Origin of the sequence: Cysteiniphilum litorale (assembly GCF_003428165.1) — a bacterium.
Lineage (GTDB): Bacteria > Pseudomonadota > Gammaproteobacteria > Francisellales > Francisellaceae > Caedibacter > Caedibacter litoralis.
Map to the genome: position 1 here is coordinate 1 of NZ_QLIQ01000018.1, position 57671 is coordinate 57671.

Below are 57671 nucleotides of genomic sequence, written 5' to 3' on the forward strand. Positions count from 1 at the left end.
CTTTAAACTCTGACGAGTAACTTGCTCTTTTTGTGCTCACAAATACGCCCTCTATTCATTTTACTTTCAACAATATATCGGAAATGAATTTCAAAAGATACTGTTTAAATTTCTTGGGGTATTATACTACATCCCAAGTTTAAGAGGTATTATGTTGTTAGATACGCTAATATGATATGCGTATGAATGACCTCATTGGAGACTAGGATGTTAAAGAGAGTTTTTTGGAGTTTGATTGCGGCCCTTGTGATTGTCATTGCGATTATTGCCTTAATTAAGCGCCAGGCAGAGGCTAGGGTCGATGATCCTCAAGCAAAGCACTTTGAGAATGTTGTCGTCTTTGGCGATAGCTTAAGTGATAGTGCCTACCATGGACAAGGTGTAGGCAATAACTATTGGGTTAAGCCCAGTGGTGTTACCGATAAAATTGGCGCACCGATTACCAGTGAATTAAGTGTAAATGACTCAGCACGCAAGACGTGGCTTAATTATATCTTAGCTAAGATGTCAACGAGCGCGGGGCAAAATTTTTATAACATCAAAGACTTAAAGTCTAATATGGCTTTTGATCACAATGTATCCTTTGCAACAGCTTCGGCTGAGACAGGTGATTATTATCTAACGGATACGACATGGGCACGTGATACAAATGAACAGTGCTCGCATGGTGTCGGCGATTACGGTGCTTATAACTGTGTGCCTGGGGTGTTAAAACAGCTGCAGTTATATCTTGCTAATGTCAATAATAAACCAAATCCCAAAACACTTTTTATTTTATGGGCGGGAGGCAATGATTTTTATCAAAATATCGTGCGTATTGCCTCAAACAATGGGCAGGCGATTGCGCATCCGATTGATAATATCGTTAAAGCGGTAAAAATATTGATGCAACATGGCGTGCCTGTAGCAAATATCTACGTGCTTAATCTGCCTAATTTTTCAATGGTGCCGGCATTGACCAATTTAGTCGATGAACACATTCATAGCTATATTATGCGTCAAAGTGTGCTAGCAGTAATTTCATCCATTTCGCAAATGTATAATTTAAGTTTGCAAACTAATCTTGTGCTTCAGACCTTAAGTGAATTCCCAGCCAATCATGTCTTTGCAATCGATCGACTATTTTTAGATGTCTATTTTAATAAAGCCAATGTTTTGGCAAATATTGGCATTACAAAACCTGTTGATTTAACCTGTGCTAAGGCAGAAGATTTACCGTATTGTAATGGCTACCTATTCTATAATGGTATGCACCCTACAACGATGGTTCATCGCTATTTAGCAAGTCAGCTGCTTCACTATATTCAGATGACCTAAAGCGCTCGAAGTCTTCACGCACTTCGGGTAACACGCGTTGAGTGCGCTGAGTTTCGGTGTTGATAAAAACCCAATTGGTTTCGGCTTTGGCAACGATTTCGCCGAGTTGATTGATAAATTCATATTTGCGTAGCGCAGTTGAGCGCTTTATTTCATCAACCCATGTTCTCGCCTCAATGACCTCATTTAAGAAAACCTGCTTGATATAGTCAATAAAGTGGGTTTTAGCAACCCATGTACAGTGGTTTTGATGATAACGCTTGGTATCCCAACCGCAAGCGTCCGAGTGCATCACGGCAATATCCTGCATCCATTTGATATAGACGATATTGCTAACATGTTTGTTAGCGTCGATATGCTCGGGCATCACATTAAAATATGTTTTGAATATTTGCATAAGTTATTCCTTAAAATGCAAAACGCCAATTACTAAACAGTTTACTGATTATCATTGCTTGTTTGTTGAGTAATTTCCTCTTTATCCACTTGGCGCAAAATACTACCAGAGATACCAGCGGCTTCAACTTTGTGTTTGATCACATCGCCATCACGTTGGCTATAGACAGGTCCCACATCCAGGCGGTACCAGTCTCCCACTTTTTTAATGTTTGGTTTAAGTCCTGCCAAAATAAGCTTGGCGCGTGTGGCATTGGCATCACTTTGATTGCGATATGAGCCAACTTGCAACATATAAGTATAGCGATATTGCTTTAGCTTCTCAGGATTAGCATCGACTTGTACGGTCTTATTGGTGAGTGTGTTATAAAACGTGAAAGTTAAAGGCTGATCGTCATCTTTCTTGTTATCCGTTTTTCTATCTTTCGTTTTCTTACTGTTTGTTGCAGCTGTTTCTTTCCTGCCATCTTCATTAGCAGGTGCTGCTGCCACTACATTGCTATCTGACGTCTGTTTAGCGACTTGAGTTGGCTTACTGTCTGTGGTGGTATTATTTTGCGTTTGATTGTTTTGCTCTTTCGCGTCACTCACATTAACAACTGGCTTGGGAGAGACATGTACCGTTTGTGTGGTGGTTGTCGCTGTGCTGTCTTTTGATTTGTTACTACCATAAAAGCTCACAATAAAAGCAATGATTAATACCAATAACAAAAGGGCAAGAATGATTTTTCTTATGGCTAATGAGGACTGCTGACGAGGCTTATTATCTGCTTTGTTTTTATCGTTTTTAGCAGTGGTTATTGAGTTGTTTTTAGCAAAATCACGCATTGTAAAGAAACTTGCCTTTTATTTGTCAATTATTTTTAAGATATGCCAGCGATTTTAATAAGATATTGCAAAAGTATAAAGCATGTTTGTGCACTTTATCTTATTAACTGGTTGCGTTTATAGCGTTTTACGCTAGAGTGATGCAAAAAGGTATTTAATGATATCAAGTGATGGAAGTACAAAAAAAGTATGTAAATATTCAACTGTTAGATGGTAACGGTGGCGCTAAAGAAATCACTGAAAAAGATATATCCCGAGCAATGGCGTTACCTTCTGGCATTATCTGGTTGCATTTGGATTTAACACAAGCGGCTGATTTTTTAAATGAATATCAGATTATCCCTGAGAAAATCATCGATATGCTATGCGCGCAGGAAACCAGACCGCGTATTTTGGTACTTGATAATGGTATGTTGGCAACCTTTCGTGCGATTAATCTTAACAAGGGACAAAAGCCTGAAGATATGACATCGATCCGTATGTGGTTAACTGAGCGTTTGATTATTACCGTTAAGCGTCGAAATCTGCACTCGATTGCTGAGATTAACAGTATGTTACGCTTAAATGCCGGACCTTGTGCGACAAGCGAATTTTTGAATATTTTATTGATGCATATTACCGAACATACTGATCAGTTGGTTGATGGCTATGATGGTAAGCTTGATGATATTGAGCTTGCGATTAAGAAAGATCGATCAATTGTATTGTCAGACAGAGTCAATGCGATTTGTAAAAAGATCATTAAAATCAGGCGTTATATCCTGCCGCAACGCGAAGCGATATTGGCGATTTCAGCAAATAAACTGTCTTGGCTAAGTGATGAAGATGTCTTTGAGCTAAAACAAGTGCTTGATGCAAATATGCGTTTATTGGAAGATCTGGATGCGATGAAGGATAGAAGTTTAATTATCCAAAATGAAATTCATGCTTATGAGCAAACACAGATGAATCAACGCATGTATATCTTATCGATGATCAGTGTGGTGTTTATCCCGCTTGGATTTATCACTGGCCTTTTGGGGATTAACGTTGCCGGCATTCCAGGTGCTGAGTCTCATTATGGTTTTATTATCGTTTGTGCAATCCTTGCATTGATTATGGTGGGCTATATTGCCATTATGCGTAAGATTCGTTGGATTTGATTTTTTCTGTATCACTAGACCACGAGCATCAAACCTTGTTAAAATGCGCCGAAGTTTAATCAATAGAGTCATTTCAGATGTCAATTATTAAAGTAGAAGATTTCATTCAAAGTGTTGCTGATGGATTGCAATTTATTTCTTATTATCATCCTAAAGATTTTGTGCAAGCGATGTATCGTGCTTATGAGCATGAAGCATCAAAGCCAGCAAAAGATGCAATTGGGCAGATTTTGATAAACTCGCGCATGGCTGCTTATGGTCATCGCCCAATTTGTCAGGATACCGGTATGGTTTGTGCCTTTCTTAAAGTTGGGATGGAGGCAAAGCTTGACCGCACTGATCGCACGATTACTGAACTTGTCAATGAAGGCGTGCGTCGCGCCTATTTAAATGCCGATAATCCGCTTCGAGCATCGATGGTTAATCCGCCACATGGCGCGCGTAAAAATACCAAAGACAATACGCCTGCGATTGTACATATTGATATGGTGGCAGGATCTACTATCGAGATTGAGTTAGCAGCTAAAGGCGGTGGCTCTGAATTTAAATCAAAATTTAAAGTCTTAAATCCAAGTGATAGTATCGTTGATTGGGTGCTTGAGATGTTGCCAACAATGGGGGCGGGTTGGTGTCCACCAGGCATTATTGGTATCGGCATTGGTGGTACGGCGGAAAAAGCAATGTTACTAGCTAAAGAATCATTAGGTGAAGAGATTGATATGCATGAGATTCTTGAGCGTGGTGCGCAAACGGAACTTGAGAAATTGCGTGTCGAGCTCTATCACAAAATCAATGATCTAGGCATTGGCGCACAAGGCTTGGGTGGTTTGACAACAGTTCTTGATGTCAAAATCCATGAGTATCCAACGCATGCGGCATGTAAACCTGTAGCACTTATTCCAAATTGTGCTGCAACACGCCATGTTCATTTCACTCTAGATGGTTCAGGTGTTGCCAAATTGCCAGTACCAAAATTAGAAGATTGGCCTGAAATTACTGAAACGGATAAATCACAAGTGCGTCGCGTAGATTTAAATACCTTAACGCAAGCTGATATTGAAAACCTAAACCCAGGTGAGACGCTTTTATTAAATGGTAAGTTATTAACGGGGCGTGATGCAGCACATAAGCGCATTATGGATATGGTCAAAAATGGTGAACCATTACCAGTGGATCTAAAGGGTAAGTTCATCTATTACGTAGGTCCTGTTGATCCCGTGGGTGATGAAGTGGTAGGACCTGCGGGTCCCACAACAGCAACACGGATGGATAAGTTTACCGATTTTATGTTAAGTGAAGTGGGGATTGCCGGCATGGTGGGTAAAGCCGAGCGTGGTCAGGCAACGATTGATTCAATCAAAAAGCATAAAGCGGTTTACTTGATGGCCGTTGGTGGAGCTGCTTATCTTATCTCTAAATCGATTCGTAAGGCTAAAGTGGTTGGATTTGAGGATCTGGGAATGGAAGCTATTTATGAGTTTGAAGTGGAAGATATGCCAGTAACGGTTGCCGTTGATAGTCAAGGGACTTCAGTTCATCAAACGGGCCCTAAAGAATGGAAAGTGAAAATTGCTGAGATGAAAGTATAGTCACCTATCAGCACTATTTCTCGTTCCCTGAGCGAAGTCGAAGGGGGCATGCTGATAAAGATGGCTTCGACTAGCGCTCAGCCAACGGAAAAGGAAAAATAGTAAAAAATAGCGAAAATAGCGAAAATAGCGAAAATAGCGAAAATAGCGAAAAATAGCAAATAGGGTAGTCACTACCCTATGCACAAGCTGTGGATTTATGGATATTGGGTTGAGTGAAAATGATCCAATATGAGGCTCTAATATGCGATTATTACGGATGCTTTTATGCTGTGTGCTTTCATTATTTATTCAGTTAAATCAAGCAAATGCCTTAATACAGGGCTTTGATTTTGGTGATTGGGTCGATAGTAATGCGGATAAAGCGCTGCAGCTTACAGCAGATGATGTTTATCAGATCACACAAGCTGCGTTGGCATATCATTTTCAACAGCAGAGTCAGAAAAATCAGAATAATCCGCAGATAATTCGCTTATATGGCAATTTTGGTTTATTCAGCCAAAACACTGATTACACGAGCTGTCATAATAATTTTGATGGTGAGAGCAAGAATCCAAATGATCGTTGGTGTGCATTTACCAAGGCATTATCAGCTTATCCTTATGCGCATGTTGTACTAACAATAGATGCAGGACAGCTCAAGTTATTTACCAACCAAAATGGTCAACAAGCCTTATTTAAATTTATGTTGGCATTACAAAACTCACTGCCTCAAGGACTCAACAGTGTTGATGATATTGTGCTATTGCAAGAACCAGGGATTTCGCCAGAGAGTTACGATCATATTAGTAAGCGTATTCAGATATTTGTAGATTCGATGAATACGTTTTATCAAGAAAATCCAGCGCTAACGCGTGTGCCATTTAGTGTTGACATTGATGTTGGCGATCAAAGTAAGCTTACGTATTTACTTAAGTTAAGAAAAGGCGCGATTTATGGGCTGATAGGTAGCGTGATGAATGGTGATCAAAGTCAAAATCAAGACTATATTCAAGCACTTTTACAAAGTTTTAAAGCTATTTACACATATGATCTGGCGCATCAATTAAAGGCAGTTGTCTGGCTGAATATTTATCCGTTTTACTATAGCGGTGTATTGGATGACAGTGCTGTTATTAATGCACGAAATTTAGCAACAACCTTTAGTGACAGCATAACAACTTTCAAAAGTTATTTGTTGGGTCATGACGTACTTACTCAAAGCCAATTATCACACTTGCACTGGGGCATTGGTGAAACAGGCTGGGCGCATAGTTCAAAAACTGCTTGGGAAGATAAAAATGGCAAGCTGTTAGGCTATGCTAAGCGCTACTTTGGTGCGCTATCACCTGTTCTATCAGATTATTTGCCACAACAGACGTATGCGCTTTTATGGTTTGAAATAGGCGATGAAACCGGAAAAACAGGGTGTGATAGTGTTTATTGGCAAAATGGTAAAGCCTTTGCAGTAGATGATGGTCAATTACATATGGGTGTTGTTGGTCAAAATGGAATCCCTCTTTATGGCAGTATCAGTGGTGTTGATCATGATCCTTGCGATTTATGGGGGTGTTATCAAGTGTAAAAATAACCCAACAGGAGGCTTTGGTATGCAAGGAAATAGTAAAATAAAATATGCAATGATATGTGGGCTTGCGAGTTTAAGTGGTATGGGGTTTGCCAGTAGCGAGACAGTTTTAGGTAATAATCCTAATATCATGTATTTAGGGCGCAGTAATCACGAGCTTATTAATGATAGAGTTGCGATGAACTGGTCAGGAAGCACGGTATCTTTTAATATTAAAGCGCTTAAGCATGACGCCAATATGATGATAAAGCTTGCTAAAGTTACTCCAAGCAATAGCAATGAAACATGGTTTAATATCTATGTTGATAATAAGCTAGCGAACGTTGCACGCACCTCAATAGTAGAAGCACCTGCCAGTGCTATTAAACTTGATAATACATTAACGACGGATGTGGATGTTGATTTAAGTCTAGATCCAACACTAGATTTATCCAAAACGCATAATATCAAGTTGGTGCAATTAAATGAGGCAGATGCAAGGCAGGCGCCATTTTTCTACTCACCGTTTTATGTGCAATCGATGACATTAAATAACATCGAATTAGTTGAGAAATATAGTGATTTAAAGAAAATTGTATTTTATGGTGACTCAATCACTGCAGGATTACAAGATGGTAATAATGATGGTGGTGCAAGTGACAATATTGGCTATGCTAATATTGCGATTTCTTATGCCTTTCAAAGCATTGAACAATTAAATGCACAAGGTTGGAATGTTGATCCAAGCTTTATTGTGCTATCAGGAATATCGTTAACACCGGGCTCATATTGGGGGAGCTCGACCATGTTCACATACTATGACAGCAGTAGCTATAACAAGGATCAACACAATCAGCCAATAATGAGTGAAAACGCGGATATTGTTGTGATTAATCTTGGCACCAATGACACCTTTGTTGCCAGTCAAGGCACATATCAGCAAGCGTTGCAGACATTTGTTGATAAAGTGCAAGCATTAAATCCACATGCCAAAATTGTGTTGGACTTATGGGGTTTTCGTCCTGATTATGTGCCAATGTATCAGCAGTATTGGCAAGCAGAGGAAAATATTGCAGGTAAGGCGTGTGCTACACCACAAAATCTATACTTTAATGGCAATACAGTAAGCTGCTTTGTTGATACGCGCCTGCCAAGTGATAGCTCAGGTAGTGGGCATCCAACCAAAGCTTATGCTGATCAACATGCACAAGCCTTAGCAACTTATCTAAACAATATTCTAAAAGCTGAAAAGCCTGTGGATGTATCCCTTAAATACAGCTGTCCTCAATCTTTGCACATTGGCGCTTATATTCTTGATCACAACAATAAGCCATATACGGGGTGGGGTGCCTATCTTGGTGAGCTTGGTGTCAGTAAAAACGCGTTATCTTGTAGTGCTACAGCAAAAGAAGGTGTTAAAGCATGTATTGCTAGTGACCCGACTTATCCCAAACTAGTGTGCTATGACCAGATTCACGATGCCTATTATCAGGCGGCAGGCTATTTAAACCAAAGTTGTAGCGCTGATCAAAATGGCTTAACAGGTGATAACTGTATACTAAACTACGCTCAATGACGGTTAGTTATACACTCTGAAATTAAGTTGATGTAATAACATTGTAGTAATGTGCACAGCTCATGCTTGGAGTGTAAATTAAGCTTGAGTTTGATGGCATCAATCACTTTTTCAACTGTGCGTTCAGAGCGACATAAATGCGTCGCAATGCGCTTACTTTCCCAAGAAAACACTAAATATTTCAGATATTGCCCTTGTGTGGGTGTTAGATCGTGCATTGTGATAAAGTCGTGGAAAAGATCATCCTGTCCATGCTCTGTGATTTTACTTCGGGTATCATAGCTTGGGAAGTTGGGTGTCAGCTGTGGCGAATAAAAGTTGTAAAATGCGATAACCATTTGCAGAAACGTTGCAAACCATGCACCGGTAATAAAGTCCTTATTACTTGGATTGGCAATTTGAAAGCAAAAAGCATCTTTATAGAAATCAAGATCATGTTCAATAACAACAGGTGTTGATAACTCGTTTGGTGAGGTCAGTTGAATAAATGCCTTCTGGTAAAAGGGGTTCATTAATTCAACTCGGTCATAGAATGGATTGATAAGGTTGCGATCGAGCATATGATCGTCAATATGTAGATTTTGACGATAAAACTTTAGCGCTAACATCGGCTCTAATGTGACGATATTACGCTTTAAATCATTATGCGTGCGAATAAATGTGAAGTTTAGGAGCTGTTCATTAGGCAGTGCTAAATGAAACATGCGTTTAATCGGTTGGCTATATTTAATCGAAAGCTGACCGATTTCTTTAAATGTTTTTGCCTCAGTAATCCATCTTTCAAAATTTTTAATCAGGGGCGTATTCCGACTGGCGCTCAACAAAGTCATTTTGTCATCTAATCACAGCGGTTAATAGCAATGGTATTGATCATACCTTTGATTGATCGGTTTATAAATAAGTTCAGTCTGATAAATGGTAATTTAATAGAAAAACGAGGGTGGCTTGCCATGTGTGAATTTCTTAAAGGTGCTAATAAAGGCGCTATCACTATCATAACCTAATGCTCGGGCAACGGCGGATGTGCTTTGATGTTGTGGTAAAAGCACCAAAGCATAGAGCATTTTGTATTGCTGTAGCCAATAAGAGAATGGCAGCCCCGTTTCTTTCTTGAAAATACGTGATAAATGGCGAGCACTCAGATGTGCTTTTTGAGCAATGACTTCAATGGATACTGGTTGTGATAGCTGATGATCAATATAGGTAATTAAATCACGCAGCAAAGGATGTGTTGGAAAGCTTAAAGCGTAGTTAGGCTCGGATTTATCATCATGCATTGCTTGTAATAATGCTTGGGTAAAAACAGCTGGTACCTGTTGATCTTGCTGATGGATTTTAAGTATCAATTGCTTGATCAGCTCATCTGGTTTAAAAATAATGACAGAAGTTGGTAATAGCGGCAGACCTTGATCAAAGTACAGCATGATGCCATCAATATCCTGTCCGCACTCAATGCCGTGGGTGATCTTTGGTGGGATATACATCGCAAAGCCCGCGGGCACAATATAGACTTTATGCGCGACGATCACCTTTAGCACGCCTTTTTGTATATAGCTTAATTGTGCTTCATCATGCTCATGCAATTTAGCCGTTGGGAAGTGGCTAATATCAATGCTTAGAAGGTGTGCGAGATTTTTGTCAGTCTGATCACTCATCGCTTGGTCTTTAACTTATTAAGCTTTAGCAAAGATAATCAATAATAAACCAATAAAGTAGAAGATAAACATACACAATAAAAGCTTATTAGCTGATTGAGGTGCCTGTTTGAACTCACGCCAAATAAACACACCCCAAAGAGCGGCAATCATCGTTGCCCCTTGACCAAGACCATAAGAGATAGCGGGTCCTGCGGTACCCGCAGCAATAAAGTTTAAGCCTGTACCCAAGCCCCAAATAGCACCTCCTAAGATACCAAAGATATGTGCTCTAAAGCTTCCTTTAAAATAACCAGAACCTTTGATTGGTTCGCCAATAAATGGTTTCTTCATCATCCATGTGTTGATGATGAAGTTTGATAAAAACAGGCCAATCGCAAAAATAACCGCGGCACTGTAAGGTGTCAATTTCCCTGCTTCAGGCGTGTGGAAATTGGTAATCATCGATGCCGCAACGAAATAGTAAAATGTACCCATCAATGCGCCAGAGATCAGCGCAATAATAAGTCCTTTTTTAAATGCTGATTGTGTTAAGTGCGCTTTGAGTGTCTTATATGCCTTGGCGTCAAGGATAATGGCAATAGCGACACAAATGACACCAATGGCTAAAACTAAGGCATTACCCAACGGGTTGGCAATATAATTAAGAATCACGCCAAGCACTAAGGCAAGGCCAATAGCAACAGGGAAGGCCACTGCCATGCCCGCAATATCAATGGCAGCAACGAGTAAAATATTGGCAAGGTTAAAGACAATACCACCAATAAGCGCAAGTAGAATCATACCAGTATTTGCTTGTGCCAGATCTGTAAAAAATCCACGTCCAATGTCGCCAGTATTACCCAAAGTGATGGCAAGAATAAAGCTAATTAAGAGCACGCCAATGGCATAATCCCAATAAAAATATTGAAATGCCCATTTTTTGCCTGTTGCTTTTTGAAGATTTGCCCAAGATCCCCAGCAGAGCATTGTGATAATACAAAATAAAATCGCAAGTCCATAAGATTGCGCGAAAAACATAAGAAAACTCCTGTCAAATGATTGCTAAAACGCGCCAATGGTAGAGAAAACTAAATTAAAAAGATAGTGTTCTGTAAATTAAATACTGAAATGCTTGCACTTAGCAGCAAAAAAAGGTGTAGTAACTGCGTTTGGTAAAGCACGGCGTTTTTGCTTTATGGGCGATATAATATATAACTATGTTAAGGAGGATTTAGATGTATCAAGTGGAATTAGATATGCCAAAAGGATCAAATAGAAAAGCTGAAGAAGCAGAAAAAGCCGAAGAAATGATGTATCAGATTGCGTTTATTGGTGACTTAAAACCTATATTTGCCAAGTCTTTTGAAACACTCAAGCGTGATCCAAATATGAAATCAGGGGACAATTATCGTCATCGTGCGTTTGCGGTGGGTGATATTTTGCGGGGTGAGATTAGTGTGAGTCCGCATAGTGAAGTGTTTCACCAGTCAAAGAAGCTTAATAAATATCAAGGCGGGATTGACCGAAGTTTCCCATTAATCGAGATGGATATTGCCAAGAAAGTGGCTAGCAACATTATCATGGCGCACATCTATCCTAGGCTGCCAGCATGTGACTATCATTTTGGTATTCATCAGATTCGCATATATACCAATGATGAGGTGACGGGAAAGCCCGCTCCCGAGGGAGTGCATCAAGATGGCTTTGATTATGTCACTGTTGTTTGTGTTGATATGCAAAATATCACAGGAGGCAATTCGCTATTAGTTGATATTAACAAACATCAACATATTCACGTTAATCAAGCGTTAAAAGAGGGCGAGATGTTTCTTTTTAATGATCGCAAATATGCGCATTACGCCTCACCAATTGTTCCTTTATTACCAGGAGCAGGGCATCGTGATGTGTTTGTAATTACTATGCAGATTAAAAAATAACACAAGTAGCTGAAGTTGTTTAAGACGTGTGAGAAATAAAAAAGTTAAAATGACAAAAGGATAAAGTGGTTTATGTTTGATGTAGATAAAGTACGCCAAGGCTTTCCAGCGTTGATTAAACCTAATCCGGCGATTTATTTTGATGGTCCAGGTGGCACGCAGGTAAGTTTTGCTGTGATGAGAGCAATGACAGAGTTTATGGCAGATGGTGTTGCCAATTTAGGTGGCTTTTACCAAAGTAGCATTAGCGCACAACAGCAAATGGATCGAACTCGAGGGGCAATGGCAGCGCTGATTAATGCAAAAGATTCTAAAGAGATCAGTTTTGGGCAAAATATGACAACGATCACATGGGCATTATCACATGCGATTGCTAATACTTGGTCGCCTAAGGATAACATTGTTATTAGTGAGCTTGATCATGAGGCAAATATCAGTCCGTGGCTTATCAAGGCGCGGGAGAAGGGAATTAATGTTGAGATACTATCATTTGATCAAGACAGTTATACGCTTGATCTTGATCGACTTGAAGCGATATTAAAAAATGGGCGGACAAAACTCATTGCGATAACGTTGGCATCTAATATTTGCGGCAGCATTACTGATATTACGCGCGTTTGTGCTTTAGCAAAACAGTATCAGGTCAAGCTATTTGTTGATGCAGTGCATTTTATTGCACACCAGAAGGTTGATGTGCAAGTGATTGATTGTGATTGGTTGGTGTGTTCAGGCTATAAGTTCTCGGCACCACATATCGGTGTTTTGTATAGTAAATCACAGACTATGGCATCGATTAAACCTTATAAAATAGCACCAGCACCAGATACGTTGCCCTATGCGCTAGAAACCGGTACGCAAAATTTTGAAGCATTGACAGGTTTAGAAGCAGCCATTTATCACAAAGCTGCTTTGGTCAATGAGCAAATGGCAAAAACGGATTTAAAGGCAGCATTAAAATTAAGTATGTCAGCAATAGAGACACATGAGTTAATGCTTAAATCTTACTTTTTGAAAAAACTTGAGGCATGTCCGCACATCACGGTGCATGGTATAGCTTCCCAGGATAAGCTAAGCAAACGCACGCCAACATTTGCAATAACTATTGCCGGTGTCAGTAACAGAGAGTTAGCACAAGCCTTGGCTCGGCATAATATTTGTGTCGGGTTTGGACATTTTTATGTGCCACGATTTATTGAAAAACTCGGTTTGGATCCAAACGATGGTGTGTTGCGCATTGGCTTTGCTTATTATAATACCCTAGCTGAAATTGATTATTTATTTGATGTTTTAGCTGAGGTTACTCAATTTAAATCAAATGATGCAGTTGCTTTGAGATAATTTCATATACCGCTAGCAAAATGGTTTATGGGCGGTATATAAGACTGGATTATGTCCTTGTGAGATATCCGCCATAGAAAAAACAGTAATCTCTTAAATAAATTTCAGATATTTTCCCTATCTTACAGCCAGAGTATTTGAGAGAATGACTTTCGTGGCAGGACGCTACGACTCAATAACACTCCCTCCCCTTTGTTACTAAGAGTTGATCACAAGGATGTAAAACCCCAAGGATATTTCATATTTTGATCGTGAATAAGATTCTTTGATATATAAGGAATTTTTATTCTTAGCGATAGATTTTTTGCATTGATGTTTAATATTTGCAGTAAGTAATAATGCACAAATAAGTTGAGTTTCAATTTCCCCTCACCCGCACAGCTTAAGCTGCACGACCTCTCCCGCAAGGGGAGAGGTATTAGTTGGCGCAACTTATTCTTGATTCATTACTAAGTCGATTTAGTTATCGTTATTTACAGGTGTTAAGCTAGCATTGCTACGCATCTTCGTTGCAAGCTTGTGAATAGTTGCTGAATAAAAGACATGTTCAAGTGATTTAATGGCTTGCTCTAAGGTTTCAGCCGTGTCAAATGGCAGGACATCGATGCGTTTTTGTGCGATGATTTTGCCACCATCAAGATGCTCGTCAACATAGTGAATGGTGGTGCCATGAATTTTATCTTTGGCATCGATCACACGCTGATGGGTGTTTAAGCCTTTGTACTTAGGCAGTAGCGATGGGTGGATATTAATAATTTGTTGCGGAAATCTCTGGATAAAGGCAGGTGATAGAATACGCATAAATCCAGCTAATACAATCAAATCAGGGCTAAAGGGTTTAAGCAGCTCAGAAAGTAGCTGATCATATGCCTCGCGCGTTTGTTTCTTTTGTCTAGGTAAATATAAGCAAGGAATATTGTGATTAAGTGCGCGTGTGATGGACTCAGATGCTTTATCGGAAATGATAGCACTGATCTCAATGCCATCTTCATTATGTAGCTGATCAATAATCGCTTGTAGATTTGAGCCGTATCCTGACGAGAGAACAACGAGTTTAAATATCGATTTATTTGCCATGGAAGTAGCTAACATGCGCTTGTTGTTGCTGTGATTGGCTTAAGTGACCAATCTCCCAAGCCGTTTCACCAAGTGCTTTAAGTGTGTCAATAATCGCTTTTTTATCACTTTGTGCCACTGCCATTACAATGCCAGCGCCACAGTTAAATGTTCTAAGCATCTCGCTTTGGCTAATATTACCGCTTTGCTGTAACCACTGGAAAATTTCTGGAAATTGCCAGCTACCCAAGTTGATATTCGCACAAGTGAAATCTGGTAATACCCGTGGAATATTCTCAGTAAAACCACCACCGGTAATATGGCTGATCGCATGAATGTCATATGCTTCAAGCAGTTTTAAAATCGTTTTGACATAAATGCGCGTTGGCGCTAATAACGTTTCACCTAACGTACTTTGTTGAAAAGGCATATTTAAATCAGCATTAACGTGCTCAATGACCTTACGCACCAATGAGTAACCATTGGAATGCACACCTGATGAGGCGATTGCGATTAATGCATCGTCTGCTTTGACCTTGTCACTTGAAATGATTTTATCTTTTTCAACAATACCAACGCAAAATCCCGCAAGATCATATTCCTCACCTTGGTACATGCCAGGCATTTCAGCCGTTTCACCGCCGACAAGAGCAGCACCTGATTGGCGACAACCCTCAGCAATGCCTGATATTACATCAGCCGCTTGATGAGCATTAAGCTTGCCAGTGGCATAATAATCAAGGAAAAATAATGGCTCAGCACCACCAACAATGAGATCGTTAACACACATCGCAACCAAATCAATGCCGATAGTTGTATGATTGTTTAATTCAAAAGCAAGTTTTAACTTGGTGCCCACGCCATCAGTGCCGGAGACGAGCACGGGATTTTTATAACGATCCAAAGGGATTTCAAACAAAGCACCAAAACCACCTAATCCGCCTAACACCTCTTTGCGCATGGTTGATTTAGCTAAGGGTTTGATTTTTTCGACAAGCAGATTGCCTTCATCGATGCTAACACCAGCATCCTGATAACTTAATGATTGATCACTCATGACTATGCGTAACTATTAACCGCTGCAGTGCGCAAAGTATAAAATACTTATTACCAAAACTCACCTAATTCTTCACTGGTTTTTCATTATCAGCGGCAATAAATTTTTTGTCTTTGATATAAATTATGCGCAAAACACGTGCGATGGTTTGTTTATTTTGATCATAGATCTCAATCTCTTTTTGAAAGTAGATTTTGCCATTAACAGCGGTTTGTTGTTTGATTTGATCGATGTCCTCATCACTTAAGCGAAACTCACAATAAACCGTTGCTTTACCAGGGGCGATGTACTTTATCGAAGATTCTTTATCCCAGATAATATAGTCATGCCCTAAAGATATGACTCAACATCAATGGGTAAAAGGCATCGGTCATGGCAAATAATGAGCCACCAAAGTGCGTGCCAAAATAATTACGATTATGCCACTTAAGTGGCATTGCAACCTTGATATAACGATAATCTTTGGTAATATGTAAGGTCTTAATCCCCGCGCCGCGATAAGGACGATAGCGATTCATAATAAATTTCACAACACCAACGGGTACTTGTCTTAAGAATTTACGTGCTTTATGCCGCATATAACAATCCATTTTTTATAAGTGATGGCGTATTTTATACTTATCATCACAGTAAACATAGTGCAAATTGGCTTTTGAATATGGTGATAATAATCGCCTTCTCTGACATTACGTTGGCTGAGCGTTAGTCGAAGCCTTTATGTGCATGTAGTTGCACAAGTGTACCCACTTCGACTGACACTCAGGGTGCGATAAGCTTTTGGATTGCAAAAATAAGGCGAGTCAATCGCTCGCCTAAGATAAAGAATAATTAGAGATAATTGTTACATAGGAAGGGTGTAAGTTAAGCCCAGCGAAGCGGTACCATATCCACCATTGGTGCCTTGATACGGTAGCCAATTGTATTGATATTCAGCAAAAATATTAAATTGTTGCACTTGGAAGCCGATACCACCAGCTACGACTGGGCGCCATAGGTTGGTGTTAGTTGTTGTAGAGGAGCTACCACTAACTTCTACTTTGCTTGAAAGTCTATTATACGCATAACCCGCTTTACCAAAGACATTTAAGCCCATGGCTTCAGGAATGAAAAATTTACCGGTTAGGAACAACGGAACGCTAACATTGCTTAATTTAATACTATTTCCAGCTAGTGAGCTTTTGCTGATTTCATAGGCATATTGACCATCTAACTCAACCCCTACGCTAAATAGTGGGCTAAGTGCATAGTCATAACCAACAAGTAGACTGCCGGCAATATTTCCATTTTTATTATCAACACCAGTTCCAGTTCCGATATCTTTAAGGTAACCTGTTGGCATTGTATAACCAACGCTTCCACCAAGTACTAGACCTGTTTGCGCGCCAGCAGCAAATGCCGAACCACTAATTAGTGCCGCAGCAGCGATGGTTGTTGCAATAATTTTCTTCATAATTTGCTCTCCTGTTTTATTTCCATTTTGATTTCAAAAGTAACTTGAACACAATTACCGCCGTCAAAGTTAGCCAAAGCATGCTGAAAATGCAAGTTTGATCATATGGTTTTGGATAAAAAGTGCAGAAAAATATCAAAAAATCTCAACTTTTTTACTATATGAGGAGGGGTATTGGAATATTTCTAGTGTTTTTAATGCATTGTTTTGTGATGAGTGTGGGACTGAGGTAAGACGTTGCATTAGCGGTATTTTTTAAAGTTATGGCACTGTTATTTAATACAAATATAGATATTTATGCGGTAAATAATTATTGATAAACAATAAAAATTGTTGCGCAAATGCATTTTATCTTGTTATAGTAATCGCACCTATCTGTGGTAAAAGTAATCATTCAGGAGCACCCTAAGCGGCTTCACCGCAACTAAACATCACAATAACTTGCGGGTGTTTCTGATGTGGAAATTGAACAAAAAAACAGCAAGTTATTCAGGAGAAAATATGTCTAAGTTTCAACAATCAAGTTATCGTTATTATTGGTTTTTCCAAATATGTTTCTATTTGATACCAATTGTTACCTTTTTATTTTGGTTAAGCTTTAGCAAGAGCTCAGTAAGTAGCGGGCAGTCAAGCTTATTTATGCAGCTTGGTATTGGTAATGATTTAATGCAGTATATTCATGGTGATACGGTGCCACTTGGAACGAAGCTGTTGGCATTTTTAATATCGATGATTCCATGCGGGATTATAATGTATGGATTAAGTCAATTGATTATCGTGTTTAAAAACTATTCACAAGGAAGCGTATTTGCTCATCAAAATACACTGGCTTACAAAAAAATGGGTTATACCCTGTTTGCATGGGTGATTGGTGGGCTTATTTATGATGCGCTTATTTCAGTGGTGCTAAGCTTTGCTAATCCGCCTGGGCAGCGCATGTTAACATTGAGTTTATCTGGTATTGATCTTGCGAGTTTAATCACCGGAGCGGTCATTATTTTAATTGCTAAGGTGATGCAACAAGCACAACAGCTTGAAGAAGAAAGTCATTTGACGATTTAGGAGATAAGTATGGCAATTATTGTAAATTTAGATGTAATGATGGCAATGCGTAAGATGCGCTCAAAAGAGTTAGCTGAGAAAATTGGTATTACAGAGCAGAATCTATCGATTCTAAAAACGGGCAAAGCCAAGGCAATACGTTTTTCAACCTTAGCGCTAATTTGTGAAGCATTGGACTGCCAACCGGGTGATCTTTTGGTTTATGAAAAAAAGGGAAATTAATGCAACTGCAGCAAATGTTCAAATGATGCGAGAGCTCTTAGGCGTGGCGCGCTTATGTTTAATTAATAAACAAAGAATCGTGTTTACACTTAAAAAAATAAATTTCAAAAAAATATAAATAAAAGATTGTGTTTCGCAAAATCTATTGCTAGTTTAATGCTTATGTTGTTTAAAACAGATGCAGAGCATTTGTTAGTAAACACTTGAAACACACACAAATTTTGGAGATTAATTTATGCTACGTTCACCAGTAATCAGCCTGATCCTGATTATTATTCTGGTCGTCATTGGACGATCGGAAGGTGCGCGGCTGTAGCTAAGAAAAGCCAAGATTAGGAAACCCGCATCTTCCAACCAAAGGAGGATGCGGGTTTTTTTTTGCTTTTTGTTTATTATGCGTTTTGTAGTGTTAGAGAAAGAATATGTGAATAAATTGAAATAGAGACAGTAGGGAGTAAGTATGCAAATAACTGGCGCACAAGCAATTGTTAAAGCACTAATAGAAGAAGGGGCTCGTACTGTTTTCGGCTATCCAGGGGGCGCGATTATGCCAACCTATGATGCCTTGTATGATGCCAAAGATACGCTTCACCATGTGTTGGTGCGTCATGAGCAGGCCGCTATTCATGGTGCGGTTGGTTTTGCGCGCGCAACCAGTGGTGTTGGTGTTGCTATTGCCACCTCAGGACCTGGTGCGACAAACCTTATCACCGGTATAGCTGACGCCCTTATTGACTCTATTCCAGTAGTTTGCATCACAGGACAAGTATTTAGCAGTTTATTGGGATCGGATGCTTTTCAAGAAGCAGATATTATCGGCATGACCATTACTGCGACTAAATGGAATTATCAAATCACCGATCCAAATGAAATTCCTGCTATTTTCAAAAAAGCGTTTGAAATTGCTCAAAATGGTCGCCCAGGTCCTGTACTCATCGATATCACCAAAGACGCACAAGTAGGAATGATGGAATATATCAGTGCGCATCAAACAGCAAAGAAAAGCACCACTAAACCGAAATGGCTTAGAAAGCCAATGATCAATATGGATAGTGTACACAAGGCGTCACAGCTGATTAATTTGGCAAAAAAACCGATTATGATTGCAGGTCATGGCGTGATGATTTCTGGTGCTGAAGAAGCATTTATCAAGGTGGCAGAAAAAGCAGATATGCCGGTAGTTAGTACCTTATTGGGTCTATCCTCTTTCCCTGTCGAGCATCCATTATATAAAGGTATGTTAGGCATGCATGGCAATTATGCGGCTAATATCTTATGCAATGGTGCCGATGTTGTTGTCGCGGTGGGCATGCGCTTTGATGATCGGGTTACGGGGGATCTTAAAAGTTACTTGCCACATGCTAAGGTAATTCATATTGAAATTGATATGGCAGAGATTGATAAAAACGTTAAAGCCGATGTTGCGATTCATGCCGATGCTAAAGAGGCGTTAACCGCACTTTTACCGTACGTTTGTCAGAATAAACATGATGATTGGCACCAGATGTTTGTTGAGCATCATGCCAAAGAATATGATGTTGTTATCAAGAATGAAACAAAACCTGCTGTGGGTGAACTAAAAATGGCAGAAGTCGTTGCTCTTTTATCTGAAAAGACGAAAGGGGAAGCGATTATCGTCAGTGATGTTGGACAACACCAGATGATTGCTGCACGCTATTATCAGTTTAAAAATAGCAATAGTCATATTACCTCAGGTGGCTTGGGGACAATGGGTTTTGCGCTGCCTGCAGCCATCGGTGCTAAGCTTGGTGTTAAAGATCAAAAACAAGTTATTGCCATTGCCGGAGACGGTGGTTTTCAGATGAATATCCAAGAGCTTGCTGTACTTAATCAAGAGGGGATTAATCTTAAGATGATCGTTCTTAATAATGGTTATCTTGGTATGGTAAGACAGTGGCAAGAGCTCTTTTTTGAAGAGCGTTATGCATATACTAATATATCATCGCCTGATTTTGTCAAAGTCGCTGAAGCCTATGGCATTTTTGGCAAGCGCGTCGTTGATCGCGCGGATTTAGAGGCAAGTATTCAAGAGATGTTGGATTCGCCACAATCATTCTTTTTAGAAGTGGTGGTGGAGCAGCAAGAAAATGTTTTCCCGATGGTGCCAGCAGGTGCTTCAATCAGTGATACACAACTATCCGTAGGAGGGTAAGATCATGCAACAGAAAATTTACTTTATCTCAATGACGACAGAAAATGCTTTATCCGTTTTACAGCGCATTTCATCGATCTTTTCACGCCATAGAATCAATATCGAGCAGATGAATGTTTTTGAAACTGCCAATAAAGGGGTTTCGCATTTTAGTTTGGTTCTGCATTCTAACGATGAAAAAATCCAAAAAGTCGTAAGACAACTTGCCAAAGTGATTGAAGTGATCGATATTCAGATTTCAAATAGCATGCCAATTACTACCGAAGAAGCTACAAACAAAGAATCACTGAAAGTCGCCTAAAGGAAATGTTCATGTATCAACTGCTAGATTTTAACACCAAAGATGTGGTGACAACTGATGATTTTGTTTTTGCTGGTGAGACCTCACCGTGGGAAGTGCAAATGGATATTGAGCACATTCGACGGAAGATTAATTTAGATTATTTTGTTTCTGCCGCACCTTGTCTTTCCAAGTACTTACCCTTGATGCCGATTCAAGAACCCGCTAATTTTGTGTCATTACGTGAAAGTGCAACACCGCTTGTCAAAAGCAAAGTATTGGGCAAGGAGTTGGGGATTGATTTATACTTCAAAGTTGAGGGTAAAAACCCAACAGGTTCGTTTAAAGATCGTGGCTCTGCGGTGGATATTAGCATTGCCAAAGAGTTAGGTGCCAAAGGAGTAATCTTAGCCTCAACAGGTAATATGGCGGCGTCATGCTCATGCTATGCAGCAGCGGCTAAAATGCCCTGCTTTATCGTCGTGCCTGAAGGGGTGTCGATGTCGAAGCTTGCGCAAGTCATCTCATTTGGTGGCAAAATCATTCAGGTCAAAGGTAGCTATAACGATGCAGCGAATCTTGCCTATAAAATTGCTAAATCACGCAAATTTTTCCTGGCGGGAGACTATGCTTTTCGGGTTGAAGGGCAGAAAACCGGTGCCTTTGAAGTGATTGATCAGCTATTGTTTCAAGTGCCCGATGAAGTGATTATCCCGGTGGGTTGTGGTACGAATATTACGGCTTATGCCAAGGGCTTTGCTGAGTATAAAGACTTGGGACTTATTCATAAGATACCACGTTTAGTTGGTGTGCAATCAACCGGTGCTTGCTCTTTGGTAAATGCGTTTGATAAAAAAGCGAAACACCTTGAACCATTAGAGCGTGCTGATACGATTGCCACAGCGATTGCGGTACCTTTCCCAATTGATGGTGACAAAGCGATTGATGCGATTTATCAAACCGGCGGTGAAGCGTCAGCGGTCAGTGATACTGATATGCTAAAAGCACAATATTATCTATCCACACAAGAGGGATTATTTGTCGAAAGTGCGTCAGCGGCAACGGTTGCACATTTGTTTAAGAAGAAAGAGCAAGGACTTATTAAACCAGGGCAACGCGTTGTTTGTGTGTTATCAGGTGAAGGCTTAAAAGATCCGTCAGTAGTACTAAAATCAGCGATTCAACCACCGATTATTTATCCAAATGAAAAAGATTTTGACAAACTGTATGACAGTAATTTCTTTGATAATAAAACGATGGTATTTGTTGAAAAAGATCAAGTGCTGTTTAGGGACATGCCAAATCCTACTCAAACCAAAGAGGCGTTAGAGAATTTATTTGGTGCTAATTATAATGATGATTTGATTGCCAAGGTGCAAAGTTGCATTGAGCGCTTTTTAGCAAAAGGGCGTGCAATCCATATTTCAGATTTACAAGACATCGTGCAAGATGCGATGGAGATGGTCGATATTACACGTAGTGATATTTTAAAAGTTGTGTCATTTAAGGTAACCACAGGGCAAGATAAAATTGCTGAGGCTGAAGTCACGGTTGAGCTTAATGGTCAGCTTTATTATGCCTCAAATAAAGGCGTGGGTCCCGTTGATGCCATTATCCAAGCTTTATGCAAGGCGTGCCCTAGTGAGATTCAATATCAATTAACTGATTATAAGGTACAGATTCGTGGACAAGGCGCTGATGCGGTAGTGTATGTTGAAATGAAGTTAATCAAAGGTAGCCAAAACTCGGTTGGCAAAGCAGTTTCACCTGATATTATTCAGGCATCTGTTGAAGCATTTATTGATGCGTACAATATTGCGCATCCAGTATAAAAACAAAGGAATATAATCATAATGACCAATCAAAAATTAAATCGTTATAGCCAAATATTAACCCAAGATAAAACTCAAGGTGCCTCTCAAGCGATGCTTTATGGTACCGGAATGCATGAAGCAGATATGAAAAAAGCGCAAGTTGGTATTGCCAGTGTTTGGTATGAGGGTAATACCTGTAATATGCATTTAAACCAACTAGCGCAATATGTAAAACACAGTGTCACCAAAGCTGATCTTGTTGGTATGCGCTTTAATACCATTGGTGTCAGTGACGGCATTTCAATGGGTACGGATGGTATGAGTTACTCGTTGCAATCGCGTGATTTAATCGCTGACTCTATTGAAACGGTGATGTCTGCACACTGGTATGATGGTTTAGTCGCTATTCCAGGTTGCGATAAGAATATGCCTGGATGCATGATGGCATTAGGAAGGCTCAATCGACCTGGTTTTGTAATCTATGGTGGTACGATTCAGGCCGGTGTCGTGCGCGGTAAACCGGTGGATATTGTCACAGCTTTCCAAAGCTATGGTGCGTGTCTAGCAGGCAGTATTAGTGAAGAAGAGCGCGTTGAGACGATTAAAAAAGCATGTCCTGGCGCTGGTGCTTGTGGTGGTATGTATACCGCAAATACCATGGCATGCGCGATTGAAGCAATGGGGATGAGTTTACCATTTAGTTCATCAACGCCTGCAACTGATGTGAAGAAGATTCAAGAATGTGACAAAGCCGGTAGTGTTATTGAAAATTTATTGGCATTGGATATTAAACCGCGCGATATCATGACCAAACACGCCTTTGAAAATGCGATGGTGGTGATTACCGCCATGGGTGGCTCAACCAATGCAGTGCTGCATTTAATTGCTATTGCACACTCGGTAGGTGTTAAATTAACCTTGGCAGATTTCCAACGTATCAGCGATAAAGTCCCATTATTAGCGGACTTTAAACCAAGTGGGAAGTACGTTATGGCAGATTTACATGCGATTGGTGGCACACCTGCTGTGATGAAAATGTTATTAAAAGAAGGATTATTGCATGGCGATTGCATGACCGTAACAGGAAAAACATTGGCTGAAAATCTAGCGGAAGTTAAAGAACTACCAAAAGATAATGATATTATTCGCCCATTGACTAACCCTTTAAAAGCAACAGGGCATTTGCAAATGCTCTTTGGTAATATCGCGACTGAAGGTTCAGTTGCTAAGATTACTGGCAAAGAGGGTGAGATCTTTACAGGCGTTGCCAACGTATTTGATGCTGAGGAAGAATTAGTAACAGCTGTTGAAGAAGGTCGCGTTAAAAAGGGTGATGTCATTGTGATTCGCTATGAGGGTCCAAAGGGAGGTCCTGGTATGCCAGAGATGTTAAAGCCAACCTCATTAATTATGGGCGCGGGGCTTGGACAAGATGTGGCGCTTATTACCGATGGTCGTTTTTCAGGTGGCTCACATGGTTTTATCGTTGGTCATATTGCGCCTGAAGCGCAAGTAGGTGGTAATCTTGCTTTGATTCAAAATGGCGACAAAATCACGATTGATGCAGTGAATAATCGCATTGATGTTGACCTAACGGATGATGAGCTTAACGCACGTCGCGCCAATTGGCGAGCCCCTGAGCTTAAAGCCAAACAAGGTGCTTTGAAGAAGTATATTAAAACAGTTTCTTCTGCCTCTGAAGGTTGTGTCACTGATTTGTGATATGTGGAAATGACAAAAAGTCATAAAATCATCTGGTGTTTTTGATGACAATTTGTCATAATTAAGCAAGGTTTACAACAAGGGGTGAAAAAATGCTAAAAAAAGGCAAGATAAATCCGGTAGCAAAGAGCCTTGCTAAGCTTAATTATAATGCAGGGTTTCATGAAAAAACGCATAAAGCAAAACGAATTAAAGAAAAGCAAAAACTATTGAAATCATTATCACGTAGCTTTGATAGCTATTTAATGAGTTTGTTTTCTGAAGCAAATTCATTAGATAGCTATTAAGTAAGTTAACGATGATTGTTATCAACAAAGAGCTTATTGTAAAGTTTTGTAAGAAGCATGCACGTGCTAAGAAAAGTTTTGATCCGCTTCTTAAAATCTTAGAAACTAATGACTTCAGTGGGTTTAGACACCTGACTGAAACATTTAAAACAGCAGATTATGTTTACCATGTTTTTACCATTTTTGACGTAGCAGGACATAATTATCGCATGGTAACGATTGTTGATTATGATTTTGCGGTGATTGATGTGCGCCATATATGGACGCATGAAGAGTATAACAAAAAGCAAAGCATACTCAAAAAAGAGGCAAAGAAGCATGCTAACGATAAATGATATTAGTAAATCTTGGGTTTTATTAATGCCATATTTAGAGGCATACAAAACAAAGAAACAATATGAGGCATCAAAGCAATTATTGCGCGAACTCATGAGCTTACCAACTGGTGAGAGAACAGTCGAGATCCAATCTTTTGCCAAAACATTAGCTAAGCAAGTCGCTTATTATGAACAGAAGCATTTAGCTGCAGATAATAGTGCTGATCCTAAAGATATCCTAGCCTACTTGATAAAAGCAAATGGCTTAACTCAGAAAGATTTGCCTGAGATTGGTTCACAGTCACTGGTGTCTAAGATTCTAAATGGTGAAAGAGAATTAACACTCGAGCATATCAAAGCGTTATCCAAGCGTTTTAATGTTTCCATTAATACATGGTTTTAAGACCTTTTTAGTAGAGTTTTCCATTTTTATAGGGGGGAGATAAGTATCTAAATAATAGTTTTTGGTAATAATGGATATTCGGGTCGAACCCGAATATGACGATTTGTGGTCATTCTCGGACTTGATCCGAGAATCCAAAAAATACCTGATAATATTTGCATATGCGCTTAAATGGCGCTCCCGTACCCTGAGCGCAGTCGAAGGGTGTTTCCCTAAGAAAGGCTTCGATTACGCTCAGCCAACAGTTGCAATGATGGTTTCGACTAGGCTCAGCCAACAATCACATAGTGATGGCTTCGACTAAGCTCAGCCAACGGTTAAACAATGAAAGTGAGCGCTGATATGGATATTATCTTATTTTGTTTGGTTGATTATGTATTGAGTCAACATCGGTACAGGGCGTCCAGTGGCAGTGGCTTTTTCAAAGCCTTTCATTGCAGATCCCGCAACATCTAGATGTGCCCAAGTGTATTTTTCAGTGAATTTTGATAAAAATAATGCAGCGGTAATACTCCCCGCCGCAGGACCACCGATATTGTAAACATCAGCAATCTCACTTTTTAACTGTTCATGATAAGCCTGGTGTAAAGGCATATGCCATGCGTGATCATGACTTTCTTCAGCGGCAAGCTTGATATCATTAACTAAGGCGTCGTTATTGCCAAATAGCCCTGTAATGTCGCCACCAAGAGAGATGACCATGGCACCCGTTAAAGTCGCAATATCAATCACAACCTTAGGATCATAACGCTCTATATAAGTTAGCGTATCACACAATGCCAAACGACCCTCGGCATCGGTATTACCGATCTCAACCGTAATGCCTTTCATGCTGGTCAAGACATCACCTGGGCGATAAGAATCACCATCAATAGAGTTTTCAACCAAGGCAACAGCACCAATGATATTAATTGGTAGCTTAAGCTCAACGATTGCCTTCATTGTGCCAAAGACAGCTGCAGCGCCACCCATATCCATCTTCATGCTACCCATGCTTTGCCATGGTTTTAAGCATAAACCACCCGTGTCATAGACTAAACCTTTACCAACTAACACGATTGGTTTGTCATCTTTGTTACTACTAGCACGGTATTCCATGCAAGCAATATAGCTTGGCATGCTAGAACCACGTCCTACAGCCGTGATGCAACCCATGCCAAGTTTATGCATTTCATCTTCGCCAATATAATGTAATGTGCCATGCTCGCTACTATCCATTAGCTTTTTAGCTTCATTTAATAAATAGTCAGTTGTGCAGATATTTGCGGGGAAGTTTTTTAGATCCTTGGCATAGTTTTGCCCGTGCGCCACGGCTTGTGCGATGTGAATTTCATTGGCTACTTCGCTAGCTGATTGGGTAACGATATCAACTTGTGTTAGTTTGAAGGTTTCTTTCTCAGACTTTAATTGATCAAAGATATAAGCAGCATTGATGAGTGCTTCAACAAATGTGCGGATATGATTATCACCAATCAATTTAGTGTCTACAGCAAAACGATCAATGTTGAATGATTTTAACTGTTTGTATAGAGCGCCAACAGCTTTTCTTAGCGCGTTGGTATTTAATTTGTCCTTTTCACCTAAGCCAACGGCAAGATAGTTTTTGCCATTATCTACGCTAAAATAGGTATTTGCGACTTTGGCTTTAAAAAGTCCTTGCGTCAGTGCAGTTTGAATGGTGGTGATTGTGCTGTTGTCGTTATCAAAAACAAATACGATTTCATTCTGTAATGGGCTTTGTGTCAGTGCATTAATTTGCATAATATCCCTCATGATTTTAGATTACAAATTCAGAGGTTGCAGTGTCGCATAGATACAAAGCGATTTGCAAGTTGCTATCAGCAGATTAGAACTCGTAACTAACACCAAAGGTATACGCATCAGCAAAAGGTTGCTCACCGCGGTTATATAAAAAGTAGCGACTACTTTGGAAAAAGATATTAAAGCCTAAGATCTGATAGCCCATGCCAATGGCAACAGCTGGACGCCATAGTGTATTAGGAAATACATTTTCATCAACGCCTGAGATGCGGTTATAAGCATAACCTGCTTTGGCGGTAAGGTTTAAACCCAGTGGTAGGCTAAGATTCGCCGTCGCATAAAACGGAATCGTCATTAAATCACCGGTTTGATTATTAAGCTTAACCGTGCTGTTGAGGTAGTTTAGCTCTGTTTCAACGCCAAGTTTTAATAGCGGGAAAACAGAAAACTGATAACCCACAAGAAAACCTGTGGTGATATTGTTATCGGCATTTAACTCACTTGATGAGTGACTAACGCCACCTTGGGCACCGACATAAAGTCCAGCATAAGCTGAGCTTGCAGCAATCATGCTAGCTAGTGTGAGAGATGATAATATTTTTTTCATAAACTTAAATCCTTGTTATTAGATACTGTAACCCGTGGAGGATACGTTACTATTTGAACCAATCCAATCGGTGTGGAAAAACTCACCGCGTGCTTTATCCAAACGTTCATAGGTGTGAGCGCCAAAGTAGTCACGTTGTGCTTGAAGTAGATTTGCCGGTAAGCGTCCAGTGGTGAAACCGTCAAAGAAGCTTAGGCTTGAAGTCAATGCAGGCATAGCAACACCAGCTTCAATGCCCTTGGCAACAATGCGTCGAACGCTTGGTAGTGCTTTACTGATAATCTCTTTAAAATAATCATCAAACAGTAAGTTTTGCAGTTGGGCATTATTGTCAAATGCCGTTTTGATCTTATCTAAAAATACGCTGCGGATAATGCAACCTTCGCGCCACATCAGCGCAATATCACCATAATTCAAATCCCAGTGATAATGCTTAGATGCTTCTTGCATGAGCATATAGCCTTGGGCATAAGAGATGATTTTGGCAAATAAAAGCGACTGTTGTAAATCATGCAATAACTCATCGGAAACGCTAAGTTTTTCATATGATTTTTTGCCATAGATGGCTTCAGCTTCAACACGAATATCTTTTTGTGCAGAGATGCAGCGCGCGAACACGCTCTCAGCAATCAATGTTAACGGGATACCTAAATCAAGTGCGTTAATTCCTGTCCATTTGCCTGTGCCTTTTTGACCGGCGGTATCTAGTATGCGATCAATAACATAGCCTTCGGCATCTTTGAATTTCAGAATATTGGCAGTAATTTCAATTAGATAACTATCTAATTCGGTTTTATTCCATCGCTCAAAGATTTCACTTAATTGTCCATTGTCTAAACCTAACAGATCTTTCATAAACTGATAGGCTTCACAAATAAGCTGCATATCACCATATTCGATACCATTGTGAACCATTTTAACAAAGTGACCAGCGCCACCGTTACCGACCCACTCGCAGCATGCTTCACCAGTGGGTGTTTTAGCAGCAATCGCTTGGAAAATAGGTTTGACTGCATTCCATGCTTCAGGCATGCCACCAGGCATCATTGACGGTCCGAAGCGCGCGCCTTCCTCGCCACCTGAAACTCCAGTGCCAATAAAGTATATGCCTTTCGCTTTAAGCGCATGCGTGCGACGTTCGCTATCGGTAAAATTGGAGTTACCACCATCGATGATAATATCCCCTTTATCTAAATGTGGTACTAAAGCATCGATAAACTGATCGACAACGTCACCGGCTTTGACCATTAGCATGATTTTGCGTGGGACTTTTAATTTGGAAACCATATCTTCAATCGAGTAGGCACCAATAATGTTGGTTCCTTTGGCATTGCCATTCAAAAACTCATCGACTTTGCTCGTGGTACGGTTGTAAGCAACGACATGAAAGCCATGATCATTCATATTTAAAATTAGATTTTGCCCCATTACCGCAAGACCAATAACGGCAATATCTCCCTTTTGTTGCATCGCTTGCATCAAAACGCTCCTAAACTCATTTTGCATTTTGTGAGCATTTTAAAACTTTAGACAGGCAAGATAAAGGCTTTTATTGGGGGTGAAAAAAGCTAACAGGATTGAAGTAAAAGAAGTTTTTTGAATTGACGTATGTGCTAACCTTTTTAGTGACATACAAAAAAAGGATATACCGCGATAATGTGATCAGGTTCTGTCGTTAAGGTAATAATTTGTGCGTGAGAACGATCTTGGGCAGAAATACCTTGCTCTTGGAAAATCACTTTTAAGCTTTGGCTTTTATGGCGATAAAGAGGGCGGCAACGATCTCCTGCTTGACGCGGACGAATCATTAAATTATCTAATGAAAATATTGTTTGTTGCTGTTCATTAAGCCATTGCACTATATCCACGTCAGTAGTGGTTACTAATGTTGGTGATGTATTGGTTTTAATAAGTAAGTAACCGTTAACAATAGATAAATGACTTTCAGCTAATGTATAGTGCCAATTGCTTTGCATATTCTGTGCACCAGTATGAATTTGTAATAACTGCGCGTGCGATGGGTAAAGGTTGTGTTCTGTTAGCCACATCTTTAATAGCTGCTTTTGCTGTAGTGATGAATAGGTTGTAAATTGTATTAGATCAAGATGATTATCCGTCGTGATCTTTGCTAAATGTGGGGCTAATAGCTCATGTATTAAACGATCAGCTTCAGAGCATAATTCAGCGCTGCGCGCTAGTGTGGCATCAGCTTGCGGCAGAATCTCACGTAGTTTTGGCATGATATTGTGGCGAAGGGCGTTGCGCCTGAAGTCAGTGGATTGATTGCTTTCATCTTCAATCCAGGTCAGCTGATGGTGTTGACAATATGCAATAAGTTCGCTTTTGTTAAGATCTAAAAAAGGGCGAAGAAGCAAACCATTAGCAAAAGGTTTTTCTTTGGCGATGGCAGCAAGCCCTTTTACGCCATTACCGCGCAATGCTTGCAATAAAAAAGTCTCTGCTTGATCTTCGATATGATGGGCGGTAAGTAATAAACTATGAGGAGTTTGTTGCATCACAGATTCAAAAAATGCATAGCGTTCAGTGCGTGCCCAGTGCTCAATATTATTGCGTTTGGTGGGTGGTGAAAGTCGATGCGCAGTAAATTGAATGCTTAATTGAGCTGCTTCTATTTGACAAACCTCAAGCCAGTGATCAGCGTTTTTGCTTAAGCCATGATGAATATGAATGGCATGAATATTGATATTACGCTTTAGCTGTGTCACCAAATGCAACAAGGCAGTTGAGTCAACGCCACCACTATAAGCAACATAAAGATGTTGAATCTGGTATTGTTTTACAACCTTGTGGATCAGTTCAAGTGCTTGGTGCATGGGTTAAGTTAGAATAAAACGCGTGAGCGAATTGTGCCATCGATGGCTTTGAGCTTTTGTAGTAAGGCGCGTGAGGTTTCTTCGCTACTATTGATATCAATAACAACATAACCAATATTGGCAAGGGTTCGCAAAAATTGACCCTCGACGTTGATGTTATGATCAAAGAAAACACGGTTAATCGCACGCATCATTCCAGGTTTATTCTCATGGATATGCAAAATACGATGAACATTATCTTGTGTCGGTAGTGATAACTCAGGGAAGTTTACTGCTGAAATGGTTGAGCCATTGTCACTATATTTTATGAGTTTATCCGCAACTTCAACGGCAATATTTTGTTGTGCCTCTAATGTGCTGCCACCAATGTGTGGTGTTAAGAATACATTATCAAGTCCGATAAGCTCACTTTCAAAAATTTCGCCATTACTTGATGGCTCTTTTGGGAACACATCAATTGCCGCACCTTTTAGATGTTTGGTTTTGATCGCTTGTGCTAAAGCATGAATATCAACCACGCTCCCGCGTGAAGCATTGATCAACACACTACCTTTTTTCATAAGCTTGAGCTCTTTGGCAGTAATCATGTTTTTAGTGGCTGGGGTATCAGGTACGTGTAGCGTCACAATATCAGCTTCATCAAGAAGAGTTGCTAGATTAACGGACGCGGTGGCATTACCTAATGGCAATTTGTTTTCAATATCGTGGAAAATAACCCTTAAACCTAAGCTTTCAGCAAGGACGCTAACTTGTGAGCCAATGTGACCATAGCCAATAATACCTAATGTTTTGCCACGCACCTCATGTGCGCCACTAGCTGATTTAATCCAATTTTGGCGATGCATCTGCATGTTTTTATCAATAACATTGCGATAAAGTAAGATCATCTGACCAATGACAAGCTCAGCCACGCTACGCGTATTGGAAAAAGGCGCATTAAAAACAGGGATACCAAGACTTTGTGCCGTTGTTAAATTCACCTGATTGGTGCCAATGCAAAAGCAACCAATCGCAATCAAATGCGGACAGGCTTTAAGGACAGCTTCAGTAAGTTGAGTACGTGAACGCACACCAACGATTTTAACACTTTGTAAAGCCTCAATAAGGGCATCATCATCCAAGGCATGCGTTAGTGAGGTGATATTGCTATAACCTGCTTGGACAAAGGCGTTATGCGCTTGGGCATGCACGCCCTCAAGTAATAAAACTTTAATTGCACTGCGATCAAGAGAAGTGGTTTGTTCATTCATTAGACAGCTACCTGTGCTTTAATGGCTGGGTGATATTGATAATTAACGATTTCAAAGTCATTGAATTGATAATCAAAAACTGTTGGTGCCTTACGTTTGATCTGTAACGTTGGCAATGGCAGTGGTGTGCGTGTTAGCTGCTCATTAATCTGTTCGTGATGATTGCTATAAATATGACAATCACCTCCTGACCAGATAAAATCACCGACCTCAAGGTCACACTCTTTGGCGACTATATGCGTTAACAGTGCATAAGAAGCAATGTTAAACGGCACGCCTAAAAAGGCATCGGCTGAGCGTTGAGTGAGCATGCACGACAACTTGCCATCAGCAACATAAAACTGAAAAAGCGTGTGACAAGGGGGTAATGCCGCTTTGCCCATCCTGACATTATCCTGTGGCGAGATCGACTCATCAGGCAATACACTGGGATTCCAACTATTAACGATAATTCGTCTTGAATCAGGGCGTGTTTTAATTAAGTTGACGGCTTTTTCGATTTGATCAATCACTTGACCGTCAGGTGTCTGCCAACTGCGCCATTGTTTGCCATAAATAGGACCAAGATCACCATCTTCAAGTGCCCAGTCATTCCAGATGCGCACGCCATTTTCGGCAAGATAATTATTATTGGTGTCCCCCTTTAAGAACCATAGTAATTCGTGAATGACACTTTTAATATGAATTTTCTTGGTTGTAACTAATGGGAAGCCTTCGCTTAAATCAAAACGCATTTGATAGCCAAAAACGCTTTGTGTGCCTGTGCCTGTGCGATCGGTCTTAGTGACACCATGCTCCTTGATGTGGCGCAAGAAATTAAGATACTGCTGCATTATTATCCTTTACCTTATCTTGTGTTTTTTGGGTAGTGATATATAACAAAATAATTAAGCCAACGACGATCATCGGAGTTGAAAGTAATTGCCCCATAGTCATCCAGTTAAAGAGCATATAACCCATTTGTGGGTCTGGCTGGCGGAAAAACTCAGCGATAAATCTAAATAAGCCGTACCATAATAAGAAGTTGGCAGAAACAAATAAGCGTGGACGTTGTTTTCTGGAAATAAACCATAAGATTAAGAATAAGACAACGCCTTCAAGGGCAAACTCTAGCAGTTGCGAAGGGTAGCGTGGCAGTGGTCCACCATTAGGAAACACTATGCCAATTGATGAGTCGGTCACACGCCCCCATAACTCACCATTGATAAAATTACCTAAGCGTCCGGCACCTAAACCAATCGGCACCATCGGTGCGATAAAGTCTAAGATATCAAAAACATTGCATTTATATTTCCGGCAAAATAATGAAATAGCAAGGATCACACCGATTAAGCCACCATGAAAAGCCATGCCGCCATCCCAGACTTTGAAGATAATCCAAGGCGCATGAATAAAGTTACTAAAATCATAAAACAGCATATAGCCGATACGCCCGCCAAGAATCACACCAAGGGCGGCGTAAAAAATCATATCAGAGACTTGAGCTTTGGTAATTGGGCTATAAGGTTTCTTGCAGCGAAGGCTTGATAAAAACCAAGCGCCTGCAAAGCCAACTAAATACATGATGCCATACCAGTGCACTTTTATCGGACCAAGTGATAAAGCAACCGGATCAATGTTTGGATAAATAAGCATTTGTCTTATTGATAGATCAAAAGTATAGGCATTATATACCGCTGACAAACCATTTTATAGTATTTCTGCCATTGAATTTATGAGCTTAGTGAACGGTTTAAGCCATGGTGACATGGCTTAAATTTTGATTGCTCGATTACGAAAAAATATGACTTATTTGGAGGTGGTTAACTGTATTTAAACACCAACTTATCGTTTTTGACAGTTAGCTCAGCACGACCACCATTGGAAAGCTTACCAAAAAGGATTTCTTCAGCGAGTGGTTTTTTGATGGATTCCTGGATTAAGCGCGCCATTGGGCGTGCGCCCATTTTCTCATCATAACCATGCTCTGCTAACCAGTCTTTGGCTTTGTCATCAACCTCAAGAGAGACGCCGCGTTGATCAAGTTGTCCTTGCAGTTGTGCCAAGAATTTATCAACGACGGATTTAACATCTTCTTTAGATAGTGAAGCAAACTGAATAACAGCGTCTAAGCGGTTTCTAAACTCAGGGGTAAAGACACGCTTAAGCGCATCCATGCTATCAGGTGCACTATCTTGTTTAGCAAAACCGATTGAATTTTTTTGTGATTCAAAAGCGCCAGCATTGGTTGTCATAATCAAAATGATGTTTCTAAAGTCAGCCTTGCGCCCGTTGTTATCTGTTAATGTCCCGTGATCCATAACCTGTAGTAACAAGTTATAAATATCAGGATGCGCCTTTTCAATCTCATCTAGGAGAACAACGGCATAAGGATGTTTAGTTACGGCTTCAGTTAACAAACCACCTTCTTCATAGCCGACATAACCAGGAGGCGAGCCGATTAAGCGCGATACGGTATGCCTTTCCATATATTCAGACATATCAAAGCGCAAAAGCTCAACACCGAGCAAGTTAGCAAGTTGTTGTGTTACTTCTGTTTTACCAACACCCGTGGGACCTGCAAACAAGAATGATCCCCAAGGTTTATTAGGGTCTCTTAATCCGGCTCTTGCTAATTTAATCGTATCAACCATGGCTTCAATCGCTTCATCTTGTCCATAGACCAGCATTTTAAGATCTTTACCAAGATTTGCCATCGAGCTTTTATCTGAGGCAGAAACCGTTTTGGCAGGGATTCGAGCCAGACGTGCAACCATATTTTCAACATCGGTGACATTGATGAGTTTCTTTTTCTTAGCGTTGCCACTTGTGCGTTGATAAGCGCCAAGCTCATCAATAACATCGATTGCTTTATCAGGTAAAAAGCGCTCAGTAATATACTTAGCGGAGAGCTCAGCGGCAGCTTGTAATGCTGGCAAGGTATATTTGATATTGTGGTGATCCTCGAAATAAGGCTTTAAGCCTTTTAAAATTTCAAATGTTTGATCAATCGTTGGTTCTTCGACATCAACTTTTTGGAAGCGTCGTGCTAGTGCATGATCTTTCTCAAAAATTGTGCGATATTCTTGGTAAGTAGTAGACCCTACACATTTTAAATCACCGGAAGCAAGCGCGGGTTTAATTAAATTTGAGGCATCCATGACACCTCCGGATGCAGCACCCGCGCCGACAATCGTGTGGATTTCATCGATAAATAAAATCGCACCTTCTTCTTCTTGAAGTTGCTTTAAAACTTCTTTAAAGCGCTTCTCAAAATCGCCACGATATTTAGTGCCCGCAAGTAATGTGCCCATATCAAGCGAGTAGATAACGCCATTTGCTAATACATCAGGCACTTGCTTATCAACGATTTTCTTAGCCAAGCCTTCGGCAATAGCTGTTTTGCCAACGCCTGCTTCACCGACAAGTAAAGGGTTATTTTTACGACGACGACATAGCACTTGAGTGACGCGTTCAATTTCATAATCACGCCCAATTAAACGGTCAATTTTACCATCTTTAGCACGCTGATTAAGATTAACCGCGTATAACTCAAGTGGCGTTTTTTCTTTTTGTTCTTCAGTTGGTGCATTGGAAATGGTTTGCTGAGTGCTTTGGTTGGTATTGTTATTATTGGAAACACCATGTGAAAGGTAATTTACCACATCTAAGCGTGTAACATTTTGCTGTTTGAGAAAGCTTACTGCTTGACTATCTTGTTCACTAAAAATAGCAACCAATACATTCGAGCCTTGCACTTCACCGCGCCCTGAAGACTGTACATGAAATACCGCGCGCTGCAAAACACGCTGAAAGCCAAGCGTTGGCTGAGTATCTTTACCATCTTCGGTGATTTTTGGCGTGGATTGATCGATAAATGTATTTAAAACATTTTTAAGCTCAGGAAGGTTAGCTCCACACGCTTTTAATACTTTCTTTGCATCAGCATTATCGACCAACGCACTTAATAAGTGCTCAACAGTTAAATATTCATGTTTTAGGTCTCTTGCATGCTGAAATGCTTGATTTAATGTTTGTTCTAGTTCCTTACTTAGCATACGACACCTGCAATAGTTTTATAATCCTTACGTTTTATAATAGACGAATTGCAGGCACAAAAAAACTCGAAACTACTAAATCGAGTTTTATTTTAAGAAAAAATTAGTCAGGACGAATAAATGCGTTATGCCTTACTCGTGATAAGCATGAGTGGATGCCCAGCTTTTTGTGCAATTTCCATTGCTTTGCAAGCCATTGTTTCAGCTAAGTCCTTAGCGTATTTGCCACAAAGTGCTTTACCTTTGTAGTGGGCTTCCATTGTGACTTTCTCAGCCTTTTGAGCATGGAGTTTAAAAATATTTTGCATTAGTTCAAGAACAAATTCCATGGGTGTAAAATCATCATTGAGAACATAGACGTTGCGCATCAGCGCACCACTTTGCTCAGTCATTGGCTGTTGAAAGGCGGTTTTTGTATGTTGAGTTAGTTCAATATCAAGATCTAACATGGTTAACTCCTTATGTTCAACAAAATCACCTGATTTGCATGTTGATGGATGGGTTAAATTTATCTTTATTCAATTGTTTCTTTAATTTGTTTGCTATGCAATCAAGTGGGCTCTCGGATCAAAACGCAAAAAGAACTGATCGCGTTTTAACCGCTGGCAGTATTACAGCAAAAAGTTTTTGAAAATGCAAGTGAATCTCTGGTTAATGTGCAACCAATTTTTATGGCTGCCTGTAAAAGCTTATCTTTTTGTGGTTTTGATGTTTAACTATGAGTACTTCACTATGCTGCAATGTGTCATTTACTGGCTAACCAGTCGCGAACCGGTAGAAAATCAATATAGAGTTTTTCCTCTTGAGATCCAGCCTCCGGGTGATAGTTATAAACCCATTTAACTAAAGGCGGTAAAGACATCAAAATGGATTCAGTGCGTCCTGAGGACTGCAAACCAAAATGGGTACCGCGATCAATCACAAGATTAAATTCAACATAGCGTCCACGGCGATAAAGCTGAAATTCGCGTTCACGCTCACCATAGACAGTATCTTTGCGCTTATCCAAAATCGGTGCATAGGCTTTGATATAGTGATTCCCCACAGATTGGGTGAATAGGAAGCACGTTTCAAAATCCCAATCATTCAAATAATCAAAGAATAACCCGCCAATGCCGCGGCACTCCTGCCTATGTGGCAAATAGAAATACTCATCACATTGTTTTTTGTATTTGGCATAGGTGTTATCGCCAAAATCTTTACAAGACTTATATGCCATGGTATGCCAGTGGATGCAGTCTTCTTCAAAGCCGTAAAAAGGGGTTAAGTCAAAACCGCCACCAAACCACCAAAAGGGTGTTTGACCTTCTTTTTCAGCAATAAATAAACGTACATTCATGTGTGAGGTTGGCGCGTAAGGATTTTGTGGATGAATAACTAATGACACACCCATTGCTTGAAAGGAAAATCCTGTCAATTCAGGCTTCATTGCTAAAATGGCTTTGGGTAGTTCATTCCCCTCAATATGTGAGAAGTTTACCCCACCTTTTTCAATGACATTGCCATTTTCTAATACGCGTGTACGCCCGCCACCTTGACCATTTTGATATTGCCAATTGTCTTCTTGAAAACGCTTGCCATCAATTTTTTCTAGTTTGGCGCAAATATCATCTTGTAATGCCAATAGATAGTTTTTTACGCGTGTAATATCGTTTGTTGTTACCATGATTTGATCTCACTTTGATAATGTTGTTCAAGATGCTTTCTCAATCTCACCAGTTGCCCATGAAAAAAGTGTCCAACGTGATTTAATCGAATAAATGTCGCGTCCACTGTGGTTTTTTGGATAAAAAACTCACTAACTGCAGTGTAACTTACCACTTCATCATCAATGCCTTGGATAAGACACCACGGCATTTTAGGCTCAGGCTGTTGCTCTAGTGGGAAGTTTACAACCGCAGGTGCAATGGTTAATAAAGAGTTAATGCTATTCTCATAATGCGCTGCTGCTTTATAGGCAATTGAGCCGCCAAAAGAAAAGCCAGCAAGGATGATTTGTTGATTGGGTTTTCTCTCAAGGATATTATTAATCACGGATAATGTGTCTTTAAGCTCACCGATGCCATCAGCATACTCACCTTGACTTTGCCCAACACCACGGTAGTTAAAACGTACAGCTTCAATGCCAAGGTTATTAAATGCTTTGGCAATGGTGGTGATGACTTTGTTATTCATCGTGCCCTGAAACAAAGGATGTGGGTGGCAAATAACTGTAGTTATTGTAGGGTGAAGATTCTCTTTAGGTGTATCAATGACTGTTTCAATAACGCCCGACTCACCCTGAATAAAGAATTGTTGCATATTGAGTATAATATTTGAAAATAACTATATTGCGTTTGATTTTAACAAAGCAGGTATGCCCATCACAAACCATTTTACAGAATTTCTTGCTTTGCACTGAGTTGTCATATTAGGGCTTGACCCGAATATCCATTATTACCAAGGAACTATTGTTTAGGTACTTAAAGCATGCACCACTGGCAACAGCGCGTGTTTACTTCTACAATATGGTTTATATCTGATTGACATGGAGTTTCAATGTCCACTGAAATAAGACTAAACAGTAATCTGTTAATGGCATTAAGTGATATCGAGCGCTATATTCCTCCTATGAGTATAAGCACACAAATGTTGCCAAAAGAATATGCTCAAGTTCTTGTTACCGGTGCCAATGGTTACCTTGGTGTGCACTTAATTGATGAGTTGATGAGGCATACCAAGGCAGTGATTCATTGTGCGATTCGTGGTGATTCATACTTAGATGCTAAAGCAAAGCTTGATGCTAATCTTAAACGCTATGGATTTGATGCGCATATCGATCATCCACTGCTTAAGATTGTTATCGTTAATCTCGCTGAAACCAAGATTGGCCTAAGTGATAATGATTGGGCGTCGCTAAGTACGAATCTTGATGCGATTTATCACAATGGTGCGTATGTTCACCATTTACAAAGCTATGAACGTATGGCGCCAACCAATGTCGGCAGCACGGCTGAGATTATTAAGTTAGCTTGCCATACTAAGCCAAAGCGCATTCACTTTATTTCAACAAAATATGCAGCAATTAATTGTGTTTCAAGCATTGCACGTGAAGGTATGCCACCAATTGCACCCATTCACCCTGATATAAGTTTCGGCTATACCGTCACTAAATGGGCAGCGGAATGGTTGCTGTGGAAAGCGCAAGAACATGGTATTGCTGTTGATATTTATCGCTTAGGGCAAATTACAGGGCAGTCAACCACCGCAAAAAGTAATTATGAAAAGAATAATTTAACGCGCTTTATTCTAGGCTGTATTGAGATGGGGGTGGCACCTGATCTACACTCGCAACATGAGATGATTCCGGTGGATCAAGTGGCACAAAGTATTATTGCTTTATCACAACTGCCGTATACACAAGCCAATGGTTGGAATATTGTTAATAACGTACAAATAACCTATGCGGATATCTTTAAGGTTATTAATGATTTGGGTCATTCGGTTGAAGTTATCGCCTTAGATCAATGGCGCAGTAAGCTAAGAGAAATTGCTAACAGCAATCCGCTTTTTCCATTGATCGATTATTATGACAATGAGGAAACAATCCCTTTTATTACCACAGAAAATAGCAAAACAATGAGCGCTTTAAAGCGCTTGGGTGTTAATATTACCGAGGATTATCATGCGCTATTTGCAAGGTATTTAGATTATTGGCAGTCATTAGAGTTCTCGAGTTTAAAGCATTAACTTGTTACTGTAAAAAGATTTAGATAGATAAAATGAACTAAAGGTAGTTATATGTTCCAAGGCGATTTTTCATTAGTACAGTTAGCGTCATTTTTGGCAGTCGCTAAACACATGAGCTTTACTAAGGCAGCTGACGCTTTGGGGATTACAAAATCTGCGATTAGTCAAAATATTAAACAGTTAGAGTTATTAGCTAAGGCAGATTTGCTGATACGCACAACACGTAAGGTTGAACTCACTCGAGAAGGACATAAGCTATTAATGCAATGTCAGCGCTTGGAAAGTGAATGGTTTGGCATTGGGCAATTGATTAATAGCTTTGATGAGCATCCAGAAGGCGTGCTGTGTATTAGTAGTAATTATTATTTCGTTGAGGAAAGTTTGGCACCCATTATCAAACGTTATTTACAGTTATATCCAAGTATGGAAGTTAAACTGATTGTTGAAGAGCGTATGCCTGAGTTATATCAGGAAAACATCGATATTGTGTTTGGTGTTAACTGGACGCCACCGGATGATGTGGTTGCTTATCGCTTAAATAGTACTGACTATGTTTTGTGTGCCTCATCTGAATATTTAGAGCGTAAAGGGTTACCTAAAAATATCTCGCAATTAGGATCACATGACTTTATAGCGCACAGTGGGCGCGATGCGGTCATATTAGGTGATTCACAATTAAACGCACAGTGTCAGTCGCGCTTAAGTGTTAATAGTATTAGTTGTATGAAACGTTTTGCCATAGATGGATTAGGTATTATCCAAGCGCATCGTTATATGCTCGTCGATGAGTTAAAAAGTGGCTCTTTAGTTGAGATTAAAATAGCGGATTTTACGTCACCTCAGGTCAATATCAATATGTACTATCAAAAACAGCAATATGTTCAGCCAAAGATTAAAACCTTTGTTGAGCTGGTTAAGGAAATGATTTAGCTAAAATATGCCGCCAGACTTTAAAATGCTTTGTGATGGGTATAACATGCAGGGCATGGATTTTTCAATAAATAAAGAGTAACCATGTCAATGCGTAGTCATTCATTTTTAGACCAATGTTTAGGTGAGCTTCAACACTTTGTAAAGTCTGTTGTTTTGCCTGCAAAAAATCCAATGTCAGTGACGCCCGCTCATGATATGAATGAGCCAGAACTTGACGCGACTGAGTCAAAACATGTGGCAGGACTCATGCGTGTTGATCACACTGGTGAGATCTGTGCGCAGGCGCTCTACCGAGGGCAGGCATTTGTCGCGAAAGAGCATGAAACACGTGCGCATTTACATCATGCGGCAGAGGAAGAATATAATCATTTGTCGTGGTGCGAAACGCGCTTAAATGATTTGGATGCGAAAAAGAGTTTACTTAATCCTTTATGGTATGTCGGCTCCTTTTCTATCGGTGCTGTCGCCGGACTGATTAGTGACAAAGTAAGCTATGGTTTTGTGATTGAAACTGAAAAACAGGTGATGCGCCATTTAGAAGCACATTTAAATGAATTACCTGCTCAGGATGAGAAATCACGTGTGATTTTGATGCAAATGTATAAAGATGAACAGTCACATGCCGATGAAGCAACCCTTGCCGGCGGTGTTGAATTTCCACTGTGGGCGAAGTTAATTATGAAAGCCCAGTCAAAGGTTATGACCACCTTGGCGTATCGTATTTAGAGCAGAGGATACGCCAAAGTACTAAACGATCAATGATGCTCTTTAGGATTTAAAATATATTTCTCTTTAAGTTCTTGTTTTAATACTTTACCTACGGGATTCTTAGGTAGTTCATCCAAGAACATAATGTCTTTTGGTGTTTTGTAATGCGCGAGACGCGTATAACAGAACTCGGTGATTTCTTTGGCAGTAACTGATTGGTTATCCTCAAGTACCACAAAGGCAAACGGTTTCTCACCACTTGAGTGCGATGGCGCGCCGACAACAGCAACATCTTTAACTGCGGGGATTTGTAAAATAGTATTTTCAATTTCTTTTGGAAAGACGTTAAAGCCAGAAACGATGAGCATATTTTTGGAGCGTCCTGAAATCGTTAAGCGACCCATATCATCCAAGAATCCAATGTCTCCAGTTTTAAGCCAGCCATCACCAGTAAAGTGCTCTTTGGTCACTTTGTCTAAGTGCCAAAAACCTGGAGATTGTTGCGGACCTTTGACCCAAATTTCACCATTTTCATTGGCAGGTAGATCATTGCCTTGATCATCACGAATCGAGACATCCGTACTAGGTAGAGGATAACCTACGGTGCCATTAAATACATCATCATCAAAACGATTAATAGTAACTGCAGGTGACATCTCAGATAGACCATATGCCTCGTGGATTGTCACCCCTGTTACTGCTTTCCAGTCATCCGCAATGCGTTTAACCGTCGACATGCCGCCACTTAATGTATATTTGAAGTGTGGGAAAGTTGATTGGCGGAAGGTGTCATTGTGTAAAAGGGCAGCATATAAAGTGTTAATACTGTTAAAAATAGTAAATGGCGTTTTTTGCATGGTTTTAACTAATGACTTAATATCACGTGGATTAGGGATAAGTATATGTTTAGAACCAGCAAGGTAGAAGGTGAAAAAATTAGCGGTCAGTGCAAAGATGTGATAGAGCGGCAGTGCGCCAATAAGTATTTGTTTATCCAGTTCGACTTGATTACCAATCCAAAGCCATACTTGTTGAATGTTAGCAACAATATTACGATGTAATAATATGGTGCCTTTAGGCTTGCCGGTGGTGCCACTAGAGTATTGTAAACATGCCATATCATCACATGAAATTTTAACACTTGCTTCATCAAAACTACGGTGGTAGTGGAGAGCCGTGCTTAATTTATGAAACTGAGATTGATCGTGTTTGCTTTTCATGCCCTTAAGATAGGTTGCAACAAAATGAATAATCTGTTTTTTAGGGAAATCGTATAAGTCGACAAGATCTGTTGCGATCATGTGTCTAACCTGCGGCAAATCTTTCTTAGCCTCTTGTACTAAGTGGGCAAATGTGCTTAATACAAAAATACCGGTAGCACCTGAGTCCTCCATGATTTCTTTGATTTCATGTGCGGTGTATAGTGGATTGATGTTAACAAAACTTGCGCCTATTTTTAGAATGCTGATAAGAACAATTGGAAATTGTAATAGGTTTGGTAGCATAATTGCGATTTTATCACCTTGCTTAAAACCGAGCTCATAATGCAGGAATGCCGCGACTTTATTGCTGTAATGATCAACTTGTTGATAGGTGATATCATGGTCATGGCAGGAAAGTGCCACGTTATTTGGAAATTTTAATGCCGCTTGCTTTAGCATTGAGGTTAATGTTTCAGTTGAAACTGGAATTTCGCTAGGGACGTCATTTGGGTAGTGTTTAATCCATGGTTTTTCTGACATAGTGTCTTCTCTCCGTTTTTATCAAAAGTCAAAAAAGCTAAATAAGTAAATATACCAAAAATAAGCTTAACCACATTCTAGACGTCTATCTTGCATGTTGTAAATAAATTCACTGCGAATTGCATTAATTATGTTGCTTTGCAATATTATTTGCATGATTTAGGGAATATTTTGGTTGCTGTCGCTTAATTTTTTACAAAATCGCTGTTATATTGCTAAATAATGAAGAAGGACTAACTGATTTAAGGAAGGCTTTGCTGCATTAGGAGAAGCATCATTATTGAGGGTGTTTGCGGCAAAGAGTAGTTAGGGTTGACCTTTAGAGTGCTGGATTAAGTAAGTTAAGATTAAGGAAACGCGCATGATCAAGAAAATCTATAAATCAAGTAAAAAATCAATGCCACCTATTTCGGTAACTGAGCAAGTTGCCTTAGATGCAGGAGACTGTTGGTATGAAAAGCAAGTCTTCCAAGGTTTGCCAGACTTTGATGAGTTGCATCGTTTGCAGAAGTTTCAGCTAAATGAAGAAGAACAATCTTTCTTAGATAATGAAACCACTACGCTTTGCTCAATGATTGATGATTGGCAGGTAACACATGTTGATCGTGATCTACCGGTTGCTGTATGGGATTTTATTCGTGAAAAAGGTTTTTTTGGATTGGTCATTCGCAAGGAATATGGCGGTAAAGGATTCTCAGCTGCCGCGCATTCTGAGATTGTGATGAAGATTGCCACCAAAAGTGTTTCAGCTGCAGTAACTGTGATGGTGCCTAATTCATTAGGGCCTGGTGAGTTATTGCATCACTATGGCACGAATGAGCAAAAAGATATGTTCTTGCCAAAATTAGCAGCAGGTATTGATATTCCCTGTTTTGCATTAACTGGACCCACGGCGGGTTCTGATGCAACTTCTTTACCGGATAAAGGCGTTGTTTGCAAGGGTGAGCATAATGGGCGTGAAGTTTTGGGCATACGCTTGGAGAATATCAATAAGCGTTATATTACCTTAGCACCGATTGCTACCTTAGTTGGCTTGGCATTTCAACTGCATGATCCTGATCAATTGTTAGGAGATATGGGTAAAGAGGGCATTACTTGTGCACTATTGCCACATGATCACCCTGGGCTTGAAATTGGTAATCGTGCCTATCCATTATCACAAGCTTTTATGAATGGCACTATTCGTGGCAAAGATTTGTTTATCCCGATTGATTGGATTATTGGCGGGCAAAAAATGGCAGGTGAAGGCTGGCGTATGCTGGTTGAATGCTTATCGATTGGACGGGCGATATCACTACCTGCGTGTGGCACTGCCAATACGTTATTATCAAGTGTGATGACCTCAGCCTATAGTATGGTCAGAGAGCAATTTAAATCACCAATTGGTTATTTTGAAGGTGTTGAAGAGAAAATTGCACAAATGGGTGGTCTTGCCTATCTTGCCAATGCCACAAGACAGTTTACTGTGGCAGCGGTTGATGCAGGTATTAAGCCCTCGGTAGCATCGGCTATTTCTAAATATCACTTAACTGAAATGGGTCGAAACGTCCTTAATCATGCGATGGATATTCACGCTGGGCGTGCTGTGATTATGGGACCCAATAATTATTTAGCACGAGGCTATCAAGCGACACCTGTTGGCATCACGGTTGAGGGTGCTAATATCATGACGCGTAACTTAATGATCTTTGGACAGGGTGCGATGCGTTGTCATCCATATGTGCGTGATGAGTCTGAAAGCTTGATGAATAAAGATGAGAAAGAAGGTTTTGAACAATTCTCGAAATTGATGAAAAAGCACATCAGTTATATGATTAAAAATACAGCACGCACCTTCTGGTATGGCATTACCTGTGGTGCGACAGCAAAAGGTTATTCATCTAAGTTCAATAAATATTACAAGCGCATTACCCGCTTAAGTACGGTATATGCCTGTGTCAATGATATTGCACTGGTAACTTTAGGTGGCGCACTTAAACGTAAAGAGCGTTTATCGGCGCGTTTAGGTGATGTGATGAGTTACTTATATATGGCGTGTGCGGTATTGAAATATTATAAAGATAATGGCGAGGTTGCCGCTGATGATGTATTTGTTAGCTGGAGCTTGCAGCATTGTCTATATGAAGCGCAAAATGCATTGTATGAAATTTTTGCTAACTTTCCGAATAAGGCGTTGGCAGGCACGTTACGGTTTATGGCATTTCCTTATGGTAAACCATTTAAAAAGCCAGATGATCGTTTGGATCATAAACTGGCGCAAGCGTTATTGAAAGATGAGAAAACACGTCAACGCATGAAATCAATGTGTTATGTGCCTGAGGATGACAAGGATCCGGTAGGGCGTGTTGAGCTTGCTTATCAAGCAGTGCTTGCTGCAATTCCTGTGCAAAAGAAAATCAAAGAGGCGATTAAAGCCGGCACGATACCAAAAGCTAGTTGGAGTAATTCGATTGATAAGGCGCGTCAGCATAATGTTATTAGTGATGATGAGGTGACGTTACTTAAAGATGTGATGAAGCGCGTTAATGACGTGATTCAAACGGATGAGTTTTCACCTTATGCCTTGGGGCCTAAAAATGCGCATCCAGAGTGGCGTGAAGCCTATGAAGCAATGCATAAGATGTCCGATAAATCTGAAAAATTAAAGACAACAGCTGAGAGTATATAATAGTTTATGGGTAATAATGGATATTCGGGTCAAGTCCGAATATGACGACTTATTGTTATTCTCAGACTGGATCCGAGAATCCAAAGGACACCGGATAACATTTGCAAAGCTACTTGAAAGACATATAAAAAATAAGAAAGTCAAAATAAGGAGACCTTTTAGATGAGTGAACTGGAGCAACTAAGCGAGTTAGAGCAGAAGTTTAACGAAATGGTGCAAGCAGTACGCGATGCGACCATAGATTTTAAGCCCGATAATAACCAAAAACTAAAGCTATATGCCTTTTATAAGCAAGCAACGGTTGGTGATGTTGAAGGTAAATGTCCATCGGTTTTAAAAATGGTTGAGCGTGCTAAATGGATGGCATGGGACTCTATCAAGGGTCAATCAAAAGATCAGGCAATGCGTGGTTATTTGGCAGTTTTTGGACATGAGTTTACTGAATCTGAAGCGGCTAAGCCTAAAGCTCATGTCCAATCGGCGGCTAAGTCTGAACCATCACAACGCCAACATGTAGGCATTGAAAAAGTTGCAATTCTTGGCGCTGGTGTGATGGGTGCGCAAATTGCCGCACACTTTGCCAATGCGCGCATTCCTGTAGTGCTTTTTGATTTGAAAGCAAAGGAAGGTGCACCAAATGCGCTGATTGATGGCGCATTACAAAAACTTGCTAAGCTCAATCCAAAACCTTTTGGTTCAGCACAAGCGGTCAATTATATTACTGCGGCGAATTATGAAGATAATCTTGAGCTGTTAAAAGATTGTGATTTGATTATTGAGGCGATTGCTGAGCGTATGGACTGGAAAAAAGATCTGTATCATAACATCGCACCACACGTGGCAAAACACGCGATTATTGCATCCAATACCTCAGGTTTAAGCATTGAATCATTAACTGAAAGTTTACCAACGCATTTACATGCACATTTTTGTGGCGTACATTTCTTTAATCCGCCACGTTATATGCCTTTGGTTGAACTTATTGCACATGGTGGGACTAAGCCAGACGTACTAGATCAGCTAGAAACTTTCTTGGTGCAAAAATTGGGTAAAAGTATTATTCGTGCCAAAGATACACCAAACTTTATTGCCAATCGCTTAGGCGTTTTCTCAATGTTGGCAACGTGCTATTACACCGAGAAGTTTAATATTCCACTTGAGGTTGTCGATGGCTTAACAGGTAAGAAGCTTGGACGTGCTAAAAGTGCAACCTATCGCACGGCAGACGTGGTTGGCTTGGATACTTTCGCCCATGTTGTGGATACGATGAAAAACTCGCTTACAGATGGCTGGGAGAAAGTTTATCAATTACCCAATTGGATCCACGCATTAATCGAACAGGGTGCCTTTGGACAAAAGACAAAAAAAGGGCTTTATGTTAAAGAGAAAGATGGTCTTAAAGTGCTTGATCTGCAAAGCCAAACATATCGATTATCTGATCAGAAGCCTGATAAAGCAGTCACTGAAATTCTAAGTGAAAAAGACTGGTCAGTGAAGTTAGAAAAATTAAAAACCATGGATCATCCGCAAGCACAATTTTTATGGTCGTGCTTTAGAGATAGCTTCCACTATGCCGCATGTTTAGTCGGTGATATTTCCAATTATCCAAAAGATATGGATTTAGCGATTCGTTGGGGCTTTGGCTGGAAAGAGGGGATTTTTGAAACATGGCAACAAGCTGGTTGGCAGCAAGTAACACGTTGGATTGATGAAGATATCAAGTCTGGAAAAACGCTTTCAAGCAAAGCGCTTCCGCAATGGGTTTATGCGCTTAAAGAAGGTGTTTATGGTGATAATAAATCCTTTAGTTTCACTGATAATGCCCTCGTTACTCGTCAAGAATTACCTGTATACAAACGCCAACTACACAAAGATTACGTATTAGGTGAGCATAGCACAATGCCAAGTGTAACCTTGTATGAAAATGAAGGTGTGCGCTTATGGAGTGTTGATGAAGAGATTGGCATTTTAAGTTTTAAGAGCAAGATGTGTTCAATTGGTGATGCGGTGTTAGCAGGTATCTCTGAGGCGATTAAGGTCGCTGAAAGCAAACTTAAAGGGATGGTCATCTGGCAAGAGCAGGATATCTTCTCGGCAGGTGCGAATCTTGAAGAGTTCGGTTTTAAATTCATGATGCATGGTAAAGAAGCTGTTTATGAGGTCATTCAAAAAGGGCATCAAGTGATCACTCAAGAGCTTCGTTATAGCAAAATCCCTGTGGTTGCAGCGGTTAAGGGCTTTGCTTTTGGCGGAGGTTGTGAAACATTGATGCATTGTGATGCAGTCGTGGCAGCACACGAGAGCTATATTGGTCTTGTTGAAGCAGGTGTTGGCATTATCCCTGGTTGGGGTGGTTCAAAAGAGATGGCAAAACGCGCCTCGACTGCGCAAGACCCGTGGAAAGACTTTGAAAAACGCTATAAGAACTTGGCGATGGCACAAGTGGCAACAAGTGCCTATGAAGCCATTGAGATGGGCTTCTTACGTGAGAGTGATACCGTGGTGATGAATAGCAAAGAAATCCTAAGTGTTGCAATCGAAAAAGCACGGTTCTTAGCATACTCTAGTTATCAACCACCATTAAAGCAAAAGATCAAAGTCTTTGGTGAGGCAGGTATTGCGACCGTTAAAGGGCTTTTGGTTAATATGCGTGATGGCAATCAAATCTCAGCACATGACTACAAGATCGCAACAAATTTAGCGGATGCTATGTGTGGTGGTGAGATTGAGAAAGATACCTATGTTTCAGAAGACTGGTTACTTAAGCGCGAACTTGAAAACTTTGTTGAGTTAGCGCTTTCTGAGAAAAGTGCAGCAAGAATGCAGCATATGTTAGAAACGGGTAAGCCATTGAGAAATTAAACTAAGTGAAATTATATATTTTTGAAGTTAATACTAGACTTCGTTAACCTGAGTTTTCTCGTTTTCGAGGTGTGAAAATAAGGAGTTTTTAGAAAATGACTGAACAAGCGGTATATATTGTTGCAGCGAAAAGATCAGCTGTTACTAAGGGCAAGCGTGGTGGCTTTGCCAAGAAGCGTCCGGATGATTTGTTAGCGGATATTTTAAAAGAGACCGTTAAAGAATCAGGTGTAAACCCTGAGGACATCGGTGATATCGTCATAGGCTGCGCTATGCCTGAGGGTGAGCAGGGTATGAATGTCGCACGTATCTCAACACTTTTGGCAGGGTTGCCTGATTCGGTACCTGCTTTTACCATTAATCGCTATTGCAGCTCAGGGCTTCAATCAATTGCGATTGCCGCTAATGAAATTGCTAAAGGCAATATGGAAGTGGCAGTTGCCGGTGGTATTGAGTCGATGAGTATGATCCCATTTGGTGGGCATAATATTTCATTTAGTAGTGAGATTTTTACCAAAGATGAAAATGTCGCGATTGCTTATGGCATGGGAATTACTGCTGAGAATGTGGCTAAAGACTGGAATATCACACGCCAAATGCAGGATGAGTTCTCATTAAAAAGTCATCAAAAAGCAACGCATGCAATTGAAAATGGCTATTTCAATGATGAGATTATTCCCGTTAAGGTACATCATCGTAAACCTGATGAGGCGAAAGCTGAGATCATTGACCATGAAAAAACGATTAAGATTGATGAAGGTGCGCGCAAAGATACATCGATTGAGGCGCTAGCTAAACTTAAACCTGTGTTTGCAACAGGCGGTTCAGTTACTGCGGGTAATAGCTCACAGGTTTCCGATGGTGCAGGTGCTGTGGTATTAGTCAGTGAGTCTTATTTGAAAAAACATAATCTGACACCTCTAGGGAAATTTTTAGGGTTTGCCGTAGCTGGTGTGCCAGCACGCATCATGGGGATTGGTCCGATTAAGGCGATTCCAAAAGTGCTTGAGCAAACCAATTTAAAACTAGAAGATATCGATTGGTTTGAGTTAAACGAGGCGTTTGCCGCGCAATCCTTGGCTGTAATCAATGAATTAAAGCTTGATGAATCCAAGGTAAACCCTTGTGGTGGGGCAATTGCTTTAGGGCATCCGTTAGGTGCGACAGGTACGGTACTGACGGTGAAAGCCCTGCATGGTTTAAGAAGAACCGGCAAGAAATATGGCATGATCACCATGTGTATTGGCACAGGGATGGGCGCTGCTGGCATTATTGAGGCGTGTTAATCCTATTAATCTGAAATATTATTATTCAGCTTGACTGTTTTCTTTGAAAGGGGGATGGTCAATCTTTCTTTTTATTCTTCCGTATTCTCTTTTTATCGTTTGCGCTATTGCGGCATGATCTCGTGTTGATGGGCAATAAATTAAGGTGCTTGGCGTTAAATTTTGGTATACTCTGTGGCGATTTGTTTTGAATGAAAATGGAGTGACTGAATGTCCGACGTTAAAACTTATGATTCGTCAAATATTAAGGTATTAAAAGGGCTTGAGGCGGTACGTAAACGCCCAGGTATGTATATTGGGGATACGGATGATGGCTCAGGCCTTCATCATATGGTATTTGAGGTTGTTGATAACTCGATCGATGAGGCGTTAGCAGGATTCTGTGATGATATTATTGTGACTATGCATACCGATGGTTCGGTGTCAGTCAGTGATAATGGTCGTGGGATTCCTGTTGATATCCATCCTGAGGAAGGACGTTCAGCAGCGGAAGTCATTATGACGGTACTGCATGCTGGGGGCAAATTTGATGATAACTCGTATAAAGTATCAGGTGGTTTGCATGGTGTTGGTGTATCAGTCGTTAACGCACTTTCAGAGAGCCTTGAGTTGCGTGTTTGGAAAAATGGCAAAGAGTATCAGCAATTCTATGCTCATGGTGAGCCATTAGCACCGTTAAAAGAAATAGGTGATACCACCAAGCAAGGGACAATGATTCGCTTTAAGCCATCACCTCAAACTTTTTCAATTGTGGAGTTTAGTTATGAAATTTTGGCCAAACGTATTCGTGAGCTATCCTTTTTAAACTCAGGTGTTAAAGTTCAGTTGATTGACAAAATCAATGACCAGCAAGTTACTTTTCAATATGAGGGTGGTATTAGTGCGTTCGTTGAGCATTTAAATAAAAGTAAAACGCCATTGAATCAAAATATCATTAATATTCAAGGTGAGCGCAGTGGCGTTGTCGTTGAGTTGGCGATGCAGTGGAATGAATCCTATCAGGAAAACGTCTATTGTTTTACGAATAATATTCCACAACGAGATGGTGGTACGCATCTATCGGGCTTTAGAGCAGCGTTAACACGTACGGTTAATGGTTATATTGAGTCAGAAGGCTTAAATAAAAAGCTTAAAATCAGCACATCAGGTGATGATGCGCGCGAAGGCTTAACTGCCGTACTATCGGTCAAAGTCCCAGATCCTAAATTCTCATCACAAACTAAGGATAAGCTCGTTTCCTCTGAAGTAAAAACCGCTGTTGAGGCGTTGGTGAATGAGAAGTTACAAGAGTTTTTACTTGAGAATCCAAATGAAGCAAAACTGATTGCTAATAAGATTATTGATTCAGCGCGCGCTAGAGAAGCCGCAAGAAAAGCGCGTGAAATGACACGCAGAAAAGGTGCCTTGGATATTGCCGGTTTACCAGGTAAGCTTGCTGATTGTCAGGAAAAAGATCCAGCATTATCTGAGCTTTACATTGTGGAGGGAGACTCCGCGGGTGGTTCAGCCAAGCAGGCACGTGATCGTAGAACACAGGCTATTTTGCCACTAAAAGGTAAGATCTTAAACGTTGAAAAAGCGCGCTTTGATAAGATGCTAAGCTCGCAAGAAGTCGGCACGTTAATCAAAGCCTTGGGTTGTGGTATTGGACGCGATGAGTATGATCCTAATAAAACAAGGTATCACCGCATTGTTATTATGACGGATGCTGATGTCGATGGTTCACACATTCGTACGTTACTTTTGACTTTCTTTTATCGTCAAATGCCTGAGCTTATTGAGCGCGGTTATATCTATATTGCACAACCGCCATTGTATAAGGTCAAACGTGGCAAGCAGGAAACATATCTCAAAGATGATGCCGCTTTAGCGCAATACTTAGGAAGTATTGGTATTGAGGGCGCGTCGTTATTCCCAGGAGACAACATCCCACCTATCTCAGGTGTTGGCTTGGAAAATTTGTATCAGCAATATCAAAAAACCAATGCAAAAATAACTACTTTATCACGGCGCTATCCAGTCAATGCACTTAAAGCACTTGTTAGCTATGCGCCATATCCTGCAACAGAAGATGAATCAGCGTTAAGCACTTGGTGGCAAGGTTTTGCCGAGCATGCTAACAAGCTCTCTGGCGGTTATGAGTTTTACACAACAGCTATTCATAGCGAACAGCATGAGGATGAGAAAGTCACTAAGCTTAGACTCTCGCGTTTATTGCATGGTGTAAATACTGAATATAGCTTCAACTTGAGTTTCTTTGAAAGCAAAGACTATCAAAGCATTGTTGAACTGGGAGTCGCACTCAATGGTCTTTTAACTAAAGCCGCTTATGTCGAGCGAGGAAGCAAAAAAGAGTTTGTTGATACGTTTGAGCAAGCAATGGAATGGTTAATCGCAGAAGCCAAGCGTGGGCAGAATGTACAGCGCTATAAGGGTCTTGGTGAGATGAACCCAGAGCAATTATGGGAGACAACAATGGATCCTGCTGAACGCCGTATGCTGCAAGTCACCATTGCGGATGCTGTTGCTGCTGATGAGTTATTTTCAACGCTTATGGGTGACGATGTTGAGCCTAGACGCGACTTTATTGAAAGTAATGCGCTTAATGTTGTGAATATTGATGTTTGATTGTGATCAAAGTTACAGTAAGGTCAAATAAACAGAAAGATATGTCATATCCAATTATTGATCTTTTTGCTGGTTCTGGGTGAGGGGTATTATATTTTCTTTACCATCGTAAAAGAAACAATACAGTAGTTCCCGCTGAAAAACTCTCTGAAAGCCTATGGTTGAAAGGTTTATTAGAAAAGAGATTACGAAAATCATTTTCTGGAGACCTTGATTTATCTAGTCTTGAGAGGTTAGTGGGAATTGCTGTAAACAATAGATCAGGTTTATTTATAGCAATACCTCATTTTTTGGAAAAATATAAGAAAAAAATCAAAAAAAATTCACTGCGCACGGGCTCACCGGAAAGTCACCTTATTTTATATGATCTCCAGTCATTTCCGGTCAGGCACTAGATATATGAACGTGGGGTGGTTTGGCTTAAATTATAATAGAGTGCTACATCTTTAAAGTCTGATCAGGTATGATAGATTATCTTTTTACAAATTAGATTACCTTTATGTCAAACACTCAAAAAATCGTTCTTGTTGATGGATCATCTTATCTTTTTCGTGCTTTTCACGCCCTGCCACAATTAACCAATCGTCAGGGTGAGCCAACAGGTGCGATCTTTGGTGTAATCAATATGTTAAAGAAATTACCTAAGCAGCTCAATACCGATCATATTGCTGTGGTTTTTGATGCTAAGGGGAAGAATTTCAGACATGATTTATACCCTGAATATAAAGCCAATCGTAAGGCAATGGCAGATGAGCTTAGAGTGCAAATCTCCCCTGTGCATGATATGGTGCAAAAGCTTGGCTTTCCACTGATTGTCATCGATGCGGTTGAGGCTGATGATGTTATTGGTACATTGGCTAAGCGCTTTGCTAATGAAGGACATGAGGTGGTTATCTCAACGGGTGACAAAGACATGGCACAATTGGTTGATGGACATATCACCTTGATGGATACAATGAAAAATGAAATCACTGATCGCGAGAAAGTCATTGCTAAATTTGGGGTGACACCTGAGCAAATTATTGATTACTTGGCATTGATGGGTGATACCTCAGACAATATTCCTGGTGTGCCAAAGGTGGGGCCAAAAACAGCGGTGAAGTGGTTAGCAGAATATCAAAGCTTACAAGGCGTCATGGCAAATGCCGATAAAATATCGGGTAAGGTTGGTGAGAATCTAAGAGAGAGTATTGACTTTCTGCCACTATCTTATCAACTAGCTACGATTAAATGTGACTTGGATCTACCATATACAGTTCAAGATATGCTCTGTGTTAAGCCGGATGTTGATTATCTTAAGAAGGCGTTTATACAATATGAATTTAAAGGCTGGTTGCGTGAGCTTGAGCATGAAGAAAATATTGTGTCTGATGCGCAAAAGACTAGAGTGGAGCCTATTGATGCTCAAGCAACTTTAAACTATCAGATTATTTTAACTGAAGAAGACTTCAACGCCTTTTATGCTGAGCTCGCAAAAGCGAAAGTCTTTGCTTTTGATACTGAAACAGACTCATTAGATACCTTTAATGTGCGTCTTGTTGGCATGTCATTTGCCTTAAAGCCACATCATGCGGTCTATATTCCACTGCAACATGATTATGACAATGCATCGACACAATTAGCACTAGATTGGGTTGTTAATAAAGTAAAACCGATTCTAGAAGATGGTCAAGTGGCTAAAATTGCACAAAATGCCAAGTTTGATTTAAAAGTTTTGAGTACTGTTGGCATTAATGTCAAAGGTGTCAAATATGATACGATGCTTGAATCCTATGTCTTAAACAGCTCAGCAACACGCCATGATATGGATTCATTGGCTCACCACTATCTAGGTGTTAAAACAGTAAGCTTTGAAGAGTTAGCGGGTAAGGGTAAAAATCAACTGACGTTTAATCAGATCGACATAGCTAAGGCTGGGTTTTATGCTGCAGAGGATGCTGATATCACCTATCGCTTGCATGAGCGTATTTGGAACGAATTAGAGACTATAGACAGTTTACGTGAGTTATATATCAAAGAAGAATTACCGGTGAGCTTTGTTATCGATCGCATGGAACGTGTTGGTGTAAAAGTTGATGCTGATTTATTAAAAGCGCAAAGTGCATCACTCACCGAAAAAATAGCTCAGTTAGAAAAAGAGTGTATTGAGTTGGCAGGTGAGAGCTTCAACCTATCATCTCCCAAGCAGTTGCGTGAGATTCTCTATGATAAGATGGGTTTACCAATCTTGAAAAAAACACAAGGTGGACAAGCATCAACGGCTGAAGATGCACTTCAGGAATTAGCAGAGATTTATGACTTGCCTAAGCTTATCATGGAGCATCGCCATTTAGTGAAATTAAAAACAACCTATACTGATAAGCTGCCACTAATGATCAATAGTAAGACATCACGGGTGCACACTTCCTATCAGCAAGCAGTAACAAGCACAGGGCGTTTGTCATCAACTGAGCCTAATCTGCAAAATATCCCGATCCGCTCAAGTGTGGGGCGTGAGATTAGAAAGGCATTTATTGCTAAGAAGGGTTATAAGATTTTAGCGGCGGATTACTCGCAAGTGGAGTTAAGAATCATGGCGCATTTATCGCAAGATCCTAATTTGCTTCATGCTTTTCAGCAAGGTTTAGATGTGCATCGCGCAACGGCAGCTGAGACATTAGGGATTAAAGCGGATGACGTAACACCTGAACAACGTCGTCAAGCCAAGGCAGTCAACTTTGGCTTAATCTATGGTATGGGCGCATTTGGTTTGGCAAAGCAGTTAGGCATTCCACGCGGCGAAGCACAAGAGTATATTGATATCTATTTTGCGCGTTATCCTGGGGTTAAGCGTTATATGGAGGATGCTAAAGCCTATGCTATGCAGCATGGCTTTGTTGAGACCATTTTTGGTAGACGTTTACACTTGCCAGAGATTAATTCGCGTAATATGGCAAAAAAACGTGCAGCGGAACGTGTAGCAATCAACGCACCAATGCAAGGCTCAGCGGCTGATATTATTAAGCGCGCGATGATTTTAATCGATGAATGGATTATCAAAGAGAATATTGATGCCAGAATGATTATGCAGGTGCATGATGAGTTGGTGTTTGAAGTCAAAGAAGATCAAGTGGATAGGATCAGCAAAGAGGTCAAGCAATTTATGGAGTCAGCGGCTTTATTACAAGTGCCGCTTATTGTTGATGTTGGCGTTGGCGATAATTGGGATGAGGCGCATTAAGTAATGATGTATAAATAAGTTACATGAGCTAGCACCTCTCCCCTTGCGGGATTGCTCGTGCAGCTTAAGCTGCGCGGGTGAGGGGAGTAATTAAAACTCAACTATTCGGTTATCATTACTAACGGTATTAAGCTAAGAATTGCTCAACAAGCTCACAGGTATACCAAACCCCAACACCACTAATGTCAGTGGGTATTGGTGCTAATCCATCCTTATGGCGACATGAAGCCAAGTCGATATGTAACCAACGAATGTCTTTACCAACAAATTGCTGTAAGAATTTAGCTGCCAAGATATGATCAGCATTGCCAGTAACATAACATTGTTTTAAATCAGCAATATCAGAATCAAGGGCTTTAAGATAATGCTTATCCATTGGAAACGGCCAAACTTTTTCAGCGCATTTGGCGCCATATTTAACTAAATTTGGTTGCCAGTCGTAGTTATTGCTGAAAATTGCAGAGTATTCAGTGCCCAATGCGCGTACCGCCGCACCGGTTAATGTTGCATAGTCAATAATGAGCTCAGGTTTATCTTGGCTTGCCAAGCACAATGTATCAGATAAAGCCATACGCCCTTCAGCATCAGTATCAACCACTTCAATGGTCTTACCATTTAATGCGGTGACAACTTCATTGGGCAAAAAAGCACGTTCGCCAATGTTGTTATTGGTAATTGCAAGGTAACAATGTACTTGATAAGGGACTTGCAAAAGGCTTAACGACAGTAAGCTGCCAACAGCAACCGCACTGCCCATCATATCGTCATTCATGCCATACATATATTGTGGCTGTTTTAAGCTTACACCTCCGGTGTCAAAACAGATTCCCTTGCCAACAAGAGCGATTGTTTTGTTATAGTCTTTAGGCGTATACGTTAGCTTTACAATGCCTGCAACTTCCGAGGCACGTGCCACCGCACTAAAGGCCCCAGCACCCATTTCAGCCAAGCTTTCTTTGTCATAAAGTGTATATTGCCAATCCTCGCGTTTGGCAATATCTTCCAGTAGATTGATATAGATTTGTGGCGTTAAGTAATTGGTTGGGAAAATAGTCAGGCGACGCGCCAGTGCATTACCTTTATGCTTCGCAAGTACATCAAGAAAGTCACTTTCACTGTAATCGCCAATGATTTCAATGCTAACTTCTTGCGCTTTATGTTCGCGCTTATAATTAGGCATCTCTTCAGTATGTGCTAATAGTGTGCGCATACATGCATCAGCGGTTGATTCGCTAGCATTCTCAGCAAGGAAAATAATATTCTTAGCCTTAGTAATATTTACACTCTTAATCAGCTCAGATAAATCTTTAAGCCATAAGTAAAGCTCACATTCGCCAACATTCTCTTTGATGATAATGTGTGTGCCTTTGGCATTGGGAAGTTGCGTTTGGTAGCCTTTTTTACATTTTGGCGCTTGAGATTGTTTGCGTGAGTAAAGAAGTTCACCTGAGGGTAAGTTTTGCCATTGTGCTTCATTATCGGCAATCGCAATAATCAGATCTGCATTATGATGATTGTCATCAAAGTGAGCAGAAAAATGTAAGCGTGCTGATGTTAATGTATGTAATGGGTGCATTGATTTAACCTTGTTGAGAAACCTCGTTAGCCACCTAGTATAAACACACTTTTAGGCAGTATGAACCAGAATTACCTGTTTTTCGTCACGACAGCGTGGGAAACAGCAGAATTATGCTTGCAAAACTAAGATGATGGGCTAAAATAGCCGGAAGTTTAAGGGCTCTTAGCTCAGTTGGTTAGAGCAGCGGACTCATAATCCGTTGGTCGCAGGTTCGAGTCCTGCAGGGCCCACCACCTTTAAACCCTTTCCCCATAGGCTTTACAGAGAAATTAATTGCGAAGCTTCCAAGATGAATCTTAAACTGTAGGTAACGTATAGGTAACAAGAAAAAACGTTGTTACCAATAAAATCATCACTGGTAACAAAGCAAGGTAACATAACTGATAAAAATTTTGATTTAAGATAACTGATGGTATGAGTCGAGTTTGTGTAAATTTTAAATTTTTGCTACACAAAGTTATGTGGTGTGCTTAGGCAATTAAGCAAGTCATTCTCTATTCTGTCCCAGAATTATTAACACATATTGACAGTAAATACTTTTGTATGTACACTTCATTTAAGTGATATCAGTTGCAATAAATATGAAATTTGAATGGGATGAAGCAAAAAGTCTGTTAAATTTGGAAAAGCACAAAGTATCATTTGAGCTTGCTGAATATCTTTTTAATGACTCGATGC

The 57671-nt window shown here is 40.3% G+C and carries 48 protein-coding genes, 1 tRNA gene and 1 pseudogene (1 of these 50 running past the window's edge); 27 read left to right on the plus strand and 23 right to left on the minus strand.

The genetic code is table 11. The features are described from left to right. The first annotated feature begins 207 nt into the window (after nt 1-207). Nucleotides 208-1317 carry an SGNH/GDSL hydrolase family protein gene (locus DNJ75_RS08175; RefSeq protein WP_157968268.1) on the plus strand — a complete coding sequence of 370 codons (1110 nt, stop codon included), beginning with the start codon at nt 208-210 and terminating at the stop codon, nt 1315-1317. Here the strand turns inward: DNJ75_RS08175 and DNJ75_RS08180 are convergent. Beyond that, nucleotides 1256-1714: an acyl-CoA thioesterase gene (locus DNJ75_RS08180; protein ID WP_117002966.1), complete on the minus strand. Its 459-nt coding sequence runs from the start codon at nt 1712-1714 to the stop codon at nt 1256-1258. The two genes, DNJ75_RS08175 and DNJ75_RS08180, sit on opposite strands and share 62 nt — an antisense overlap. A gap of 41 nt (nt 1715-1755) precedes the next feature. Continuing rightward, entirely contained in the window at nt 1756-2541 is a 786-nt protein-coding gene (locus tag DNJ75_RS08185; protein ID WP_117002967.1) for an SPOR domain-containing protein, read from the minus strand. A gap of 170 nt (nt 2542-2711) precedes the next feature. Here DNJ75_RS08185 and DNJ75_RS08190 point away from each other — a divergent pair, with 170 nt between their 5' ends. The 4 genes from DNJ75_RS08190 (at nt 2712) to DNJ75_RS08205 (ending at nt 8394) form a co-directional block, all read left to right on the plus strand. Beyond that, the gene (locus DNJ75_RS08190) at nt 2712-3683 is read left to right on the plus strand and encodes a zinc transporter ZntB (protein ID WP_117002968.1); all 972 of its coding nucleotides are present in this window, start codon (nt 2712-2714) and stop codon (nt 3681-3683) included. A gap of 77 nt (nt 3684-3760) precedes the next feature. Then, nucleotides 3761-5272 (plus strand): fumarate hydratase, encoded by a 1512-nt coding sequence (locus DNJ75_RS08195; protein ID WP_117002969.1) that lies wholly within the window; start codon nt 3761-3763, stop codon nt 5270-5272. Nucleotides 5273-5516: 244 nt separating this feature from the next. Beyond that, nucleotides 5517-6836 (plus strand): hypothetical protein, encoded by a 1320-nt coding sequence (locus DNJ75_RS08200; RefSeq protein ID WP_117002970.1) that lies wholly within the window; start codon nt 5517-5519, stop codon nt 6834-6836. Then, on the plus strand, nt 6775-8394 hold the full coding sequence (locus DNJ75_RS08205) for an SGNH/GDSL hydrolase family protein (RefSeq protein WP_157968270.1): 1620 nt from the start codon (nt 6775-6777) through the stop codon (nt 8392-8394). Before DNJ75_RS08200 ends, DNJ75_RS08205 begins: the two co-directional genes overlap by 62 nt. Here the strand turns inward: DNJ75_RS08205 and DNJ75_RS08210 are convergent. The 3 genes from DNJ75_RS08210 to DNJ75_RS08220 all read right to left on the minus strand — a co-directional run bounded on the left by DNJ75_RS08210 (nt 8388) and on the right by DNJ75_RS08220 (nt 11069). Continuing rightward, the gene (locus tag DNJ75_RS08210; protein WP_117002972.1) at nt 8388-9224 is read right to left on the minus strand and encodes a helix-turn-helix transcriptional regulator; all 837 of its coding nucleotides are present in this window, start codon (nt 9222-9224) and stop codon (nt 8388-8390) included. The genes DNJ75_RS08205 and DNJ75_RS08210 overlap by 7 nt on opposite strands. A 93-nt stretch (nt 9225-9317) precedes the next feature. Beyond that, nucleotides 9318-10049: a helix-turn-helix transcriptional regulator gene (locus DNJ75_RS08215; RefSeq protein WP_117002973.1), complete on the minus strand. Its 732-nt coding sequence runs from the start codon at nt 10047-10049 to the stop codon at nt 9318-9320. Nucleotides 10050-10067: 18 nt separating this feature from the next. Further along, complete coding sequence (locus DNJ75_RS08220; protein WP_117002974.1) at nt 10068-11069, minus strand: GRP family sugar transporter; 1002 nt, start codon at nt 11067-11069, stop codon at nt 10068-10070. 197 nt (nt 11070-11266) lie between these two features. On the opposite strand from DNJ75_RS08220, the gene DNJ75_RS08225 reads away from it, so the two are divergent. Beyond that, nucleotides 11267-11968: a 2OG-Fe dioxygenase family protein gene (locus DNJ75_RS08225; protein ID WP_117002975.1), complete on the plus strand. Its 702-nt coding sequence runs from the start codon at nt 11267-11269 to the stop codon at nt 11966-11968. A gap of 72 nt (nt 11969-12040) precedes the next feature. Then, the gene (locus DNJ75_RS08230) at nt 12041-13306 is read left to right on the plus strand and encodes a cysteine desulfurase-like protein (protein WP_117002976.1); all 1266 of its coding nucleotides are present in this window, start codon (nt 12041-12043) and stop codon (nt 13304-13306) included. Nucleotides 13307-13765: 459 nt separating this feature from the next. Here DNJ75_RS08230 and purN read toward each other — a convergent pair whose 3' ends face one another. From purN to DNJ75_RS08250, 5 genes are all read right to left on the minus strand, one after another. Next, on the minus strand, nt 13766-14383 hold the full coding sequence (purN, locus tag DNJ75_RS08235) for a phosphoribosylglycinamide formyltransferase (RefSeq protein WP_157968271.1): 618 nt from the start codon (nt 14381-14383) through the stop codon (nt 13766-13768). Next, nucleotides 14373-15419 (minus strand): phosphoribosylformylglycinamidine cyclo-ligase, encoded by a 1047-nt coding sequence (purM, locus tag DNJ75_RS08240; protein WP_117002978.1) that lies wholly within the window; start codon nt 15417-15419, stop codon nt 14373-14375. Before purM ends, purN begins: the two co-directional genes overlap by 11 nt. A 64-nt stretch (nt 15420-15483) precedes the next feature. Beyond that, nucleotides 15484-15759 carry a DUF4442 domain-containing protein gene (locus DNJ75_RS15820; RefSeq protein ID WP_373282849.1) on the minus strand — a complete coding sequence of 92 codons (276 nt, stop codon included), beginning with the start codon at nt 15757-15759 and terminating at the stop codon, nt 15484-15486. Beyond that, nucleotides 15743-15997, minus strand: coding sequence for a DUF4442 domain-containing protein (locus DNJ75_RS15650; RefSeq protein ID WP_229667688.1), 255 nt, complete (start codon nt 15995-15997; stop codon nt 15743-15745). The genes DNJ75_RS15820 and DNJ75_RS15650 overlap by 17 nt, the downstream gene beginning before the upstream one ends. A gap of 263 nt (nt 15998-16260) precedes the next feature. Further along, on the minus strand, nt 16261-16869 hold the full coding sequence (locus DNJ75_RS08250) for an outer membrane beta-barrel protein (protein WP_117002979.1): 609 nt from the start codon (nt 16867-16869) through the stop codon (nt 16261-16263). Nucleotides 16870-17370: 501 nt separating this feature from the next. On the opposite strand from DNJ75_RS08250, the gene DNJ75_RS08255 reads away from it, so the two are divergent. The 10 genes and pseudogenes from DNJ75_RS08255 to DNJ75_RS15725 all read left to right on the plus strand — a co-directional run bounded on the left by DNJ75_RS08255 (nt 17371) and on the right by DNJ75_RS15725 (nt 25149). Then, nucleotides 17371-17931 (plus strand): DUF2975 domain-containing protein, encoded by a 561-nt coding sequence (locus DNJ75_RS08255; protein ID WP_157968272.1) that lies wholly within the window; start codon nt 17371-17373, stop codon nt 17929-17931. Between the two features lie 9 nt (nt 17932-17940). Next, nucleotides 17941-18153 (plus strand): helix-turn-helix domain-containing protein, encoded by a 213-nt coding sequence (locus DNJ75_RS08260; RefSeq protein ID WP_117002981.1) that lies wholly within the window; start codon nt 17941-17943, stop codon nt 18151-18153. 460 nt (nt 18154-18613) lie between these two features. Next, nucleotides 18614-20326, plus strand: a complete 1713-nt coding sequence (ilvB, locus tag DNJ75_RS08265) for a biosynthetic-type acetolactate synthase large subunit (RefSeq protein WP_117002982.1) — start codon at nt 18614-18616, stop codon at nt 20324-20326. A 4-nt stretch (nt 20327-20330) separates the two neighbouring features. Beyond that, nucleotides 20331-20627 carry an acetolactate synthase small subunit gene (locus DNJ75_RS08270; protein WP_117002983.1) on the plus strand — a complete coding sequence of 99 codons (297 nt, stop codon included), beginning with the start codon at nt 20331-20333 and terminating at the stop codon, nt 20625-20627. A 185-nt stretch (nt 20628-20812) separates the two neighbouring features. Continuing rightward, nucleotides 20813-21703, plus strand: a pseudogene (thrC, locus tag DNJ75_RS15785) (threonine synthase); the annotation flags it as partial. Nucleotides 21704-21901: 198 nt separating this feature from the next. Continuing rightward, nucleotides 21902-22438 (plus strand): alpha-isopropylmalate synthase regulatory domain-containing protein, encoded by a 537-nt coding sequence (locus DNJ75_RS15790; RefSeq protein WP_308420252.1) that lies wholly within the window; start codon nt 21902-21904, stop codon nt 22436-22438. A 21-nt stretch (nt 22439-22459) separates the two neighbouring features. Beyond that, a complete protein-coding gene (ilvD, locus tag DNJ75_RS08280) occupies nt 22460-24142 on the plus strand; it encodes a dihydroxy-acid dehydratase (RefSeq protein ID WP_117002985.1) in 1683 nt (560 codons plus the stop codon). 92 nt (nt 24143-24234) lie between these two features. Further along, on the plus strand, nt 24235-24429 hold the full coding sequence (locus tag DNJ75_RS08285; RefSeq protein ID WP_117002986.1) for a hypothetical protein: 195 nt from the start codon (nt 24235-24237) through the stop codon (nt 24427-24429). Nucleotides 24430-24440: 11 nt separating this feature from the next. Further along, nucleotides 24441-24764 (plus strand): type II toxin-antitoxin system HigB family toxin, encoded by a 324-nt coding sequence (locus tag DNJ75_RS08290; protein ID WP_117002987.1) that lies wholly within the window; start codon nt 24441-24443, stop codon nt 24762-24764. Then, on the plus strand, nt 24748-25149 hold the full coding sequence (locus DNJ75_RS15725; protein WP_150468945.1) for a helix-turn-helix domain-containing protein: 402 nt from the start codon (nt 24748-24750) through the stop codon (nt 25147-25149). Before DNJ75_RS08290 ends, DNJ75_RS15725 begins: the two co-directional genes overlap by 17 nt. A 354-nt stretch (nt 25150-25503) precedes the next feature. On the opposite strand, the gene DNJ75_RS08300 is transcribed toward DNJ75_RS15725, so the two are convergent. From DNJ75_RS08300 to DNJ75_RS08355, 11 genes are all read right to left on the minus strand, one after another. Continuing rightward, entirely contained in the window at nt 25504-26910 is a 1407-nt protein-coding gene (locus DNJ75_RS08300) for a leucyl aminopeptidase (protein WP_117002989.1), read from the minus strand. 85 nt (nt 26911-26995) lie between these two features. Continuing rightward, nucleotides 26996-27517: an outer membrane beta-barrel protein gene (locus DNJ75_RS08305; RefSeq protein WP_117002990.1), complete on the minus strand. Its 522-nt coding sequence runs from the start codon at nt 27515-27517 to the stop codon at nt 26996-26998. An 18-nt stretch (nt 27518-27535) separates the two neighbouring features. Further along, complete coding sequence (gene gnd, locus DNJ75_RS08310; protein ID WP_206609102.1) at nt 27536-28996, minus strand: decarboxylating NADP(+)-dependent phosphogluconate dehydrogenase; 1461 nt, start codon at nt 28994-28996, stop codon at nt 27536-27538. 143 nt (nt 28997-29139) lie between these two features. After that, on the minus strand, nt 29140-30351 hold the full coding sequence (gene tilS, locus DNJ75_RS08315) for a tRNA lysidine(34) synthetase TilS (protein ID WP_117002992.1): 1212 nt from the start codon (nt 30349-30351) through the stop codon (nt 29140-29142). An 8-nt stretch (nt 30352-30359) separates the two neighbouring features. Continuing rightward, the gene (serA, locus tag DNJ75_RS08320; RefSeq protein WP_117002993.1) at nt 30360-31601 is read right to left on the minus strand and encodes a phosphoglycerate dehydrogenase; all 1242 of its coding nucleotides are present in this window, start codon (nt 31599-31601) and stop codon (nt 30360-30362) included. After that, the gene (locus DNJ75_RS08325; protein WP_117002994.1) at nt 31601-32434 is read right to left on the minus strand and encodes a thymidylate synthase; all 834 of its coding nucleotides are present in this window, start codon (nt 32432-32434) and stop codon (nt 31601-31603) included. The genes serA and DNJ75_RS08325 overlap by 1 nt, the downstream gene beginning before the upstream one ends. Further along, nucleotides 32418-33236: a prolipoprotein diacylglyceryl transferase gene (lgt, locus tag DNJ75_RS08330; RefSeq protein WP_117003013.1), complete on the minus strand. Its 819-nt coding sequence runs from the start codon at nt 33234-33236 to the stop codon at nt 32418-32420. Before lgt ends, DNJ75_RS08325 begins: the two co-directional genes overlap by 17 nt. Nucleotides 33237-33403: 167 nt before the next feature. Further along, entirely contained in the window at nt 33404-35638 is a 2235-nt protein-coding gene (gene clpA, locus DNJ75_RS08335; protein WP_117002995.1) for an ATP-dependent Clp protease ATP-binding subunit ClpA, read from the minus strand. A gap of 125 nt (nt 35639-35763) precedes the next feature. Then, nucleotides 35764-36087, minus strand: a complete 324-nt coding sequence (locus DNJ75_RS08340; protein WP_117002996.1) for an ATP-dependent Clp protease adaptor ClpS — start codon at nt 36085-36087, stop codon at nt 35764-35766. Between the two features lie 296 nt (nt 36088-36383). After that, the gene (gene hemF / locus DNJ75_RS08350) at nt 36384-37304 is read right to left on the minus strand and encodes an oxygen-dependent coproporphyrinogen oxidase (RefSeq protein WP_117002998.1); all 921 of its coding nucleotides are present in this window, start codon (nt 37302-37304) and stop codon (nt 36384-36386) included. After that, on the minus strand, nt 37298-37939 hold the full coding sequence (locus DNJ75_RS08355) for an alpha/beta hydrolase (RefSeq protein ID WP_117002999.1): 642 nt from the start codon (nt 37937-37939) through the stop codon (nt 37298-37300). The genes hemF and DNJ75_RS08355 overlap by 7 nt, the downstream gene beginning before the upstream one ends. 237 nt (nt 37940-38176) lie before the next feature. Between DNJ75_RS08355 and DNJ75_RS08360 the strand changes: the two genes are divergently transcribed. From DNJ75_RS08360 to coq7, 3 genes are all read left to right on the plus strand, one after another. Further along, complete coding sequence (locus DNJ75_RS08360; RefSeq protein ID WP_117003000.1) at nt 38177-39367, plus strand: thioester reductase domain-containing protein; 1191 nt, start codon at nt 38177-38179, stop codon at nt 39365-39367. Between the two features lie 51 nt (nt 39368-39418). Continuing rightward, complete coding sequence (locus DNJ75_RS08365) at nt 39419-40297, plus strand: LysR family transcriptional regulator (protein WP_117003001.1); 879 nt, start codon at nt 39419-39421, stop codon at nt 40295-40297. A 90-nt stretch (nt 40298-40387) separates the two neighbouring features. Continuing rightward, a complete protein-coding gene (gene coq7, locus DNJ75_RS08370) occupies nt 40388-41026 on the plus strand; it encodes a 2-polyprenyl-3-methyl-6-methoxy-1,4-benzoquinone monooxygenase (RefSeq protein ID WP_117003014.1) in 639 nt (212 codons plus the stop codon). A 29-nt stretch (nt 41027-41055) separates the two neighbouring features. Here coq7 and DNJ75_RS08375 read toward each other — a convergent pair whose 3' ends face one another. Further along, nucleotides 41056-42750, minus strand: a complete 1695-nt coding sequence (locus DNJ75_RS08375) for a long-chain-fatty-acid--CoA ligase (protein ID WP_117003002.1) — start codon at nt 42748-42750, stop codon at nt 41056-41058. 361 nt (nt 42751-43111) lie between these two features. Between DNJ75_RS08375 and DNJ75_RS08380 the strand changes: the two genes are divergently transcribed. From DNJ75_RS08380 to polA, 5 genes are all read left to right on the plus strand, one after another. Then, on the plus strand, nt 43112-45418 hold the full coding sequence (locus tag DNJ75_RS08380; RefSeq protein ID WP_117003003.1) for an acyl-CoA dehydrogenase: 2307 nt from the start codon (nt 43112-43114) through the stop codon (nt 45416-45418). A 162-nt stretch (nt 45419-45580) separates the two neighbouring features. Further along, on the plus strand, nt 45581-48280 hold the full coding sequence (locus DNJ75_RS08385) for an acyl-CoA-binding protein (RefSeq protein WP_117003004.1): 2700 nt from the start codon (nt 45581-45583) through the stop codon (nt 48278-48280). A 95-nt stretch (nt 48281-48375) separates the two neighbouring features. Further along, entirely contained in the window at nt 48376-49566 is a 1191-nt protein-coding gene (locus tag DNJ75_RS08390; protein WP_117003005.1) for an acetyl-CoA C-acyltransferase, read from the plus strand. Between the two features lie 210 nt (nt 49567-49776). Beyond that, complete coding sequence (gyrB, locus tag DNJ75_RS08395; RefSeq protein ID WP_117003006.1) at nt 49777-52194, plus strand: DNA topoisomerase (ATP-hydrolyzing) subunit B; 2418 nt, start codon at nt 49777-49779, stop codon at nt 52192-52194. 499 nt (nt 52195-52693) lie between these two features. After that, entirely contained in the window at nt 52694-55414 is a 2721-nt protein-coding gene (gene polA / locus DNJ75_RS08400) for a DNA polymerase I (RefSeq protein WP_117003007.1), read from the plus strand. 127 nt (nt 55415-55541) lie between these two features. On the opposite strand, the gene DNJ75_RS08405 is transcribed toward polA, so the two are convergent. Continuing rightward, nucleotides 55542-56990, minus strand: a complete 1449-nt coding sequence (locus DNJ75_RS08405) for a M17 family metallopeptidase (protein ID WP_117003008.1) — start codon at nt 56988-56990, stop codon at nt 55542-55544. Between the two features lie 159 nt (nt 56991-57149). On the opposite strand from DNJ75_RS08405, the gene DNJ75_RS08410 reads away from it, so the two are divergent. Beyond that, nucleotides 57150-57226 (plus strand) — tRNA-Ile (locus tag DNJ75_RS08410). 348 nt (nt 57227-57574) lie between these two features. Next, nucleotides 57575-57671, plus strand: partial view of a BrnT family toxin gene (locus DNJ75_RS15825; protein ID WP_117003009.1) — the start only. Its footprint extends 182 nt past the window's final position; only the first 97 of its 279 coding nucleotides appear in the window; its start codon is at nt 57575-57577; the stop codon falls past the right edge of the window.

Bases quoted from the DNA above. Each gene is read 5' to 3' on its own strand.
- DNJ75_RS08380 (WP_117003003.1), top strand. From the start codon at position 43,112: ATGATCAAGAAAATCTATAAATCAAGTAAAAAATCAATGCCACCTATT.
- DNJ75_RS08255 (WP_157968272.1), top strand. From the start codon at position 17,371: ATGTCTAAGTTTCAACAATCAAGTTATCGTTATTATTGGTTTTTCCAA.
- DNJ75_RS08230 (WP_117002976.1), top strand. From the start codon at position 12,041: ATGTTTGATGTAGATAAAGTACGCCAAGGCTTTCCAGCGTTGATTAAA.
- DNJ75_RS08195 (WP_117002969.1), top strand. From the start codon at position 3,761: ATGTCAATTATTAAAGTAGAAGATTTCATTCAAAGTGTTGCTGATGGA.
- gyrB (WP_117003006.1), top strand. From the start codon at position 49,777: ATGTCCGACGTTAAAACTTATGATTCGTCAAATATTAAGGTATTAAAA.
- DNJ75_RS08390 (WP_117003005.1), top strand. From the start codon at position 48,376: ATGACTGAACAAGCGGTATATATTGTTGCAGCGAAAAGATCAGCTGTT.
- tilS (WP_117002992.1), bottom strand. From the start codon at position 30,351: ATGCACCAAGCACTTGAACTGATCCACAAGGTTGTAAAACAATACCAG.
- coq7 (WP_117003014.1), top strand. From the start codon at position 40,388: ATGCGTAGTCATTCATTTTTAGACCAATGTTTAGGTGAGCTTCAACAC.
- DNJ75_RS08250 (WP_117002979.1), bottom strand. From the start codon at position 16,869: ATGAAGAAAATTATTGCAACAACCATCGCTGCTGCGGCACTAATTAGT.
- ilvB (WP_117002982.1), top strand. From the start codon at position 18,614: ATGCAAATAACTGGCGCACAAGCAATTGTTAAAGCACTAATAGAAGAA.
- DNJ75_RS08215 (WP_117002973.1), bottom strand. From the start codon at position 10,049: ATGAGTGATCAGACTGACAAAAATCTCGCACACCTTCTAAGCATTGAT.
- DNJ75_RS08365 (WP_117003001.1), top strand. From the start codon at position 39,419: ATGTTCCAAGGCGATTTTTCATTAGTACAGTTAGCGTCATTTTTGGCA.
- DNJ75_RS08180 (WP_117002966.1), bottom strand. From the start codon at position 1,714: ATGCAAATATTCAAAACATATTTTAATGTGATGCCCGAGCATATCGAC.
- DNJ75_RS08405 (WP_117003008.1), bottom strand. From the start codon at position 56,990: ATGCACCCATTACATACATTAACATCAGCACGCTTACATTTTTCTGCT.
- DNJ75_RS08360 (WP_117003000.1), top strand. From the start codon at position 38,177: ATGTCCACTGAAATAAGACTAAACAGTAATCTGTTAATGGCATTAAGT.
- DNJ75_RS08200 (WP_117002970.1), top strand. From the start codon at position 5,517: ATGCGATTATTACGGATGCTTTTATGCTGTGTGCTTTCATTATTTATT.
- DNJ75_RS08260 (WP_117002981.1), top strand. From the start codon at position 17,941: ATGGCAATTATTGTAAATTTAGATGTAATGATGGCAATGCGTAAGATG.
- DNJ75_RS08210 (WP_117002972.1), bottom strand. From the start codon at position 9,224: ATGACTTTGTTGAGCGCCAGTCGGAATACGCCCCTGATTAAAAATTTT.
- DNJ75_RS08220 (WP_117002974.1), bottom strand. From the start codon at position 11,069: ATGTTTTTCGCGCAATCTTATGGACTTGCGATTTTATTTTGTATTATC.
- lgt (WP_117003013.1), bottom strand. From the start codon at position 33,236: ATGCTTATTTATCCAAACATTGATCCGGTTGCTTTATCACTTGGTCCG.
- DNJ75_RS08325 (WP_117002994.1), bottom strand. From the start codon at position 32,434: ATGCAGCAGTATCTTAATTTCTTGCGCCACATCAAGGAGCATGGTGTC.
- DNJ75_RS08190 (WP_117002968.1), top strand. From the start codon at position 2,712: ATGGAAGTACAAAAAAAGTATGTAAATATTCAACTGTTAGATGGTAAC.
- DNJ75_RS08290 (WP_117002987.1), top strand. From the start codon at position 24,441: ATGATTGTTATCAACAAAGAGCTTATTGTAAAGTTTTGTAAGAAGCAT.
- purM (WP_117002978.1), bottom strand. From the start codon at position 15,419: ATGAGTGATCAATCATTAAGTTATCAGGATGCTGGTGTTAGCATCGAT.
- DNJ75_RS08270 (WP_117002983.1), top strand. From the start codon at position 20,331: ATGCAACAGAAAATTTACTTTATCTCAATGACGACAGAAAATGCTTTA.
- DNJ75_RS08175 (WP_157968268.1), top strand. From the start codon at position 208: ATGTTAAAGAGAGTTTTTTGGAGTTTGATTGCGGCCCTTGTGATTGTC.
- clpA (WP_117002995.1), bottom strand. From the start codon at position 35,638: ATGCTAAGTAAGGAACTAGAACAAACATTAAATCAAGCATTTCAGCAT.
- DNJ75_RS15790 (WP_308420252.1), top strand. From the start codon at position 21,902: ATGCCAAATCCTACTCAAACCAAAGAGGCGTTAGAGAATTTATTTGGT.
- DNJ75_RS15725 (WP_150468945.1), top strand. From the start codon at position 24,748: ATGCTAACGATAAATGATATTAGTAAATCTTGGGTTTTATTAATGCCA.
- DNJ75_RS15650 (WP_229667688.1), bottom strand. From the start codon at position 15,997: ATGCGGCATAAAGCACGTAAATTCTTAAGACAAGTACCCGTTGGTGTT.
- DNJ75_RS08305 (WP_117002990.1), bottom strand. From the start codon at position 27,517: ATGAAAAAAATATTATCATCTCTCACACTAGCTAGCATGATTGCTGCA.
- ilvD (WP_117002985.1), top strand. From the start codon at position 22,460: ATGACCAATCAAAAATTAAATCGTTATAGCCAAATATTAACCCAAGAT.
- DNJ75_RS08385 (WP_117003004.1), top strand. From the start codon at position 45,581: ATGAGTGAACTGGAGCAACTAAGCGAGTTAGAGCAGAAGTTTAACGAA.
- hemF (WP_117002998.1), bottom strand. From the start codon at position 37,304: ATGGTAACAACAAACGATATTACACGCGTAAAAAACTATCTATTGGCA.
- DNJ75_RS08205 (WP_157968270.1), top strand. From the start codon at position 6,775: ATGGCAGTATCAGTGGTGTTGATCATGATCCTTGCGATTTATGGGGGT.
- DNJ75_RS08185 (WP_117002967.1), bottom strand. From the start codon at position 2,541: ATGCGTGATTTTGCTAAAAACAACTCAATAACCACTGCTAAAAACGAT.
- purN (WP_157968271.1), bottom strand. From the start codon at position 14,383: ATGGCAAATAAATCGATATTTAAACTCGTTGTTCTCTCGTCAGGATAC.
- DNJ75_RS08225 (WP_117002975.1), top strand. From the start codon at position 11,267: ATGTATCAAGTGGAATTAGATATGCCAAAAGGATCAAATAGAAAAGCT.
- DNJ75_RS08300 (WP_117002989.1), bottom strand. From the start codon at position 26,910: ATGCAAATTAATGCACTGACACAAAGCCCATTACAGAATGAAATCGTA.
- DNJ75_RS08375 (WP_117003002.1), bottom strand. From the start codon at position 42,750: ATGTCAGAAAAACCATGGATTAAACACTACCCAAATGACGTCCCTAGC.
- serA (WP_117002993.1), bottom strand. From the start codon at position 31,601: ATGAATGAACAAACCACTTCTCTTGATCGCAGTGCAATTAAAGTTTTA.
- gnd (WP_206609102.1), bottom strand. From the start codon at position 28,996: ATGCAAGCGATGCAACAAAAGGGAGATATTGCCGTTATTGGTCTTGCG.
- polA (WP_117003007.1), top strand. From the start codon at position 52,694: ATGTCAAACACTCAAAAAATCGTTCTTGTTGATGGATCATCTTATCTT.
- DNJ75_RS08355 (WP_117002999.1), bottom strand. From the start codon at position 37,939: ATGCAACAATTCTTTATTCAGGGTGAGTCGGGCGTTATTGAAACAGTC.
- DNJ75_RS08340 (WP_117002996.1), bottom strand. From the start codon at position 36,087: ATGTTAGATCTTGATATTGAACTAACTCAACATACAAAAACCGCCTTT.
- DNJ75_RS08285 (WP_117002986.1), top strand. From the start codon at position 24,235: ATGCTAAAAAAAGGCAAGATAAATCCGGTAGCAAAGAGCCTTGCTAAG.